We start from the raw sequence: 56,967 nt of genomic DNA on the forward strand, positions 1-56,967 counted from the left end.
TCGCCGCCGACCACGAGGGCCGCACCCGCGCCGAGGTCCTCGCCCGCGCCACCGACCTGATGTTCGCACCCGGCCACGGAAGGCCTGACGGGCAGCCGTCCTGACGGCCTGTCCGCTCGGGGGCCGGTCGGAGGTCGGCCGGGGGCGAGGCCGGGAGTCGGCGGCCGGGGCCGGCGGTCGAGGTCGCCTGCCGGCCCGGTCGGTGCCGGCCCGTTCGGTGCCGGCCTGTTCGGCGGGCGGCCCACGCCGTGGCCGCCCGCGTCGTCGGCCCGGGGGAGCCGCCGCGCCCACGGGCGGCCGGCTCACCGTGCCCGGGCGAGGAAGAGGTCGCTGAAGTGGTCCATGGCGATCCGGCCGCCGTGTGCGTCCAGGACGTGGGCCGTCTCCGCGAGGACCTGCCCGCGCCGGCCGGAGGGCAGGGCGCGGTAGGCCGAGAGCGAGGCCAGCAGGTCCAGGTAGCCGTCGGTGTCGTAGGACCGGTCCTGCCGGTACCGGACGGCACGCAGGTCGGTGAACCGGCCGTCCCGGCGGCACTCCGCCTCCGGCCAGCCGTCCGGTCCGAGCGAGCTGCCGGGCACCTCGCCGAAGGAGGACGCCGGCACGCCGTGCGGCGTGTTGGCCATCCCGTGCCGGCGGTCGACCTCGGCGAGAGCGGCCTGCAACCGCGCATCGCGGACCCGGTGCGGGTTCCAGAACAGTGCGAGCGCGCCACCGGGTGCGAGGGCGCCGTGGGCGAGGTCCCAGCGACGCTGCGGGTCCACCCAGTGCCAGGACGAGGCGGCGAGGAGCAGGCCGAAGCGACGCCCGCCCGGCCGCCAGTCCTCGAAGCGGCCGGACCGGACCCGGACGGCGGGAAACCGCGCGGTGTTCCGGCGCAGGACCTCGGCCATGCGCGGGTCGGGCTCGATGCACACGAGCGGAGTGCCCGGTTCGGCGAACGGCACGGTGGCCTTTCCGGTACCCGCGCCGACCTCCACCGCCGTACGGTCGCCCAGGGCCGCGTACGCCAGCACCTCCGTGACCAGCGCGTCCGAGTACCCCGGCCGGGCCGTGTCGTAGAGCTCGGCCACCTCGCCGAACAGCTGGGCGCGCGCCCTGTCGACCTGTTCCCCCGCGGCCACGCGCACTCCTCTCCCCGGTCGGCGAGCGGCCACTCTACCGACCCTCCGTGGCAGTTGGGCCCCTCAGGGCCGTGATCACCGTCCGGTCAGTTCGAGGGCCCGTCGAGCGAGCCACAGGTCGTGGACGGCGGTCGGGGGGCGCGTCAGGGAGCGCTGGAGTAACACTTCGGCCCGTGCCAGCCGCTTGCGGACGGCGGACTCCGAGAGGGACAGCGCCCCGGCGGTGGGGCCGATGCGAGCGTCCAGGTGCAACCAGGTGCCGATCGTCTCCGCGACGGGGGTCGTGTGGCCGGTGTCCTCAAGGGGGCGGAACTGCCGGTGCGCCCAGGACACGACGCGCGGCAGGACGAGGAGCTCGTCCAGGGACGGTGCCGGTCGGCCTTCCCCCGTGCCGTCGCCACTCCTGCGGGACGCGGTGCGGTCGGCCGCCGCGTGGAGGGCGAGGGCCAGGGCGGACTGGTCGGCGAGCCGGGTCAGGTCCAGGCGGAGCAGCTCCTGCACGTGGGCCAGGCGTGCGGCCAGGGTGTTGCGGTGGATGTTCAGTGCGGTGGCGGCTCCGGAGGAGAACCGGAGCCACGCGCCGGCGGTGGCCAGGAGCTGTGTGCCGTCCGGATCCTGCGTGCGCCTGGGAAGGTGCGATCGCACCGAGGAGAGGAAGGAAGCGGACCAGGCCGCCACGGCGGGCCCGATGGTGAGTGCGAGGTCCGGTTCCCCCGCGAAGGTGGACAGCCGGCTGGTGCGGTGGCGTGCGGCGGCCAGGGCGTGGAACGCCTGGGCGTAGCCGGTGGCGGTCTCCCGCAGGTGCAGGGGATTGCTCACCCCGAGCCGGAGGCGCTCGGCTGTCGAACCGTGGGTCGCCCAGGCCGGGAGGGCGGCGGTCGGGCAGGGGGGCGGGGGCGCGAGGACGAGCATGTGGTCGTTGTAGACGGGACACGGCACGACCCACGCGTCCTTGCTCGTCTCGGCTATCCGGAGGGCGAGTTCGCTGCGCGCCTCGTGCGGCCCTTCGACGACGTACATCTGCATGACCTCGGGCAGGGTGGGCCGGAGTGCTCCCGCGACGTCCTGGGCGATCGCCGTCTGACCGTCCATCAGGAGGCGCAGGACCGCTTCCCTCGTCCTGGTGTCCGCGGTGCGGAGCCGTTGCCGGCTCCGCCGTGCGTCCTCGGCGTGCCACGTGAGGCTGAGGATGGAGACCGCATCCGCGAGCAGGACCGGAAGTTCGGGCGCCGCGGGCCGGCGGGCCACCGCCGCGAGGAGGGGCGCGCGGAGAGTCCGGTCGTTGTCGAGGACGAGGATGAAGCACGTGAGTTCGCCCTGGTCGATGACGGCCGACTGCAGCCCTCGCTCGGCCATGTCTCCGGCTCCGCGCAGGCACGCGGCCCGCGCGGTGTCGTCCGACGGGAACGTTCCCGCCCTGGCCGCGGTGCCCGAAGGGTTCATCAGGAAGACGTCCGCCGAGGTGCGGTTGGCCAGCCATCGCAGCACCTGTGGTGTCCCGCCCTTGCGGCCGGCCTGGTGCATGGCCAGGATGTCGTCCGCCCGGCCGGTTCGCCCGGCCGGTGATGACATGTCTGGAATGAGATCGCTCTGCACAGTTTCCCCCCGCGCATTCCGTACTGACGGCCGCAGACTATGGGATCACTGTGCACTCCGGCACCGTCCGAACCCGGTTGCTGTGCAACTCCGCACTGTGTCCGTTCCGGTGCTGCCATAAATTCGACGACAGGTCCGCGCGCGGCGTCCGGTGTGCGGCGGAACGCAGGGCGCCGCGCAGGGACCGGTAGAGCACGGGGGCGATCTTCGCCGTTATCGGCATTCCACGAGGGAGACATGAAGGTATTCCAGAGGTCATTCACCGCGCCCGCCGCCCACCGGCCCGGGCGCCCGGTGCGGGGCGGCGGGAGAGTCGTGCGGCACGGCACCCTCGAAGTCCCCGACAGCGCGTGGGCAGAGGAGACCGCCGGCAGGCGCGGTAAGCGTCCGACGGTGTACCGGCAGGGGTGGATCCACGTCGATCCCCGCTCCAACCCCGTCAATTGGCGGCACGCAGTGACCCACTGACGGGAGCCGCTGCGAACCGGGCAACCGGCGGACGAATTCCCGCGCCGGGCAGAACCGGAACCCATGGTGCCATGTGCACCGCGGCCGGCCGCGCATTCGATGGCGCGACGGGTTCTCCCGAATGACGGCCCTTCATCAGTGACGGTCTCGATCGCCACGTCGCCGGGGAAAGCGACGTGCTCCTCGAGCTGTCCATTCGCTCGCCCGTAGCGCCACGGTGCGATCGACTGCGCGCGGAATGGCTCCCTGCCGATCGGCGCCGCGGTACGGGGCCCGTGGCCCATCGGCACCACCTCTCACAAGAGTTCAACCCATCGACAAGACAAGGGGTACCCACATGCCCAGCAAGCGCGTCACCCGTGCTGTCACAGCGCTCCTCGTAGCAGGTCTTGCCTCCGCCGTCCTCACCGCCGTGCCGGCCCAGGCCGAAACGACGCCGCAGAGCGTCGCCTCGGTGAACGCGACCCTCGACGGGGACGTGGGCGGCGCCGGCCAGGGCCCGATCACGCCGAGCGAGCCGGGCACCGCCCCGTGGGCCTCCGCCACCTCCAACGTGAGCGCACCGAGCCTGACGCGCAGTCAGGTCATCAACCGGGCGGCCTCGTGGGTCGACATCGGTCTGAAGTACAACGGGGAGGGCTCCTACCAGGGCTACCGCACGGACTGCTCCGGGTACGTCTCCATGGCCTGGAAGTTGAGCTACTCGCTGACCACCCCCGAATTCGTCCCCACCGGGGTGACCTCCCGGATCGGCAAGGAGGACCTCAAGCCGGGCGACGCGCTGCTGAACGACGCCTACGGGAACGACGGACACATCGTCCTCTTCGAGCGCTGGGTCGACAGCTCCCACAACTCCTACATGGGCTACGAGTTCAGCGGAAGCGGTGTCCATCACCGGGAAATCCCGTACCCCTACTTCCCGGGCACTCGTGGCAACCCCTACAGGCCGGTCCGCAACAACAGCATCGTCGACGACGCCACGCCGACGCCGCCGAAGCCGACGGCGAACAACCGGACGCTGGAGACGATCCAGGGCGGAGCGCTGCACGAGGTCTACACCAAGGGTTCCGCTTGGCACGACAGCCCGGTGCCGGGTGTGGGGAACCTGAGTGCGCTGGCCTTCGCCTACAGTCCGTCGGGTCAGCGGGTGATCGAGGCTGTGGAGAACGGTGCGTTGCACGAGATCTACACGGCCGCCGACGGCTGGCACGACGAGGCCGTTCCGGTTTCCGGGACGATCGACTCCCTGGCCTTCGCCTTCGACCCGAACACCGGGCACCGGGTGATCGAGGCGGTCGAGGGCGGGACGATCCACGAGATCTACACGGACTCGAACGGATGGCACGAGGACGTGATCCCGGGTGTGGCGAACGTGAGCGCGCTGGACATCGCCTACAGTCCGGCGGGTCGGCGGGTGATCCAGGCGGTCGAGAACGGTGCGCTGCACGAGATCTACGCCGACTCCGACGGCTGGCACGACAACGTCGTTCCGGGCGTGGGCGGGAACATCAGTGCGCTCGGGTTCGCGTTCAACAAGGCGACCGGGCAGCGGGTCATCGAGGCGGTCGGGGGCGGCGTGCTGCACGAGATCTACTCCGACGGCGAGGCCTGGCGCGACAACGTCGTTCCGGGAGTGAGCGGCAACATCACCTCCGTCTCGGTCAAGGTCAAGGCGACCGGCGACCGCGTCGTGGAGCTCGTCAACGACGGTGTGCTGCACGAGGTCTACAGCGACTCCACCGGCTGGCACGACAACGTCGTCCCCGGTACCGCGGGCAGCGCCAGCGCGGTCTCCTTCGACCTCACCCTCTGACCGGTCCGTCCCGGGTGCCCGGTGCGAAGCGCGTGCCGGGCACCTCGCGACCGCCCTCCGGCGTACTCGCCCGTGCCTGCCGGCGTATTCGTCCGCGCCTGCCGGTGTACTCGCCGCGCCGGGCGGACCGTCAACCGAGCCCACTCCAAGGAACATCCATGCCCATGCAGCGCACCCGCTCCCGCTCCCGCCTGAGCAGCGTGCTCGCCCTCGGCGCCGCCGTCTCGCTGGCCCCGGCGACCTTGGCCGCCACCGCCGGTTCCGCGACCGCGGCCTCCGTGGCCACCTGGGACAAGGTCGCGCAGTGCGAGAGCGGCGGCGACTGGTCGATAGTCTCCTCCACGAGCCCCCGTTACTACGGCGGCCTCCAGTTCCTCCAGTCCACCTGGATCGCCAACGGCGGTGGCCAGTACGCGCCTTACGCCAACCAGGCCACCAAGCAGCAGCAGATCCTGATCGCCGAGAAGGTCCTCGCCTCCCAGGGCCAGAACGCCTGGCCGGTCTGCGGCCCCAGGGCCGGCCTCGGGGCCGACCACGCGAACCCGTACCCGGACAACCCGGGGCCGGTGACCCCGCCGAAGCCGGAGCCCAGGACGCTGACCTGGTACCTGTCGGACAACGCGGCGTCCGCCGTGTCCACCCGCCCGGCCTTCGGCTTCGGGAACACGCCGATGATCCCGCTGGCGGGTGACTTCGACGGGGACGGCACGGACACGCAGGCGGCCTACGATCCGACGACCTCGACGTTCTTCCTGGCGAACTCGGGCAGCGCGGCGCAGTCGACGCTGGTGTTCGGCAACCCGGGCAACCGCCCCGTGCTGGGCCGCTGGGACGGCACCACCTCGCAGCTCGGCGTCTACATGCCCGACACCGCCAAGTTCTACCTCCGCCACGCCAACGGTGACGTGACCTCCTTCGCCTTCGGCAACGGCGGCGACTGGAAGCCCGTCGCCGGCGACTGGGACGGCAACGGAACCGTGACGGTCGGTCTCTACGACCCGGCCACCAGCACCTTCTACCTGCGCAACAGCAACACCGAGGGCCCCGCCGACCGGACCGTCACCTTCGGCAACCCCAACAGCATCCCCCTGGCCGGGGACTGGGACCACTCAGGCCGCACCGAAGTCGGCGTCTACATGCCCGGCAACCACACCTTCTACTTCCGCCACGACGACGGCACGGTCACCTCCGTCAGCTACGGCAACGCCGGCGACACCCCCGTCACCGGCGACTGGGACGGCGACGGCCGCGCCACCCAGGGCGTCATCCACTCGTGATCAACCGAGCGCACTCGTGATCAACCAGCGGTCCGACAGCCTTGGTCCTGATCCCCGGGGCCGGGCGGTCGTGCTCCACCGGGGTCCGGGCGGACGGGTTCGGCCCCGTCCGACCGGGCCGTGATCGCGCAGGGCCCCGACCGGCACGCCGGTCGGGGCCCTCACGCGTGTCGACGGAAGGTCACTGAGTCCCCATCAGAGGTCCGGCCCGGCGCAGACGGGCAGGACGGGAACCGCCAGGTGATCGTGTGATTTGATGTCCGCTGATGATCTTCGAGGTGAAGAGCGCAACGGGGGCACCTGATGGACAACAAGCTGAAGCAGTACGGACGCAATCTCGCACTGGCGGGGACCGTCGCCGCGCTCGCCCTGGGGACGGGGGCGTGCAGTTCCGGCGGCGCCGGGGCGGCGTTCAGCGCCGGCGTGGCGCTGTCGGAGCCGAACCAGGTGCGGGACGCGCTGCCGAGCTCGATCTCGCTCCCCTCGGGGTGGCGACTCGCCCCGGGCGCGAACCCGCCGAAGGCCATCGAGCAGGCGGAGGCGTCCAGCACCTGCCGGAAGAAGCTGTCGAGCAGCTGCTCCGGTCTCCAATTGGGCGGCACCGTCCGGTACGAGCAGGCTTCCAACACCGACAACGACATCCGCTTCACCATGCTGACCTTCGACACCCCGGAGAACGCCGGCCCCGCCTTCGAGGCGATGGTGGGGTCGCTGGAGAAGAGCGACAGCAACGCGCACCGGATCAGCCTGAAGACGGGCGCCGAGCAGTCGCAGGGCTTCGAGCGGCCCGCCGAGTCGGATGACTCCTCGCATCCCGTCGTCGCCTCGGCCATGGCGATGCGGGTCGGAACCGTCGTGGTCCTGATCGAGCTCGACGAGGACGAGCGCGACCACAAGACGCTGCAGCAGTTCACCGCGCTCCAGGTGGAACGGATCAGGCGGGTCCAGCAGGGCAAGAACCCCGACGCCTGACCGGACGTCTGACCGGACGCTTGAGCGGGCGCCTGACGCCCGCTCGGCGAACACCCGGGTGACAGCCGGGACGGACCAGGACGGCCGGGACGGCCGCGTCGTCGTCCCCGGACCGGGCCCCCGCAGACGGTCCGTCCGACCTTCCGCTGCCACCGGCGCCGGTAGCCTTGCGGGCACCGGCCGGACGGCGGGTGTGCGGGGGAGTGGTGGATCGTGCGCGTGGGACGGGCCGGGCGGGTCGAGGAGTTGTCGCTCCATGAGCTGGCCTACCTGGCCGGCGGGCCGTGGCGGGTGGCCGAGACCGCGCTGGTGCGGATGCTCCTCACGGCCCGGGTGGAGATCGACCGGCACGGCATGGTCCGGGTGGTCCGGCCCCGCCCCCGCGACGAGGTGGAGGCCGTCCTGCTCGCCGCGCTCGGCCCCTCCGGCACCGGCTGGCTCGGCGCCCCGCGCGCCGCGTTCGGCCCCAGCGCGCCCGCCCGGGACCTGGAGGCGCGCCTACGGAGCCGTGGTCTGCTGGTCGGCGGCGGCACTGCGGTCACCGGCGGGCGTTCGCTCAGGCTGCCGACCGCCGTGGTCGTCCCGCTGTTGATCGTGGTCTCGGTCGTCACCGCCCGGACGGCCGTGACGGTCCTCGGGGCGGACCCGGGCGCCGCCATGGTGCTGAGCAGCCTCGTTGCCCTTCTGGTCGCGGTCGCCCTGACCCGCCGTACGTCGCACCCCGACCCGTACGAGCGGCCCGCCCCCCGTGTGCTTCCCCTTCTCGCCGCGCTGCGGGCGGGCGAGCCACTCCCTCCGGGCTGGCACCTCCCGGAGGACGCCCCCACTCCCACGGGCCGCACCACCTGGGCCGCCCTGGCCGTGACCGGTGTGGGAGCCCTCCGCCGCCGCCGCCTCACCGCCGCCTTCCACGGCGGCCATGCTTGGCCCCCGCCCCGCAGGGACTCCCGACCGGTCGCCGGACGAAGCCGGGCGGATGTCGTCCGCCCGGCCGGCTCGCCCGGCCGGCCATGAGAGGTCCGGAACACCGTCGCTCGGCATGATCACCCCTGCCGGATCCCTGCGCGCGGCCGCAGATCACGGGATCACTGTGCACTTCGGCACCGTTCGGCCCTGGTTGCTGTGCAACTCCGCACTCCGCCGACCCTGTTGTCGCCATAGATTCGACCAGCGATCGCACAGAGGCGCCCGGCGTGCGTCGGAACGCGGGGCACCATGCGGGGATCGCCGGACCACGGGGCCGGCGATCCTCCGCAGATGAAGCCGCCTTCTGGTGGGTCGGCGGCCCTGACGATCCGAATCGCCACGTCGACGGGGTGTGACGTGCCCTTCGGGTGCCCCGGGCGCCACAGCACCAGCTGCGGGCGGGGCGAGCTCTGTTTCTGCCGGTGTCCCCGGCGCGGGGCCGACCGGCACCCGCCCCCTTCCACGAGGCTTCCAACCTTCTCCGAAGCGAGGAACGCCCGGTCGATGTCACCGGCCAGGTCCGAGAGGTCGAAGACCCAGCCGTCATCACCGAGGACTGCCGGAACCTCTTCCCCGCCGGTCCGATCCGCAGTGGCTTCACGCCCTGACTCCCGTCACAGGTCTGCAGGCCGGGACTCTTCACCGAGCCAACACATCGGATGTATCCGTGACGCCATGACCGCACGAGTGTTGGCCACCCACCGCAAGAAGTCCTCCGACGCCTGTCGGCGACCGTTGCGGGCAGGGGTTCCGACAGTACCCTAACTGTTCATCAAAGCTCCAGCCCTCAGGGGTGATAGCAGTCCTTGCGGCCCGGGGTGGAAGCCCGCACGTTGCGGTTGAGATTCGTCCGAAGTTTCCCTATTGTCAGCCGGGTGCCAAGCTCATAAGGTCCTCGTGATCGCAAGGCATCCGATGATTGCGGAGGGCCCGATCCGGCGTGCCTGCCACGAATCCCCACATCCAGGAACGGCCTCCCTCCTGTATGACGGCCGGGAAGGGCAGTCCGGCTCAACCACCCCCGCCTCACTTCCGGGGACAGGCCTCTCGGTCCCCACCACACCGGCTCCCCGCCCCCGCAGGGGAGCCGGTCATCCCAGCCAAGGAGATCAGCACGATGAACCCTCGCTCCTCCAGAATCGCGGCCACGGCCGCTGCCGTGGTCGTCCTGGCGGGGCTCGCCACGGGCTGCAACCGCGGCAGCGACTCGAACGCGTCCGCCGCCGGCGGGAAGCCGGCCATCGGTGTCGACCTGCCGCGTGCGGACTCCGACTTCTGGAACTCCTACGCGCAGTACGTCAAGCAGGACGCCTCCGCGCAGGGCCTGAACACCCTGCCGGTGAGCAACTCGCAGAACGACGTCACCAAGCTGGTCGCCAACGTCCAGGTCTTCCAGAACACCGGCGCCAAGGCCGTCGTCATGGCCCCGCAGGACACCGGTGCGATCGCCTCCACCCTCGACCAGCTGTCCGCCAAGAAGATCCCGGTGGTCAGCGTCGACACCCGCCCCGACAAGGGCAACGTCTACATGGTGGTGCGCGCCGACAACAGGGCCTACGGCACCAAGGCCTGCGAGTTCCTGGGCCAGCAGCTGGGCGGCAAGGGCAAGGTCGCCGAACTCCAGGGCGCGCTGAGCTCCGTCAACGGCCGCGACCGCTCCGAGGCGTTCGCCGCCTGCATGAAGGAGAAGTTCCCCGGCATCGAGGTGATCGAGCTGGCCACCGACTGGAAGGGCGACGTCGCCTCCGCCAAGCTCCAGTCCACCCTGGCCGCCAACCCGGACCTCGGCGGCATCTACATGCAGGCCGGCGGCGTGTTCCTGCAGCCCACCCTCGCCCTGCTCCAGCAGAAGGGCCTGCTCAAGCCCGCCGGCCAGAGCGGCCACATCGCGATCGTCTCCAACGACGGCATCCCGCAGGAGTTCGACGCGATCCGCAAGGGCGACATCGACGCCACCGTCTCCCAGCCCGCCGACCTCTACGCCAAGTACGCCCTGTACTACGCGCAGGCCGCCGCCGAGGGCAAGACCTTCCAGCCCGGGCCCACCGACCACCAGTCGACCATCATCTCCCTGCCCAACGGCCTGGAGGACCAGCTCCCCGCACCCCTGGTCACCAAGGACAACGTCGACGACAAGTCCCTCTGGGGCAACGGCGTCGGCAAGTAACCCCACCGGCTCATCGTCGGCGGCGGCCCCGCACTCCCCCCCTTCCCGGGGCCGCCGCCGACGGATCCTGCGGAAAGGACCTCCCCGCCATGGCGGACCCCAGCCCCGTCCGGGGCGCCGTCGTCGAGGCCGACAAGATCAGCAAGCGCTTCGGCGCCACCGTCGCCCTCAGCGACGCCCGCATCTCCGTCGCACCGGGCGAATCGCACGCCCTGGTCGGCCGCAACGGCGCGGGCAAGTCCACACTCGTCTCGATCCTCACCGGCCTGCAGAACCCCGACACCGGCACCCTGCGCTTCAACGGCGAACCCGCCCCGGCCCCCGGTGACACCGACGCCTGGCGCACCCGGGTCGCCTGCGTCTACCAACGCTCCACGATCATCCCCGCGTTGACCGTCGCCGAGAACCTCTTTCTGGACCGCCAGAGCAGCGGCGCGTTCCGTCCCATCAGCTGGAAGCAGCTGCGCGGCCGCGCCACCGAGCTCCTCGCCGATTACGGGGTCGACGTCGACCCGACCGCGCGCGCCGAGGACCTCACCGTCGAGCAACGGCAGTTCGTCGAGATCGCCCGCGCGCTGTCCTTCGGCGCCCGCTTCATCATCCTCGACGAGCCCACCGCCAAACTCGACGCCCGCGGCATCGACAAGCTCTTCGACAAGCTGCGCTCACTGCAGGAACAGGGCGTCGCCTTCCTCTTCATATCCCACCACCTGCAGGAGGTCTACGACCTCTGCACCACCGTCACCGTCTACCGCGACGCCCGGCACATCATCACCGCACCCGTCACCGAACTCGACCAGCACGCCCTGGTGGAAGCGATGACCGGCGAGAGCACCCGGGACGCCGAACCCGCCTGGTCACCGGCCGGCCGCACACGCCCGGACGGCGACCTGCTCTTGGAGGTCGCCGGGCTGAGCCTGGACGGCGCCTACCACGACCTCTCCCTGACCGCACGTCCCGGTGAAGTCGTGGGCCTGGCCGGATCAGCCGCCAGCGGCAACGTCCGGCTCGGCGAAACCATCGCCGGCCTGCACCGCCCCCGGTCCGGCACGATCACCGTCAAAGGCCGCCCGGTGCGCACCGGCCACGTTCCCGCCGCCCTCGCGGCCGGCATCGGCTTCGTCCCTGAGGACCGCCACATCCAGGGCCTCATCCCCCAGCGCAGCGTCGCCGAGAACGCCACCCTGACCGTCACCGACCAGCTCGGCCCCTTCGGCACGGTCCTGCCCTCCCGCACCCGCGCCTTCGCCGAGCGGATGATCGACGACCTCGACATCAAGACACCCGGCCCCTCCGCCCCGGTGGCCGCACTGTCCGGCGGCAACCAGCAGAAGGTCGTCATCGCCCGCGCGCTGGCCACCGACCCGCAGGTCCTGGTCGCCATCCGGCCCACCAACGGCGTGGACATCAAGTCCAAGGAATCCCTGCTCGGCACCGTCCGCGAAGTCGCCGACGCCGGCAGGAGTGCCCTGATCGTGTCCGACGAACTCGACGACCTGCGGGTCTGCGACCGCGTCCTGGCCATGTCGCACGGCCGTGTCGTCGCCGAGTTCGCCCACGGCTGGAGCGACGAACAACTGGTCGCAGCCATGGAGGGCATAGCCGGACCGACCGACCCGAAGGAACAGCATGTCTCCGACCACTGAGATCGGCGCGAACCCGGCCACCACCGCGCCCGCCGCACCGGCCGGCCGGCGCTTCGACCTGGCCCGCTACCGCGACCTGTCGCTGGTCCCGGTCCTGCTCGTCCTGGGCGTCATCGGCTTCGCCGTCTCACCCGCCTTCCTCACCTCCGACAACCTCCTCGGCGTCGGCCAGCAGGCCACCGAACTCAGCCTGCTGGTCCTGGCCGAGGCGCTGATCCTCATCGTCGGCCGGATGGACCTCTCCCTCGAATCCACCATCGGCGTCGCCCCCGTCATCGCCGTCTGGCTGGTCCTGCCCGACCACGGCGCCCGCTTCAACGGCCTCGGACTCTTCCCCTCCTGGACGGCCATCCCGCTCTGTCTCGTGGTCGGCGCGCTGATCGGCGCGATCAACGGGTTCCTGATCCTCAAGCTGCGCCTCAACGGCTTCATCGTCACCCTCGGCGCCCTCACCCTGCTCCGCGGCCTCCAGGTCGCCATCTCCCAGGGCCAGTCCATCGTCACCCTGCCCGACTCCTTCACCTACCTCGGCCGCACCAGCTGGCTCGGCATCCCCGCCGCGATCTGGATCTGCGCCCTCCTCTTCCTCGCCGGAGGCAGCGCCCTCGCCTGGCTGCGCCACGGCCGCGCCCTCTACGCGATCGGCGGCAACGCCGAGGCCGCCCGCGCCGCCGGCATCCGGGTCGACCGGATCACCTTGACCGTGCTGATCCTCGGCGGCCTGCTCGCCGCCTTCGCCGGCATCCTCTACACCGGCCACTACGGCTCCATCTCCGCCGACCAGGGCAACGGCTGGATCTTCCAGGTCTTCGCCGCCACCGTCATCGGAGGCGTCAGCCTCAACGGCGGCCGCGGCACCCTCTTCGGCGCCCTCACCGGCGTGCTGACCCTCCAACTCGTGGTCAACGTCATGACCCTCGCAGGCGTACCGCCCCTGTGGAACCAGTTCCTCAACGGCGCGATCATCATCGTCGCGCTGATCATCTCCCGCTTCGCCTCCGGCGAGAAGCAGGAGTGACGGGCCCCATGGCCTGAGAGCCGCCGGAGCGGCGCCACCAGCCCGGCGGCAACCGGGCGCGCCGCTCCGGCCTCCCCGTCCCGCCTCCTCGACCGACCACCACTCCCTTGTCCGCACGCAGGAGGCGCACACCCATGGCGGTGACCGACCAGGCCATCGAGAAGATCAAGGAGATGATCGTCTCGGGCGCCCTGCCGCCCGGCGCGAGACTCCCCAACGAGGCCGAACTGGCCGACCAGCTCGGGCTGTCCCGCAACTCCCTGCGCGAGGCCGTCCGCGCACTCACCGCGATGCGGATCCTCATCCCCAGACAGGGCGACGGCACCTACGTCTCCGGCCTCGAACCCCACCTCCTCCTGGAATCGCTCGCCTTCGCCGCCGACGTCTCCCAGGGCCACACCGCCGGCCAACTCCTCCAGATACGAAGGCTGCTGGAACCCCAGGCCACCGCCCTCGCGGCCGACCTGCTCACCGACGAGAACCTGGGAACGCTGCGGGCCGTCCTCGACCGGAGCGCCGCGGCGGCCGACATCGAGGAGTTCGTCGAGCTGGACATCGCCTTCCACCGCACGATCGCCGACGCCGTGGGCAACCCCGTGCTCTCCACCCTGCTCGGCATCCTCTCCACCCACACCCAGCGGCTGCGCATCGTCCGCGGCATCCGGCACGCGCCCGCCCGCGAACAGGCCCACCGGGAACACGAGGCCATCTGGCGAGCCCTGGTCAACCGCGATGCCGTCCTCGCCGCCAGCGCCAGCACCGTGCACATCGCCGCCGTCGAGGACTGGCTGGCCGCCGGCACCGGCTCCCCGGGACTCGGCACCCTCGCCTGACGGCGACCTGCCGAGTCCCGCACATCCGTTCCCCTCCCTCTCAGTACGCACCAACCCCACCACCCAGAACGGTCTGACACATGAAGAGCCGAACCCTCCGGACCACCTGCATGGGCTGCATCGCCGTGTTGCTCGCCGGCAGCCTCACCGCCTGCGGGGACTCCGATGACCCCGGCAACTCCCGCCAACAGATCGGCATCGACATCCCCCGTGCCGACTCCGACTTCTGGAAGGCGTACGCGAAGTACATCCAGCAGGAGATCAACGACCAGCAGCTGAGCGTCCTGCCCCCGACCCATTCGGACGGCGACGAGGCGACGTTCACCGCCAACGTCCGCTCAATGGCCGCCCGGCATCCCAAGTCCATCGTCATGGCTCCGCAGAACACCATGACCACCGACACGACCCTCTCCGAGTTGTTCCGCGCCAACATCCACGCGATCAGCGTGGACACCGAACCGGAGCACGGCACCGTCTACATGGTGGTCCGCACCGACAACCGCTCGTACGGCTCCAAGGCCTGCGAGTTCCTCGGCAAGCAACTCGGCGGCAAGGGCAAGGTGGCCGAGCTCCAGGGCGCACTGACCTCCATCAACGGATACGAACGCTCCGAGGGGTTCGCCGCCTGCATGAAGCGCAATTTCCCCGGTATCCAGGTGATCGCGCTGCCCACCGACTGGAAGGGCGACGTCGCCTCCGCCAAGCTCCAGTCCACCCTGGCCGCCAACCCGGACCTGAACGGCATCTACATGCAGGCCGGTGGCGTCTTCCTGCAGCCCACCCTCGCCCTGCTCCGGCAGAAGGGGCTGCTCAAGCCCGCCGGGCAGAGCGGCCACATCGCCATCGTCTCCAACGACGGCATCCCCGCCGAGCTCGACGCGATCCGCAAGGGCGAGATCGACGCGACCGTCTCCCAGCCCGCCGACCTCTACGCCAAGTACGCCCTGTACTACGCCAAGGCCGCCGCCGAGGGCAAGTCCTTCCAGACCGGGCCCACCGACCACGGGTCGACCATCGTCTCCCTGCCCAACGGCCTGGAGGACCAGCTCCCCGCACCCCTGGTCACCAAGGACAACGTGGACGACAAGTCCCTCTGGGCCAACCACGTTACGGGCTGACCGAGGCGGGCTCCGGAGCCAGGCCGGCAGCCACCGCGAGAAGGGGACGACGGGACGCCGGCCCGTACATCACCACCGGACCGGCGGCCCCGCCTCACCGGACGACGGTGCGGCGCCGGTGGTGACGTCCCACGGTCCGAGTACACCCACCCGCACGTCCACGTCCCCCCAGGACGCGTTCCTCGTCGGTCCGGGCCGCGAAGGACCACGCCGACCTCAGTCCGGTGCGACTGTTGGTCCGGCAGTCCTGGCAGGGGCGGAGAGGTCATCGAGCGCATCGACCGCCGACCGCACGCGGTCGATGCGCCGGGAAGGCGTTCACGGAGGCATGCTGCTCCCCGTCCTGGCGATCGGTTGACGGCTCGGAGCTCAACTGCCCCCGCCGCAGCCGCCCCCGCAGCCACTGTGGCCCCCGTCGTAGTCGCCGCCGCTTCCGCCGGTGTCGCCGCCGTCTCCGCCCCTGTAGCGGGACTTCCGGTCGGCGCCGTCCCGGAGCACGGCCCAGGCGACGAGCCTGATGCCGATCAAGATGGTCCCCACGATGATGACGAGGCCCTGAAAACTCATCTGCCTGTTCCCCCTGGTAGCGCTGGGACAAGGTGCGGCGTGGTGTCCGACCGACTCGCCTCCGTGCACCGGCCGGTGACGACGGTTCGCGGGAGGCGGGATCAGCCGCACCAGATGTCCACTCGTCGGCGGCGGTACTTCACTGCGTTCGCAGGGAACGACGGTGACACTTGGTCAGCCGGTTCCCCCGGGGCCGGCGGTGGCGGTGGCGTTCCTGACCCTGACACCGGGCGACGGTCCGACCTTTCGCTGTTGTCGGCGCCGGTAGCCTCCCGGGCACCACCTGGGCCGCCCCGGCCGCGACCGGTGTCACGGGCGCGGCGGATCCGGGCGTCGCAGCCCTCCACCGCCGACGCCTCACGGCCGCCTTTCACGGCGGCCAGACTTGGCCCCTGTCCCCAGCCCGGGGCTTCGGCGAAACCCCTTCCGGTGCGTCACGGTGCAGAACCGTGCTGCAGGCGTCCGGGCTTCGCCGGCTGTGTGAGATATCCCTCTCGCGTCGTCGTGGCGCCGGTGGCCTGGGGAGGTTGACCATGGAGTCATGACCTCCTCGCCCCGCCCGCCGCACGTTGATGGTCGACCGGATCCGACAGCCGGGACTGCCGCGCCCGGCGGAGACTCCGCTCCCGCTCGCGGGTACCTGCTGGACAACGCGCGCGCCGAGGCGGGCGAGCGGTTCGTCTGGCTGGCCGAGCTGTTCGACGGTGTGACGCGCGGGCACTTCGATCGACTGGGGGTCAAGGCCGGCTCGCGCTGCTGGGAAGTGGGGGCCGGTGGCCCCGGTATCCCGGAGGCGCTCGCGGCGGCCGTCGGTCCGACCGGGCACGTGCTGGCCACGGACATCGACCCGTCGTGGCTGAAGACCGGCGACGGGTACGAGGTGCGCCGGCACGACGTCGTCACCGACCCGCCCCCGGAGCCGGGGACGTTCGATCTGGTGCACGCCCGGCTCGTGCTGGTCCACGTACCCGACCGGGCTCGGGCGTTGGCCACGATGGCGGCAGCGCTGCGGCCCGGCGGCTGGCTGCTGATCGAGGACGCCGACACCGCTCTGCAGCCACTGGCATGCCTGGACGACAGCGGTCCTGCGCAGCGGCGGGCCAACCGGCTGCGTGACGCGGTCCGGGAGCTCATGCTGCGCCGCGGCGCGGACCTGCGCTACGGCCGGACACTGCCGCGGGCACTGCGGGAGGCCGGCTTGGTGGACGTCGCAGCGAGGGGTACCTTCCCGGTCGGCGGGCCGGCCTGCGACCGGCTGGAGGCGGCGACCATCCGGCACGTGCGCGGCGAGCTGCTCGCGGCCGGCCTGGCCGACGACGCCGAGATCGATGCGCATCTGGCCGCCATCGACGAGGGCGCACTCGACCTGACACTCGCGCCCCTGATTTCGGCCTGGGGACGCCGTCCGGTCGAGCACCCGCCGGCACTCGGGTAGGCGTGGACCCAGGCGTTGTCCGACCTGCCCACCGTGCTGTTCGTCGAGGAAGGCATGGTCACCGTGAGCTGCCAGCCGGCCGGTCGGCGCCGGTCCTGGGGTGCGAACTCGGATGCCCGATCGTGTGATTGGCCCTTCTCGCCCATCGGACTCCGGTCCGTCGAGGCAATCACCGCAGGGTCTCGGGACCTTCTCCGGCGACCGGCGCGAATCCCGGCTGCTGCCTGGATTTCCGTGGACTGCCGGGCCCACGCCTTGCGGACGACGTCGCGGACGCCTTCGCGAGTTGGGCCCGCACCTCACAGGCGGTGACCACCACCCTCAACGGCTGCCGAGTTGACGGCACCTCCACGCCGGACAGCGGCTCGGTCCGCGCACGAGCAGCCCGACCGGCGGCCGGTGTACTCCAGCGACGTGCCCGACGCGGAGAGGGAGAACACCCTCGCCGCGCTCCCGACGCCGCCGTGGCTGGAGGGTCGTGGCGGCCGTCCGGCCAGGTACTGCGAGCGCCAGCTCATCGACGCGGTCCGCCACGTCGACGACAGCGACTGCAAGTGGCGCCGGCCCCCGGCCGACCTCCCACCCCGGTCCGCCGTCTACGCCTACTTCCAGCGCACCACCGAGAACGGCGCCGTGGCCGAGTACCACGACCGGCTCAGGAGTCGTCCTGGCCTGCGGATTCCGCGTCGGTGACGCGCCATTCGCCGCTCTCATGGGTCAGGTGGACGGTCATCGGTGCCTTGGTCTTGCCGTGGAAGGTCGCCTTGTTGACGGCCGTCACGCGGGCGGTATTGTTGCTGGGCAGGTCCGACGACGTGACCCTCCACGCCTTGGCAAAGGCGATCTCGTCGTCCGTCGCGGGGTGGGCCTGCGCGGCCACCAGCGCCTCCTTCCTGCGTTCCTCGCTTCGGCAGTCGCCGATGCCGCTCTCGCCGCGCGCAGTCAGCGCGCACATGGTCTCGACGTCGTCGCTGAAGGCGGCCCGGAGCCAGTCGGCGGCAGTCTGCTCGGCCTGTTGCTTCAGCGTATCCTCAGGGCCGTCCTGGGTGACCAGCAGCGTCGTCCCGGTAGCGACGACCGCCACCGCCACAACCGCTGCGGCCCACAGGGCCCCGCCCCTCTTCGTGACCCGGGTGTTGTGCTGGTCCCGGCCGACCGCCACTCCCCGTCCGCTGGCGGTGACGGGCGAACCGACCGGGACGAAGCTTCCTTGACCGGATGCCACCACGTGTACGTTCTGGTCCACCTCCCGGACCGCCTCGCCCAGCACCCCGGCGAAGCCCGGATCCTGGGCGAGAACCTCCCGCAGGGCGGCCGCGAGGTCCGAGCGCCGCTGCTCGTCCGCAGGAGCGGCCTGCAACGCCGGCACCGCATAGGACGCGGCCGGTTCGATGCCGAGCCGCCCCATTACCAGCTGCGCGACCGCGCTCCCCACCACAGAACCGGCCTGTGTCGCGGCGCCCGTGGCCGAAGCCACCAGAAAGTCCCCCGTGACGGCCGCAGACCTCTCCGCCAAATGGACAAGATCCACTGAATCCCCCTCAGCTTGTTGTCAACGCGAAGTATCCGGTTCACCAACTCCCCGCACAAGAACGCAGTTGGGCCTCCTCGACGCCTGGAAAGGCAGCACAGCCGGCGCCGTTCCTCACCCACGACCCCGCAGTGGCCGGGGACTACGCGGGCGCGGTGCGCCAGCTCCGGTACCTCACCAACGAGGTCGCCGTACCGGCTGCTCGACCTGGTCCTGCCGGTGCGCACGGTCGTCGACCTCAAGGGCCGGATCAGCGAGTTCACCGACCTGATCGCCGAACGCCTCTCCGGCGCGAGACCCGGCGGTGCTGGCGTGCCGGCCTGCCGACGCACCATTCCCGATCCCGCGACCCCCGGAAGCATGAGGGTTCCGCGAACGCATTCCGCCGGACTTCGGCCTTCATCGCCATGGCCACCACTGCTTTCGCGTCGATTCCCGTGCCTCGTGGCCGGGTCAAGGATTACGCGAACGGTCCTCCTGCATGCGTCAAACCCCCGTACGGGCGACAGATTCCTCGGGCGGTGACTCTGTTGACAATTGATCTCCAGCGAACACACTGAAGCCGTGATCCACACTGAACCCGCGATTCGCTTCCGCTTCGGGCTGACCCCGCTGGACAAGGTGCGGCCGTGGGGTGCCGAGCGCCCCGTACTGCATTGGTTCGGCTTGACCGACGGCTGGTACTGCATCGACCTCGACGGCCATGAGGTGCTGCGTTACTCCGAGCACACGGTTCGGGAACTCCGGAGCGACAGTGACGGCGGACAGCCGTGCCCGTATGTGGACTACTACGTGGTCCGCCTGTGGGAGGACGTGATCGAGCTCGTGTCAAAGGCGATGGAGCCGGTGCCACCGGACCTGCTGGACATCGCGGCCGACAATTCGCCGGACTGGGGCTGGGATTGGGAGGACGCACCGGAGGAAGCCGACGCCGCATTGGCCTGGCACAGCGCCGGTTTCCTGAACACCAGCTATCTGCGAGTCGCCCCGTACGTCCGGTGCTGGCGCAGCATCATCGGTCAGGAAGACACCGTCACTCTGACGTGGGAGCACGAGGTGGACCCGGAGGGCGTGATCGAGTTCGTCGGGCCGCAGAGAGGTCGGGTGACCATGCCGACGCAGGAGTTCCTCGCGGCGGTGACCGAACTCGACCGGGCGCTGTTGGCCGCGATGGAGCAGCGCATCAGCGAGTTGGAGGAGGCAACTCCAGTACCCGGCGTTGAACTGGATACGGAGCAGTTGCGCCGCGAGCACCGGGACCGGTCAACCTGGCTGCAGCACGCGCGGGATCACGAGCCAGGCACTGACTGGGATGCCGTACGTACCGGCCTGGGCTCGCTCCTCGCCCAGGGGTAGCAGCACAGGACTGAGAGGGAACCCCGGCACCTGATCGAGGCCGATGGTTGAACGGCAAGCTATCCGGCGGGGATGCCGCGGAGGAGGAAGGGGAGGTGGGCGCCGCGGGCGAGGGCGGTGAGGGCCTGGGTGACGCGGCGGTGCTCTCCGGTGGTCATGACGTCGGCGAGGCGGGTGTCGGGGACCCAGTGCAGGCCGAGGACGTGGTGGGGCGGTCGGTGGCGGGTGAGGGTGGTCTCCTGGGCGCGGGTGAGGCGGCCGCCCCAGTAGACGAAGTGAACAGCCTCGGGGAGGAGTTGTTCGTCGGTGTGGTCGGCGGCGAGGAGGGAGCGGAGGGGGAGGACGAGGCCGGTCTGGTTCTCGGTGTGGCGGCGGGCGGCGAGGTGGGGGAGTTCGTTGCGTTCGGCGCTGCCGCCGGGGAGGGTGTGGCCGTTGCAGTGGGTGGATTCGAGGAGGAGGACGGCGCCGTCGGAGTTGAGGACGAGGGCCTGATGGGTGAGCCGGCGGCGGGGTGGGTTGGTGAGGATGCCGGGGAGCGGGTGCAGCAAGTCGGGCTCCAGTGAGGGTGTTTGGGTGTGGGTCGCCCGCCCGGCTCGCGCGGGGCCGCGAGCCGGGCGGAGGTCGGAGGTTCTGCTCGGTCGGATGTGGTCGCTGCCGGCAGGAGGGTGAAGGGGAGGGGAAGGCCGACGATGACGCACGTGGTGAGGGGCAGGCCGAAGATCGGGAGGCGTGGGCCGAGGGGCCCGTTGCGTCAGTGATTACCGGCAGCATGAAGAGAGTTGGGCTCGCGCGACGTCGTGCGCGCGGGGCCTGCCGGGGTGCTGGACGGTGAGGTCTCAGGGGTGGTCGAGCCGCTGGACGTGTTCGGGCATGGTGGTCCACTCGCAGCCGCCGCCGGCGGGCCGGAGGTAGACAAGGCCGGCGAGGGTTTCCATGTAGACGCCCTCGGCGGGCTCCCCGTCGGCGGTCCGGTGAGCGAGATCGCGGACGATCTCGCCGACCTTGGGCGTGGAGATGGGCATGCGGGGGCAGCTGGACATGGTGGCTCCAGGGGGTAGCGGTGTGGAGTGAGGCCGTTACGACCTGTGTTCATGGTGACGTGGGTGGGGCTACCATCGGAAGCATTTCAACTCTCTAGTTCACGCGACTTTAAGTTGGAACGATCATGAACCGTCGGACACTTGATCCAACGTCATCTCCGCTCGCGGCTTTTGCCGTTCAGCTTCGCGTCACGGGAGGACAAGGAGTTGACCCAAGTCCAATTTGGCGCGCTGGTCCGGTACTCCAGCGTCTACATCTCCAATGTGGAGACGGCAAAGCAGGCCCCCAGCTTAAAGTTTGTTCAGCGGGCCGAAGAGGTCTTGGCTGCCGGCGGATCGCTTGAGCTGCTCTGGTGGAGCTGGAAGAACGGGGCGCTGATCCCAGGCTTTCCCGAGTACACCGCCAAAGAGCGCGAAGCCATCGGTGTGCGGCTGTTCGAGACTGGCATGGTGCCCGGCATCTTGCAGCACCATGACTACTCCGCTGCCTACGAGGCCGCCATCGTGCGGAGAGGTGAAGCCACCCGGGTGCAAGCTGATGAGCGGTTGAATCTCTTGTCCGCGCGTCAGAGGTTGCTTGACCGGACGCCGGCCATCCATGCCGTCGTGGACGAGGGAGTGCTGCTGCGTCCGATCGGCGGCTCAACTGTCATGGTGAAACAGCTCTCTCACCTTGAGTTCCTGTCCTGTCGGCCGAACATCGTCATTCAGGTGGCCCCGTACTCCCTTGCCGAGGATCGCCCGTTGTCACATCCGGTGACGCTCCTCACCCTGCCCAATCGGACGATGGTCGGATACACGGAGACGCTCCAGCGGGGCTACCTGGAGCAGGACGCCGACACGGTCGCCGGATGGGCTGGAAAGTACGATCGGCTCCAGGTGGACGCGCTTTCCAGGGCGGACAGCCTGGCCATGATCCGTGCGGTACGGAAGGAACTTGAACGCCATGCACGTTGACCTGTTGGGCGCCAAGTGGCGCAAGAGCTCCTACAGCAACGGAGGGGGCGGGTGCATTGAGGTTGCGGATGGATTCAGCGGAGCTGTCCCCGTCCGTGACTCCAAGGATCCCGAGGGCCCGGCGCTGGTCTTCCCCGCCGGTGCCTGGCAGGCGTTCGTCACCGCGGTCCGGGCCGGGGAGTTCGGCTCGCTCTGACCGGCCAGTCATCGCGAGGGCCCCCGACCGCCGTCGCGGTCGGGGGCCCCTTCGCGTGGCTACCCGTGCGCGCCGGCGCCCCACGGCTCGGGTACGCCCACCCGCACGTCCAGGTCCCACAGGACGCACTCCTCACCGGGGCACGCCGCGAACGACCAGGCCACCTCGGCCCGGTGCAACTGTTCGTCAGCCGCTCGCCGACAGCCCGACCGGCTCGGGGCCGGCTTGTCGACGGCCCCTGCCCTGGAGGGGTTGTCCATGTGGGCGACGGTCTGCACTTCACCGTGCAGGCCGTCGCCAACGGCATCAAAGCACCACTCGATGACCCGTCGGAGGCCCGGCCTTCATCGCCCGGGACACGTGACTACCCGGTGACGGAGACCGTGCGGGCCCGTCAAGGTGCGGCCTCGGCATCGCCGTCCTCGATCAGGGGCGAGGTGATGGCTGCCCGAATCAGCTGGTCCAACTCCTGCCGTTCAGCGGGGCCGAGCGTGCGGTGTTCGGTGGCCTCGACGTCGGCGATCGTCCCCCGGATGAGCTGGCTCACCTCTTGGGCCCTGCGCAGCTCCTGGTCCTCGCCCTCATTGAGCGAACCACCCCAGACATCGCCGATGAGCGGGACGAAGTCCCAAAAGTCGATGCCGCTCTCCCGTTTCTGCCGCTCGCGCTCGACCTGTTCCGCCTGTTCGCGGACGACCTCGCCGGCGTGCGCGGTCCTGGCGGTGAGGGTCTCGATCGCTGCCACCCCGAGGCCGATCGCGGCCAGCCGGTCAGCAGGGAAGGCTGTGACGATACGTCCGGTCTGATCGAGGACGATTCTCAGCACCCGCTCACCCCGTGTCCCGATCTCGGTGGTGAAGACCTTCTGGACGAGGTAGCGGAACTTGCCAGGGGTCGGTGTCGTCTGACGGATGAGCTTGATCGCCCCCTCCTCGATGACCTGCTCCGCTGGTGCCGTCGCATGACGAGCAGCGACCTCGGTGGCCTCGCGCAGGGTGCTCTCGATCAGCGTGCGGATCGTCCGCGGGTTGCGGAAGACCGAGTGGATGGCTCGCCCCGCGATGTTCCTCGCGTGCCTGGCGATGTGTTTCGAAACCGTGGCGACCGTCCGTCGGGCGAGTCTGCGCCCGGCGAACATGAGGACCTTCTCGAACAGTGACGGCATCAGTGTGCGCGGGCGTCGATCGGCCGCCCTCGGCGAGACGACGCCACCGTCGCACACCGATTTCGCCCATCGATCGGCTACGTCCTCGGCACCGGTGTCGAGCGCCGCCGGCACGGTTGATGCCGCGACCGGATCGGCCTGGCCCCCTCCCTGCTGCACGACGTGGCCGAGCTCGTGGGCCAGCAGCAGGCGCCCGGACCTGGTCGCCGGGTCGTACCGGTTGGCCGCGAAGACGATGTCGCGGCCGACGGTGTATGCGGCCGCACCGAGACCGGCCGCGGATTCGGCCGCCGTCGCGTCGGTGTGCACCCGCACTCGGCTGAAGTCGTGGCCCAGCGCCCGCCCCATGTCCTGCCGCACCCCGCCGTCAAGCGGACGACCAGGTGATTGCAGCGCGTCTGCGACCGAACCCACCGGCAGGTGCTCGCCGGGACCCCGGGACCGGGCGTCTGCCTCTGTCCGCAACCACCTTTCCAGCGCCGTCTCGGTGACGGGTGCCCGGGACGTTGCGCGCACGGGGACGCGGCTGAAGTCGACCTGGGGTCCGGGAGCGAGCACGGGCGCCGCCGTCCGGGCGCCCTGGGGCGGCGCCGGGGCCGGCGAACCGGCCCGTACACGGGCCGCCGGCCGGTTGAGGTGGGCCGATCCGGACCGGGCCACAGTTCCTCCTAGCGCAACGAATGCCGTTCTCCTCACACGCTAGGCAGGCGGCTTGGCAAGGGTGCCGCTTCCGCGGTGCCGTTCACCCGTTTGGCCCGGACGCCGACCACGGACTCGGACCCGGCCTGGGCGTAAACCTTGGCATCGACGGCTACGGGTCAGGAGTCCGGCCAGCACCGGGGCGCCGGTTCACCGCTGGTTGCCTTCCTGGTCGTCCGGTGCGATGCGACAACGGTGGCGCAGAGCCACGCCGGGACAACCGCAGTTCGGCTGCACTGCGGACCGCGGCCCACGAGGGCACTCGGGCGGCCGCGTCGTGGTTGCACCAACGCTTCGCCCACCATCTGATGGGGGACACCTACGGGTTTCAACGAGCACACCTGGAGCGGCCTTGCGTTACGTGGAACGCTTGCCGGGGGGATTGCAGAAGGCTCTGACGGCGGGGAGGTGGCTGCCGATCATCGGGGCGGGGATCAGCGCTACGGCGGTCACCGACGACCAGCGTCGGCCGCCGGGTTGGAAGCAACTGGGGAAGCAGCTGGGCGAGGACCTGCTCGGGCCCGACGACGCCGGGCCCATCGATGCGCTGAGCGCCTATGCCGACACCTTCGGCCGTCCGCGGCTGGTCGAGCGGCTGTCCGAGCTGCTGCTCGTCCGGGACCTCGCTCCCGGAGCGGTGCACCAGTCCTTCGCCAAGCTACCCTTCGACCGCGTGGTCACCACCAACATCGACTTTCTGCTTGAGCGTGCCTATGAGGACCAGCGCCGACCGTACGAACCGCTCCTCGGGGAGTCCCAGCTGGCCTTGCAGCCGAGCCGTCAGGCCACGCGCCTGCTGAAGTTCCACGGCGATCTCCGCCACCCCGATCAACTGGTGGTGACCGAGGACGACTACGACGGCTTCCTACGCCGCAGCCCACTGCTGGCGACCGCCCTCTCCTGGTGGCTGCTCACCCGTGAACCCGTCTTCTTCGGCTACAGCCTCGACGACGCCGATCTGCGTGAGATCCTCGCACTTCTCCGTGAACGCCTGGGACGCATGACCCGCCCAGCCTGGGCCATCCTGCCCGCAGACCCTCACGACGAGGCCGCCAGATTCCAGCGGCGCGGCATCAAGGCCATCGTGCTCGACCCCGACCCCACGGCAGACCGTGCCGTCGTGCTGGCTGAGTTCTTCACCGAACTGCGCACCCTGTGGGAGCAGGAGATCGCGAAGAAGCTGCAGATCCGCACCGATGCCGCCTCCGCCGAGCTGCGCCGACCGGCCGTCGCCCCCCAGTTGGCCCTGTTCGTGGCCAGCCGCCCGCTGCTCGCGCTCTACCGCGAATTCGTCTTCCAGGCCGTGCCCCGACGTACCGGTCTACTACCTCTGGGCATCGACGACATCCGCACGCAGGACCCGGGAATGGACCTCATGGCCATTGACATGGCCCTGTCCAAGGCGGCCGTGGTGGTGTACGACTCGGGCAGCGGCAACTCCCTGTCGCAGAGCTACGTCGCCAGCCGCCGCCCGGTCGATCCCGCAGTCGTCAACGTTCTCCCCGACCTGCCTCAGCCGCATCACCCGGCAGCGGGCCTGGGACCGACCGTCAGCCGCCCGATGGAGATGGGCACATGGGGCGAGGCATTCGTCCCGGCGCTGCTGCAGCGCATCAACGCGGCCCGCCCTTCCGTGTCGCCCCCCGTCCTGCCCGCCGACCTGGACAATCCGAAAGGAGCCACCCGGCACCAGGATCTGCTGCTGACCTGCCTGGCCCTGTTGGAGGGGGAGCTGCGCCGGTCCCTGACCGACGATGAGGCACCAGGCGGAGGCCCGCGGGGGAATGTGCCCACGGTCATCCCCCTCAACGCCGACGGCGGCCGCATGAAACGGCTGCGGGATTTCTTCGGCGTCGACTTCGAGGCAGTGATCCATGCCGTCCGCATCCGCCATGACCTTGTACAGAACCTCCGCGTCGACGAGAAGGAGATCGAATTGGCCGCCATCGCGCTGCGTGCGGTGGTGCAGAAACGGTCCCACCTGCTGACTTGACCCAGCAGGCCGGGTGGCCTGCTGACCGGCGCCCGGGAGGTCGCGGACCTGTTGCGTGGTGCCGTTGGCTGCCCACCCGGGCGGCGGCGTGTCAACGTCTCGCGAAAACTGGCCCCGTGCGGGTCTCGGATAGTTGACCCCAGTTGGTTGTGAGGGAACCTGATACCGGTGTGACGCGGCGGCCCGCGCTGTGGAAATCTCGGGGAATGCCTGAACTGGGGGAACCTGTCGACCGTCCGGTCCGACTGCTGGACTTCTGGGTAACGCCCGAGAATCAGACGCTGCCGAACCCCGCTGATCTCGTCGATCCCGGATGGGAGGAGTCGGAACGGTATTGGGTCGCTGACTACCTCAACCACGGGCTGGTCGCAGGCTCCTGGATGGGGGCATCGAGGTGCAGGCTGTGCTCGTGCTCCAACGGCTCCCGCGATCTCACCGACGGCTACTACCTCTGGCCGGAAGGGCTGGGTCACTACGTCCTCGACCATGACGTGAGGCTGCCCGCCGAGTTCCTCGATCACATCGAGTAGCGACTCGAAGCCCTGGAAGAGCTTGAGCGGGACTCCTCCTGGTGACGGCAGAACTCCGAGTTCGTGACCGCGGTCCGGGCCGGGGAGTTCAGCTCGCTCTGACCGGCCAGTCATCGCGAGGGGCCCCCGACCGCCATCGCGGCCGGGGGCCCCTTCGTGTGGCTACCGCTACCCGTGCGCGCTGGCGCCCCACGGCTCGGGTACGCCCACCCGCACGTCCAGGTCCCACAAGACGCACTCCTCACCGGGCAGGGCCACGAACGACCACGCCACCTCGGTCCGGTGCAACTGGTCGTGCATCGACCCCGCCTGCTTCGCGCTCCCGGGCAGCTCGCCGCCCTGGGGGTGGTGGTGCAGGAACCGGCCGTAGGCGGCCTCGCAGAAGGCCGCGTAGCGCTCGGTGCACAGGATCAGCCCGTGCCACGTCTCGTCCACGGCGAACGACGGCATGCCGATGATCTGCCGGTCCAGCATCGCGGCTCCGCAGCACCGCAGCCACTGCCGCAGCCCGGTCTCGACCAGCTCCCGCGGCTTGAACGGGCACGTCTTGTAGACGGCGTCGGGGAGTTCGAGCGCGTCGACCGCCGCTTGTACGCGGTCGATGCGTCGTGCGAACTGTCGCGCGAGCACGTTGTCTCCCTCCTGAATCCGCGGACTTGAGCGCTCAGCTGCCGCCCCCGCAACCCCCGCCGCAGCCTCCGCCGCATCCGCCCCCGCCTCCACAGCCTCCGTGGCCACCGCCGCCGCAACCTCCGCCGCCGGCGCCTCCGTCCCCGCTTCCGCTGCTGTTCCCGCCCCCGCTCTTGTAGCGCGACTGCCTGCTCGCGTCGTCCCTGCCCACGATCCAGCCGACGATTTTGAAGCCGACCACGACGATTCCAACGATGACGACGAAGCCGATGAAGTTGTTGAGACTCATCCGAGTGCTCCCCCCGTTTCGTGCCGCGCGAGGTGCGCCGTAAAGTGTGGCCGATCGGCCTCCGCGAGCCGCACGCGACGAGTTCGCGGGATGCGGGATCAGCCGCGCCAGGACGTCCCCACGTCGGCGGCGTACTTCATTGTGCTCGCAGGGACTGACACTGAAACGCCGTCAGGCGGTTCCTACAGCTGGGTCCGCGCGGTCGGTAGCTGGCCGTTCTGCGCCTGCCGGGCCCGCTCGGCGAACATCCGGGTGACGGCCAGGACGGTCGCGACGTCGTCGTCACCGGCGGGGGAGGAGCTCCTGAACTCCTGCACGGTCAGCTCAAGGGAGCCCACGCGCACCAGCGTGATGACGCTACCCGGGACCTGGTTCAGCGAGAAGCCCCTGGTCCCGACACGCTGGTCACCGATTCCGGGCATGTCCAGCTGGATGTTGGGGGCCTTTCCGAACCCGTGGGCCTCGAAGTCCTCCTTCGCCTCGGCGGTGCTGCTGTGGGAGCTGACCGCGAACGAGAGCGAAGCCGGCCCGGTGTACCTGACCCCGGCCACGCACCCGGGGCAGCTCGGATTGACTGTTGCGACGCCGTTGCGGCCAGGTCGATTCCGTCGCTCATCGTTCCCCCCGGATGTCGGCTCGCCGTCCACAGTGACCGCGGATCCGCCGACGGGCGAGACCTTTGAAGGGACGGAGACAGAACTGCAACCCGTCTCCCGCCTTCCGGCAACAGTGATGTGACGAATAGTCAGAAGCAGTGCGGTGCGGCGCCGGGCCCTGCCTCCTCACCCCACTCCGAACGTCCGGCGCAGGGCGTCCACCAGGCGGTCCGGGGTGGGCGGGTGGAAGCGGCCGGTGAGGTAGCCGTCGGGGCGGACGAGGAAGGCCTCGCCGGGGCGGGCCGCGTACGCCGCGGCGAACCCGCTGGCGCCGTCCCGCACGGACGGCAGGCGCCACTGCGGCGCCGGCGCGTCCGGGGCGAGCACCGCGTACACGTCCAGCAGTCCATGGGCGGCGGACAGCGCGGCCACCGCGCAGGTGGTCACGTGCTCCTCGGCGGTTCCGGAGCCGAGGTGGAACAGGAGCGTGTGGCGCGGGCCGCGCAGCAGGTCGAAGAGGCGGACGGGGTAGTTCGCGAGCTCCCGTTCCAGGCCCCGGCAGTCCGGCGCCCGCTCGCCCGGGCCGGGCCCGTGCGGCCCGGGCCCGTCCGGCGCACCGGCGGCCGGCTCGACCAGCGGACTGTCCGGATACCCCACCAGCAGCTGGGCCTCGCGCCGCAGCACGGCGTCGAGGTCGCCGGCGTCGGTGGGGACGCCTTCCCGCGCGTGCCGCACCGTCCGGCCGACGACCTCCTCGCCGACCGGACGCCGCTCGGCGTCGTAACTGTCGAGCAGCCCGGCCGTGCCGGTGCCCCGCACCGCGAGCGCCAGCTTCCAGGCCAGGTTGAAGGCGTCCTGGATACCCGTGTTCATGCCCTGCGCCCCGGTCGGCGGGTGGATGTGGGCGGCGTCCCCGGCGAGGAAGAGCCGGCCCGCGCGGTAGCTGTTCACCAGGCGGTGGCTGATCCGGAAGGTGGACGACCAGCGCAGCGCCGAGGCGTGCACCGGCTGCCGGGGCGACAACCGGTCGAGTACGGCCTGGATGTGCCGCAGCTCGGGTGCCCGGCCACCCTCCAACCCGTGTGCGACACCGTCCCCGGAGCCGCCGTTCCCGGAGCCGGCTGCCGCCGGGCCGCCGCCGTTCCCGGAGCCGGCTGCCGCCGGGCCGCCGTCGGTGGAGAGCTCGTCCGGCACCATCATGGACATCCGGTACCGCCCCCGCCCCGGGAGCGGGATGCAGACCAGCGCGTCGTCCACCCGGCCCTCGGCGTCGTGGTGCATCGCCCGGACGCCGTACCCGTCCGGGAGGTCCCAGTCGACCTCGACGTCGCCGAGCATGTACTGCTCGGGGAAGGCGTCGCCCTCGAACCGCAGGCCGGCCGCCTTCCGGACCAGGCTGTGCGCGCCGTCGCAGCCGATCACGTACCGTGCGCGCACCTCCTGCGGTCCGGACGCGGTGCCGAGCACCGCCCGGACGCCGTCCGCGTCCTGCTGGACGGAGAGCAGTTCGGTGCCGCGCTCCACCCGGGTGCCGTACCCGGCGAGGTGGTCGGTGAGCAGGCGTTCCGTCGTGTACTGCGGCAGCGCGGCGAAGCCGTAGGGGATGTCGGTCGGCAGGACCAGGTCGATCCGCGGTCCGGGCCGTCCGTCGGCGAAGAGGAGCTGGCCGCGCATCGGGACGGCCCCGTCGAGCGCCGCGCCCACCAGGCCCATCAGGTCCCACAGCTCCATCGTGCGCGGCTGCACCCCGACGGCCTTGGCGAAGTGCTGCGGAGCGGCCAGCCTGTCCACGATCCGGCAGTCGACCCCGTGGCGGCGCAGCTCGGCGGCCGCGGTCAGGCCCACCGGGCCCGCGCCCACGACCAGTACGTCGATCTCGTCCATGGCTGTACTCCTCGACGGTGGCCGACCGCTTCCCGGACATGCCGGCCGCCCGCCCCTGCCCGTGCCCGCGGTGCGCGACGGCCTCCCTCCAGGCTGCGCCCGACCGGCTCGGGGCCGCCACCTCTTGGCCGCCACCCCTCGGGGCCGCCGCCCGTGCTGCCCGGCCCGCCTGCGGGGTCCCGCCGTCGCACCGGGAATCCCCGTGCGTACGGGCGGTGGTCGCGCGGCCCGGGCCCAGGAGGCGGTACGCCCTCACCCGATGGGTGCGACTCGGACGATCCGGCACCCGTCGTGCACCGCGTGGGCGGGGCCGCGTGCCACCTTGGCGCTGCTGTCCGGCCGGGTCCGTCGACCTGCCGGCAGCCCGCACCCTCCTCCGCCACCGCCCCCACCGTCCCCACCGGAGCCGTCCCATGCGCCGACGCAGGAGCCTGCTACCGCTCGCAGCCACTCTCCTGGCCCTCACGGTCACCACGACCTGGACCGCCTCGGCAGACCACGTGCCGGGCAACGCCTCGGCCGATCACGTGCCGGGCGCCGGCCTTGACGTCCAACAGGGCGTCGTCCGCAGCGGGGACACCCCGATCGGGGCGGCCGAGGTGACGCTGTACCGGGCGGGTGACCGTCCGGGCGCGCCGGCGGAGGCCCTGGCCAGGGGCCGGACCGACGGTGCGGGCCGCTTCCGCCTCGGCTACCACCGGCCGGCCGACCCCCGGACGGTGCTGTACCTGTTCGCCGAACGCGGCCGTGGTGGCCCGGTCGGACTGGCCGCCGTGCTCGGCTCCGCGCGCGAGCACGCGGGTGTGGCGGCGGTCAACGCCGCCCGGGTCGACGAGGTGGTGGTCAACGAGCGGACGACGGTGGCGGCGGCCTACGCGCTGGCCCGGTTCGCCGGCCCGGAGGGCATCTCCGGCGGCTACCCGGGGCTGCAGAACGCCGCCGCGATCTCGCACAACCTCGCCGACGTCGCCGACGGGGGCGTCGCCCGGGTGCTCGCGACCGCGCCCAACGGGGCGGAGACCTCCACGCTGCCCGCCTTCAACACGCTGGCCGACATCCTGGCCGGCTGCGTGGACGGACAGACCTGCGCGGAGCTGTTCCGGCTGGCCGGGCAGCCCGGGCAGCCGGAGCCGGCCAACACCTTCGAGGCCGCCGTCGCGATCGCCCACGGGCCCGGCGAGCACGTCGGCGAGCTGTTCGCCCTGGCCGCGGTGCGGCCGCTCTACCGGCCGGCGCTGCCCGCCGCCCCCGACGCCTGGACACTGGCGCTGCGGTACACCGGCAACGGTCACGAGATCAACGGGCCCGGCAACATCGCCTTCGACGCGGACGGCAACGCCTGGGTCACCAACAACTACCAGTACGCCGAGGACCCCCGGACCTCCGTCTGCGGAGGCCGGAGCGTGCTGCGGCTCTCGCCGACCGGCGAGGACGTGCCGGGCGCGCCCTACCGGGGCGGCGGCCTCTACGGCGCGGGCTACGGCATCACGCTCGATCCGAAGGGGGACGTCTGGGTCGGCAACTTCGGCTTCCAGGGCTCCGGGTGCCCGCTCGACCCGAGCGGGCTGTACCGCAGCGTCTCGCAGTTCGGCCCGGATGGCGCGGCCAAGTCCCCTGCGGAGGGCTGGCGTTCGGGTGGCATCGTCCAGCCCCAGGGCACGGTCTCGGACCGGGACGGCAACATCTGGATCGCCGACTGCGGCGGCCGGAGCGTCACCGTCCTGCCGCACGGCGACCCGCAGGCCGCGCGCCGGATCGCGCCGCCGGACGGCGCCCTGGTCAAGCCCTTCGACCTCGCCGTCGACGGGAACGGCCAGGTGTGGGTCACGGGCAACGGCAGCGACAGCGTCCTGCAGCTGTCACCGGAGGGCGAGCCGGTCCGCACCGTCACCGGCGGCGGCATCAGGAACCCGCTGGGCGTCGCCACCGACAGCGGGGGCAACGCCTGGGTGGCCAACAGCGGTGTCGTCCCGCTCCCGTGCGAGGACGGCACCTCGACCGGCCTGGCCGACGCCGTCCGGGACGTGACGCAGCGGGTACCGGGTGCCTCGGTGACCGTGGTCGGCCCGGACGGGACCACCCTGGGCCAGCCGTTCGTCAACGACGGGCTCTTCCTGCCGTGGGGCATCGCCGTCGACGGTGACGACACCGTCTGGGTCGCCAACTTCGGCGGCCTCCGGGTCGCCAGGCTCTGCGGCACCCGGCTCTCCGCCTGCCCGCCCGGGTACCGGACGGGGCAGGCGATCTCGCCGCCCGACACCGGCTACACCTTCGACGGCCTGTCCCGGAACACCGCCGTGCAGATCGACCCCTCGGGCAACGTCTGGCTCGCCAACAACTGGCAGACCGTCCCGCTGCAGACCAACCCGGGCGGCCGGGAACTGGTCGTGTTCATCGGCCTCGCCGCCCCGGTCTGCGCCCCGCTGATCGGCCCGCCGCAGCAGCCGTGACGCCGCGACGGTCGTCCTGCGACGGCTGTCGTTCGACGGGCCTCCGTGAGACGGGGCTCCGTGCGACCGGCCTCCCCGCGCCGGTCGTCCTGCGACGGCCCTCCCCGCGCCGGGCCCCGCGACGGCCCTCCCCTCGCCGCCCCCCGCCACGGGCGGCCCGGCGAGGGCCGCGCTGACCGCCCACCTGGGTGACCGTCGGCGTGTTGGCCGCAGTGTTCGGCGTGCCAGCCACGGCCGGTCGCCGGGGCGCTGACAGTCTGACCGTCGATCAGGTGGCGGCGGGGCCTGCGCACCGCCACCGCGAGCGTGCTGAGGAGCCGCCGATGACGACCCGGTTGTCCGTTCTCCGTTTGACGGCCGTGGTGGCGGCCGTGGTGATGGCCGTGCTCGTCGGGTTCTCCGGGTGCTCCAGTTCGGACTCCGGCAAGGGCGGGAACGGTCCGCGGGCGACCTCCTCACCGCCCGCCGACGAGACGGCCGCCAACGGCCCGCTGGTCGGGACCCCGTCCCTCGTCGCCGGCGAGCAGTCGTGCGCCGCCGCCGAGGGCAACGCCCCGTGGTTCCCGACCATCGCCGCCTTCGAGGTGCACGACTCGAACCGGACGCACCTCTACGCGTGCGCGCACTTCCTGGGCGCACAGCCGAACAACCAGGTGTTCGCCCACAGTTCGGACCAGGTCTACGTCACGCCGTACAACATCGTGGACCGCGGTCCGAACGAGCTCTACGTCTACGGCGGCGGCTACGGCGACGATCCGGCGGCGTCCGGCTCGTTCGTCTCGCGGGTGGAGCCCGGCACCTTCAACGAGGTCTGGCGGCGGGTGCTCATCAACACCAACGCGACCGACGAGTGGAACTACCCCGGCGTCCTGAACACCCTCGCGGACGGCAGTCTGGTGGTGATCTACGGCTACCACATCGCCAGGATCGACCCCGCGAACGGGAACGTCCTGGCGCAGACCACGTTGCCCACGGGGCAGTCGGCGCCGCGCGACACCGCGTACAACGGCTACGACGCGCTGCCCGACGGCACGATCGTGGCCAAGACCGTGAACCGCCAGCCGGGCTGCACCGAGCAGGGGTTCAGCGCCTTCCTCGACTGCCCCGACCCGACGGCCGTGCCGCCCTCCATCCTGGTGGCGATCGACCCGAGGAGCCTCCAGGTGCTCTCCCAGGTGACGCTGCCCGAGATGATGGGCGGCCGGATCACCACAACCGTCTTCAACGGCACCGGGCAGATCTACCTCCCGGGAGCCACCAAGCTCTACCGGTACTCCTACCCGAACGGCGCGTTCGCCCCCGACCCGACCTGGGGGCCGGTGCCCTACCTCCAGAGCGGGCAGACGGCGGCGTCCGCGATGGCCGTCATCAACGACTACGTGGTCGCGATGACCAACGGCGGGAAGCCGACCCCGACCCCGATGAGCGTCGTCGCGGTGTCCCAGGCCGACTCGACCAAGGTGGCGACGGTCCAGCCGTTCGCCAACAGCGGCGCCAAGCAGAGCTTCATCCCGTCGATGGTCTCGGTGGACCCGGAGAACAACCGCGTCTACGCGATGGACGCGGGGGCGGGCAAGCTCGCCGGGATCGACCTGGCAGGTGCCACCGCGGTGAGCTTCGGCGCCGCCGGGAACGCCACCGCGTTCTCCTGCACCGCCACCGGCTGCACCGCCACCGCACCCGCGGCCTCCGCCGCCGGCGCCGTCGACGTCCGGGTCACCACCCCGGGCGGGACCAGCGCGACGAGCCCCGCCGACCGCTTCACCTACGCCGCACCGACCGCGGACCTCGCCGTCTCGCTCGGCGCCACCCCGGTGGGCGGGCTGCTCTTCGGCCGGGTCGACTACACGCTCACCCTCACCAACCAGGGCCCCGGCAGGGTGGACTCGGCCACCGTCAGCGCCGACCTGCCCGGCGGGTTCACCGCCTCCTCCACCGACTGCACCGTCGCGGCCGGCAAGCTGACCTGCACCCTCGCCACGCCGCTCGCCGCCGGGGCCACCACGACCCGCCACCTCTCGTTGCAGGTCGGCCTGCTCAACCTCGGCCGGACCTTCACCGTCACCGCCGCGCGCACCGCGAGTGCGCCCGTCGACCCGGTGCCGGCCAACGACCGCGCGTCCCGCACCTGCTCCGCCACCCTCGCGTTGCTGATCAGCTGCAGCTGAGCCCTGCGCGCCCCCTGCGCGCCCCCGCCCGGTGCGCCCCTGCCCCGTCCGGCGGGGGCGCACCTGCGTGGTCCGCTGGACGGAACGTCCAGGCTGGACGTACAGTCCAGACATGACTGTCGAGGCCCCCGACCCGCGCGTCCGGACCTGGTCGCCCGTCTGCCAGGCGGTGGCGCTGCTGCTCGGCCCGTACGCCGAAGTGGTGCTGCACGACGTGGCCCGGGACGAGGTGCTCGCGCTCTGGAACCCGATGGGCAGCCGCGCCCCCGGCGACCCGTCCCTGCTCGGCGAGCTCGACGGGCTGGCGCCGACCGCGCCCGATGTCTACGGGCCCTACGAGAAGCTGCTCCCCGACGGGCGGCGCCTCTCCTCGGTCAGCGCCGTCCTGCGTGACACCGACGGGCGGCCCTCGGCGGTGCTCTGCGTCAACCTCGACCGCGGACCGCTCGAACACGCCGCCGCCCTGCTGGCCGGCTTCGCCGCCCCCACCGCGCCACGACCCGAACCGCTCTTCGAGCACGACTGGACCGAGCGGATGAACGACGTCATCGGCGGCTACGTCCGCGCGCACGGGCGGCCGCCCGAGCGCCTCGGCCGGGAGGACCGGCTCGCCGTCCTGCGCGAACTCGACCGGGCCGGGGTGCTCGCCGTGCGCCGCGCCGTACCGGCCGTCGCCACCGCGCTCAGGGTGTCGCGCTCCACCGTGTACGCCCTGCTCGCCGACCTCAGGACCGAGGCCGGCCCCGGTTCCGAGGCCGGCCACGACATCGGCACCGGCACCGGCCCCGGCACCGGCCCAGAGACCGGCACCGGCACCGGCCCAGAGACCGGACCCGGCACCGGACCCGAGAGCCACGCCGGACCCGAGGCCGGGCCGGCGGCCGACGCACCGCAGAGGAACGAGAGATGACCCAGCTCCCCGACTTCCGGCTGGAAACCTACTTCTCCCGCTGGGAGTTCACCGCCCGCCACCACCTCACCGCCTCCGACGCGCAGACCATGGCGATGTCCGAACTGCTCGCCCTGGCCGGCCCCGAGGACCGGCACGCCTGGGAGACCCTCACCCTCGGCTACACCGAGACCTTCGGCGACCCGGCGCTGCGGCAGGCCGTCGCGGGCCTGTACGAGCACGTCGACGCTGACGACGTGGTCTGCTTCGGCGGTGCCCAGGAGGCGATCAACCTCGCCATGCAGGTGTTGCTCGGCCCCGCCGACCACGCCGTCGTCGTGACCCCCAACTACCAGTCCGCGGAGACCGTTCCGCTCTCCCTCTGCGAGGTCACCGGCGTCGCCCTGGGCGCCGGCCAGGACTGGGCGCTCGACCTGGACGAGCTGACCGCGGCGCTGCGCCCCAACACCCGGGTGGTCTCCGTCAACTTCCCCAACAACCCCACCGGCAAGGTGATCGACGCCGCCGACCTGCGCCGGCTCGCCCGAATCTGCGACGAGCGCGGCATCCACCTCTTCAGCGACGAGGTCTACCGCGGCCTGGAGCGCGACCCGGCCCGCACACTGCCGCAGGTCGCCGACCTCTCCGAGCACGCCCTCTCGCTCAACGCGACCTCCAAGTCGCTCGGCCTGCCGGGCCTGCGGATCGGCTGGATCGCCTGCCGCGACCGGGAGTTGCGCAGCCGTCTGGAGCGCGCCAAGCACTACACCACGATCTGCAACTCCGCGCCCAGCGAGATCCTGGCCCGGATCGCGCTCGGCAACCGCGAGTCGATCCTGGCCCGGAACCGGGCGATCATCGCCGCCAACCTGCCGCTCTTCGACGCGTTCTTCGCCGAGTTCGCCGACCTCTTCGAGTGGCGGGCCCCGGACGGCGGCTGCGTCGCGTACCCCCGCTACCTCGGCCCGGACGGGGTGGAGGAGTTCTGCACCGGACTGGTCGAGGAGGCCGGCGTCCTGCTGCTGCCCGCGAGCATCTACCGGTCCGAGCTCACCCCCACGCCCACCGACCGGTTCCGGATCGGCGTCGGGCGCCGCGGCACGGAGCCTGCGCTCGACGCCCTCGCTGGTTGGCTGAAGGGCCGCCGCTGACCGTCCCCACTCGGGTGAACCGTACGGCTCCACCGGCCCGTTGAGGGAGGTACGGGGCCGGGTGGTCCCGCGCACCGGAGGACCTCGGGAGGGCGGCCGTGCTGCGGATGGACGGGCCGTGGCGGATCACGGTCATCGGCAAGGACGCCGCCTTCGAACAGCGGGCGGTGGTCCGGGCCTCGTACGGCACCAGCATCCTCGCGGGGCGCGTGGGGGAGTCCCTGGAGGTCCGTGAGGACGAGTGGGAGCTGGAGCTGGAGCACAGCTGGGACGGGCGCTGGTGGCCCAACGTTCGCGTCCTGCCCGGCCCGGTGCAGAGCCTCGGTTCCGGGGCCCGTGCCCGGGTGATCCGCAGCAAGGACGCCGACTGGACCGGCGGCCATCCGGAACACCCCAACTTCGTGCTGCAGCTGGTCTCGCTGGCCGCCGTCGACTCCAGGGCGGGCGCCGTCGGCGTGGGCTCCGCCGAGGGCGCCCCGGCACGCGCGGTGGTGGCGGGGGCCGCCGCGGGCGGCGTACCGGCATCACCGGGAGTCCCCGCCCGAGCTCCGATGAGGGGGCCGACGGCCGGCGGGACGGGCAGCGGGACGGGCGTGCCGGCGGCGACGCAGTCGATCCGCACCAGCTCCGGCCCCGAGACCGCCGGCCCCGCGAGCACAGGCTCGGGGACCGCCGGCTCGGGGACCGCCGGCTCCGGGAAGGTCGGCTCCTAGACCGTCGGCCCTGGGATGGCCGGTTCCCGGGGAGGCCGTCGGTAGCGGTTCCCCGGCAGCGGAGCACCTACGTCAGCGCAGCTCGGCAGGCCGTTGATCTGGCACCACCCGGCTGCCCCAACTAGGTTCTCCGCCATGAGGATCGGTGAGTTGGTGGGGGCGGGCCGGACGGCGGACGTGTTCGCGCTGGACGACGGCCGGGTGCTGCGTCGCTATCGGGGCGGTGAGGACGCCACGGCTGAGGCCGAGGTGATGGCGTACCTGGCGGAGCGCGGCTTTCCCGTTCCCGCGGTCTGGCCGGGGCCGGCCGCCGGTGAGCTGGTGATGCAGCGGCTGTCCGGAACGACGATGGTGGAGGCGCTGGTCAGCGGCGCGATCACGGCCGAACGGGCGGGCGAGATGATGGCGGGGCTGCTGCGGCGTCTGCACGCGATCCCGGCGCGCCGCTCCACAGACCCCGGGCACCGGGTCCTGCACCTGGACTTCCATCCCGAGAACGTCGTGCTGACACCGGAGGGACCGATGGTGATCGACTGGGCCACCGCCGAGGAGGGGCCGCCCGGTCTGGACTCGGCGATGGCCGCGCTGATCCTGGCGCAGGTCGCCGTCTCCGTGCCCGCCGTCTCCGTGGCGGCCCGGGCCGTGCTCTCCTCGCTGCTGCGGCATCTCGACGGCATCGAGGAGGAGCACCTCGCGGAGGCCAGGACGCAGCGCGCGGCCAACCCGACCCTCGGCCCGGACGAGGTCGGAAGGCTCGACGAGGCGGTGGCCCTGGTCACCGGGACGGCCGGCTCCTGACACACCCCGCTGCTCAGCCCCGGCGCGCGGCCTTCGCCCGGTATTGTCGAAGGTGGTCGGCAGGCCGAGGGCGGCGCGCCGCTCGCCGTGCAGTCGGAGTACGGTGTGCAACAGCGCGGTCCGCTCGGCGAGTTCGCCCTCGCAGACGGCCGGAGCCACCCAGCGGAAGGTGATCCCCTCGGCGGCGAGCTTGCGGCCGTAGCGGCGCAGGTCGGCGCGGAACCGGCGGGAACCGAGCGCGTCCGGGCCCGCCGTGAGGTCGGCGCGCGGGCACGGGGTGCGGCCGGTCTCCACCGCGCCGGGCGGCAGCAGGCCGTGCTGGGCGGGGTCGAGGTCGCCGAGCAGCAGCGTCGTGCGGCGTGCCCGCCGTGCGAGCCAGGCGGCTACCTCGGCGCGGCGCTCCGGCGCGGCGGTGAAGCCGCAATGGTCGGCGGCGCCGGGGCCGGAGCCGAGCACGGTCAGGCAGGGGACGGCCAGCGGTGCGCGCGGGTGCAGGCGGCGCCAGGTGCGCAGCAGCGGGACGACGGCCGACACCCGCCCGTCCGGCTCGCGCCAGACCGTGATCTCACCGGCGCCCTGCCCGGCGCCGAGCGTCTCCCACCAGGCGAGCGCCCACTCGGGCGTGGTGAACCAGGAGCCGCCGGGATCGGCGGCCGCCAACTGCCGCCAGCCGTCCAGCACATCCGTCGGCAGTGCGGCGGTGCGGTACCGGACGGGCGCGGTGGCCCGGGTCACCGTCCCGCTCCCGGTCCCGCTCCCGGGCCCGGTCTCGGTGGTTTCGACAGGTGCCATCCAGACCCCCAGCGCTCGTCAGGCCCCACCGCGCAGCCGGTGCACGGCCGGATGGAGTCCGGAGAGAATTGTGTCGAACCTGTCCCGGCCGGTGGTGGAGTTCACCCGAAGACGGCTGATCCGCAGCGGCCGGCGCGGCATCAGCCGGTCGTGCCGGTGGTCGAACAGGAAGCCGGTGCGGTAGCCGAGCCGGCGCAGCACGGGGTCGGCGCGGTGGTCGACGTTGCCGTTGGGGTAGGCGAAGGCGGTGGGTTCCTCTCCTTCGAGCCAGCCGGTCAGGTCGCGGTGGGCGCGGGTGATCTCGTCCTGGACGGTGTCGTCGTCGCAGTGGTCGAGGCAGGGGTGGCCGGCGGTGTGGTTGCCGATCGCGACTCCGGACCGGCGCAGCGTCAACAGGTCCTGCCGGGTGAGCTGTTCCTGGCGCGGGGCGCCGGCGCGGGCGCTCTCGCGCAGTTCGGCGAGGGCGGTCCGGCGGTCGGTGTCGGGAAGCCGCTTCATCCTGCGCACCACCTCGCCGGGTGCCGTGCTGGCGAGTGCGCGGGCGGTGCCGCCGTGGGCCGCCAGGAACGCGGCCTCGGACCCCCAGAACGGCCGGTCGCCGTCGATGAGTTCGGTGACCACGAAGGCGGCCGCCGGGATGCCGAGGCGGGCGAGGACGGGCAGGCCCTCGGTGAGCACGGTGCGGTCGCCGTCGTCGAAGGTGACCAGCACGCTGCGGTGCGGCAGCGGCCGTCCGGAGGTGACGGCCTGCTCCACCCGGGCCAGCGAGACCGGGCGGGCGACCCGGACGAGGCGGTCCATCTGGAGCGCGAACGTCCGGGGGTCGTCGATGCCGTGGTAGGCGAGGACGGCGAGCCGGCGGGTGGCGGCGAGCCGGAACAGTGGCTGTGCGGGGGAGCGGCGCAGGACGGCGTCGACGGTGCCGCGCCGGCTGGCGAGTCGCCCGCGCGGTGGTGCGGCGGCCGGGCCGACGTGGGCCGCGGCGCGGACCGGGCCGCCAGGGCCGTCAGGGACGTCAAGGCCGCGAGGGCCGTCAGGGTCGTCCGGACCGGTCGCGTCGGCTTCCGGTTCGTTGGTGCTGGTGCTGGTGCTGGTGCTGGTGCTGGTGCTGGTGCTGGTGCTCGGGCCGACGCCGGACCCGGCCGAACGCGCGGTCCCCTCGGGCATCGACACGCTCCCCCTTCGTTCCCGTAGGTGTCGCCGTGGCGGGGGCGGAGCGCGGTGCGCGGTGCGCGGGCGGGCCTCGTGGCTCGGGGCACGCCTGCCGGGTGGGCGGCCCGCCCCGCTCCACGCATGGCCAAGATAGTGCAAAATCCCATGCTCCGAGAGGGGTTGTACACGCCGGGCGGGCTTCGGCGGGAGGTTGGCGCATTGTCGGCGCGCCCTTGGCCCGGGTGCGGGCCGGGAGCTTCCTGAGTGGCTGCCGGTGGAGTTGGTGGTGTTCGGGGGGCAGGGCCCAGCCGTGCCCCCCGAACCGTTTCAGGCCTACGGAACCCCCACGGTCCCCGGAGGCCTCACGAACCCTGCCGGGATCAGAACGGGTTGGTACAGGTGGTGACCCGCTGCGCGGCATCCAGCGCCGGGCCGCCGGTGGCGCAGATCATCCGGAGATCGCCGGTGACCACGCGGGGCGTGACGGCCTTGGCGGACCCGTGGGTGACGGTGGTCGCGGACGCGACGGTGACCCACGGGCTGCCCCAGGCCCGCTGCGTCCGGACCTCGACCCGGACGAGCGTCAGCTGTGCCGGGTCGGCGGCCGAGACCTGCGCCACCCCGACGAAGCCTCCGTCGGTCGTCTCCTGCCAGGCGCACGGCAGGTTGACGGCGGCGATGCACGCCACCTTGTCCGACGTGTCGGCGACCGTGGCCGCCGAGGCCGGAAGGGCCGTTGCGGCCGTGATCCCTGCCACGGCGACCATCAGAGCTGCGATCCTAGCGTGCATGATAGGAACCTCCTTGGAAATCAAGGGAATCTCACTGGGTGGGATGAGTCTTGCACATATTGTGGACATGCCACATGTGCGCTGCATCACACTCAAGGTGACGGTTCAACTACGTGCTGCAACCATGGTGGCCATGTGCCCCGGGAGCCCCGGCCGCCCCCGGGAGGCGCCGGTGACGACTCAGCGGGCCGGCGGCATCACCATCCGCCGCCCGGCCGTCGCCCCGCCGTCCACCGGGACGGACGCGCCGCTCTGGTAGGCGAAGTCGTCCGAGGCGAGCGCCAGGATCGCCCGGGCGATCTCCGCGGGCTCGGCCATCCGCTCCAGCCCCTCGACGTTCAGCGGGCCGAACGCCTGCTTGAACCGCGCCCAGTCGGCGTCCGGCACGCCCGGCGGGCGGACGAACGCGGTGTCGGTGGTGCCCGGCAGGATCGCGTTGACCCGGATGCCCCGCGGCCCGTACGCCAGGGCCGCCGCCTTGACGATGCCCTGGATCGCCCGCTTGCTCGCCGCGTAGGCTCCGCCGTTCGGCCGGGCCTGCTCGGCGGCCGAGGACGCCGTGCAGACGATCACCCCGCGCCCGGCCTTCAGCATGCGCGGGACCTGGTACTTGACGGCGAGGAACACTCCGCGGGCGTTGGTGTTCATGACGTCGTCCCACTCGGCGACGGTCATTTCGTGGAGCAGCCGGCCGCTGCCGATCCCGGCGTTGTTGACCGCGATGTCGATGCCGCCGTACCGGGCCGCCACCTGCTCGGTGAACCGCTCGACCTGGGCCGGGTCGCGCACGTCCGCCGGGAAGTAGGAGGCCTCGCCGCCGCCGTGGCGGATCTCCTGCTCGACCTGGCGGCCGAGTTCGGCCCGTCGGCCGCAGAACCCGACCCGCGCGCCCTCGGCGGCGAACGCGGTCGCGGCCGCCCGTCCTATCCCCGAGGTGGCGCCGGTGATCAGCACGGTCCGGCCCTCGAACCGGCGTGGTGTGCGCCGCTCCTGCGGGGCGGCCTCGGCGCGGCCGGCGGCGCCCAGCGGGCCGGCCGTGGCCGCCGCGGCGGCCAGCCCGAGCACGGAGGCGCCCAGGAGGGACCGTCGCGCGGGGGTGGCTGCCGGTGAAACGGCGCCGGGGGCAGGGGTGTTGGTGGTGTCCATGGCCGAAACTCTGGCAGCCGCCGGCGGGTGTGTCTCTCGGCCGACCGGCCCGACCCGCCGACCGGGAGGAGGAGCGGCCTCCGCCTCCCGGAGGAGGTCCGGCCCGTCCGACCGGCCGCCAACTCGGTGATGAGCAGGCGGAATCGGCGCCCGGTGGCGAGGGCCCGGTGCCGCCACGCCACGGCGTTCACTCGTTCGAGTGGCGGACCGGCGCGAGGCGGTTCGGACGGCTACGATCGACCCGACCCACGGAGGTGGCCTGCATGGACACGGTCATCGTGCAACTGCCCGAACCCCGCCCGGAAGCCCGCCGCGAGTCCCCCGGCGGGCTCGTGTCCGGCGGGCCGTCGATCCGGCCCGCGAGCCTCGGCCGGCATCCGGGCCCTGCCCGGCCCGCCGGTTCCACCCGGCCCGCCGGCCCCGCCCGGCCGGTGCTGCTGCACCTGGGCCCCGGCGAGGCGGCCGAGTTCGGGCGTGGCGAACCCGGCCGCCCCGTCGCCATCCCGCTCGCCGACCAGGGCGTCTCGCGCCGGGCGGGCGAGATCACCGCCGCCGAGGACTACTGGCGGCTCTCCAACTTCAGTGCCTCCGCCACCTATGTGGTGGAGAACCTGGAGGGCGCCGGCGAGCACGTCAAGGTCGCGCCCGGCCGGCTCGGCGCGCCGGTGCCGTTCGAGTTCTCCCGGGTGCTGCTGCCGGCTCTCGGCGAGCCGGCCGCCTTCAAGGTCTTCGCACCCCAACACGCCTACCTGGAGGGCGAGTCCGACGCCCGTGACGGCGAGCGGACGGTCAGCCCGTTCGCCCTCGACCCGACCTCCAAGTACTTCCTGGTGCTGCTCGCCCTCTGTGAACCCCGGTTGCGCTCGCCCTCCGCCGCCTCCGTCCCCGGCGTCACCGACGTGGTGTCCCGGCTGCGCGCCCTGCCCGCCTGCCGGGAACTCACCCGATCCGCCGTCAACTACCACATCGACTACCTGGTGGCGACCAAGCTGCGCCTGCGCGACACGCCCGAGGAGGCGGCGGACGGGGCCGGCCGCAGCGGGGGCAAGCGGGAGGAACTCGTTTCCCTGGCGCTGAGGTTCGACCTCGTCCGGGAGGAACACCTGGCGCTGCTCCCGCCCCGGCGCGGCGGCTGACGGCGCCGTGTCGCCGCCCGCGCAGCCCGCCGCCCCGCGGCCGGACCGGTCCGAGGAGCCGCCGGTCGCGGTGCCGCCCGGTTACCCCGTGGCCGGCTACCGTACCGGCGAGCCGATCGGCGCCGGCGCCTGGGGCACCGTTCACGCCGCCCACGGGACGGGTGAACTCCCGGACGCGGCGGTGAAGTTCCTCAGCCCGGCGCGGCTCAGCCCGGGGCAGCGGCGGACGATGGCGCAGGTCGCCCGGAGCGAGATGCGGTTCAGCCGTCTCGCCGACCACCCGCACCTGATCCGCACCCTCGCCGTCGTCACCGTCGACGACCCCACGCACCCCGGGCTCGACGGGGCGGTGGCCCTGGTGATGGAACGCGCCGCCCGCAGCCTCCAGGACGTCCTGGCCGCCGCCCGTCCGCATGCGCCCGTCCCCGGCGCCGAACGGATCCTCGCCGAGGTCGGCGCCGGTCTCACCCACATGCACGGCGCCGGCTGGGTGCACGGCGACCTCAAGCCCGGCAACATCCTGCTGATGGCCGACGGCACCGCCAAGCTCGCCGACTTCGGCCTCACCGCCGAGCTGGAGGGCACCCACGCCTATGCGCCGCCGCTCGGTTCGCCCGACCACGTCCCGCCCGAGTGGTGGTCGGAGCGGACCGGCGCCCGCGGCGTCGCCCTGCGCCCCAGCGCCGACATCTGGGCCTTCGGCGTCCTCGCCCACCAGCTGCTCACCGGCGGGCTGCACCCCTTCCTGGGTGCGACCGCCCGCGCCCGCTCGCTCGCCGCGCAGGCGTACGCGCGCGGCGCGGCGCCGCTGCGGCTGGACGATGCGCTGCCCGCCTGCTGGCGGGAGGTGGTGACGGCCTGCCTGGCCGTGGACCGGGAGGCGCGGGGGCGGGTGGACCTCACCGCCCTGCTCACCGCCGCCGCGGCGAGCGGGCGGCAGGGCACCGCCGCGGGCCGGGAACGCGGAGGTCGGCGGCGGACCCGGCCGGGCAGTGCGGGTGCGGGCAGTCCGGGTCCGGGGCCGGGTCCGGGCCGTGCGACCGCGGGCGGTGCGGGTGCGGTCACGGGTGCGGGCAGGCTGGTGGGGCTGGCCGGGGTGGTTGCGGCGGCCGCCGTGGTGCTCGCCCTCACCGGCGCCCCGGAGCCCGTCGGGTCCCCGGAGCACGTCGGGTCCCCGGAGCACGTCGCCACGGCCGGGCCGGCGCCCGGTGCGTCGCCGCCGTCCTCCCCGGCCGGCCTGCTCCCGCCCGGTGCGAAGGTGCCCGCGGTGGCGCCGTCCGGTGCGAAGGTGCCGGTGGCGGTTCCGTCCGGTGCACTCCCACCCGGTGCCGATGTGCCCGCCGAACTGCGCGGCCCGATCGACGACGCGGCCCGTCGGTGCCCCGAGCCGGAGATCACTCCGGCGCTGCTGGCCGCGATGCTCAAGGCCGAGAGCGGCTTCGACCCGAAGGCCGCCCACCCCGAGTCCGGCGAGTACGGCATCGCGATGTGGACGCCCGCCGTCTTCAACGCCTGGGCGCAGGACGCCGACCACGACGGGGTGAAGGACTACCTCGACCCGGTCGACGCGATCGCGTCGATGGGCAACTACGTCTGCTGGCTCGACCAGCAGTTCAAGCACCGGGGGATGACGGGCAGTCTGCCGGCCCTCGTCACGGCCGGCTACCGGACCAGCGACAAGACCGTCGCCGACGCCGGCGGCGTCCCCGACCGGGTGAGTGCGCATGTCGCCAAGGTGCTCGGTTACCTCGCCGAGTACGGTGGCTGACCAGCGCGGACGTCGCTCGCGGCACTGGGGCCCGGTCACATCGGCGGGGGTGACCGGCGCCGTCGCCCGGCCATCGCGGTGACGGGATGCGATGCTCGGCCGCATGATCAGAAAGCTCCACGCGGTCATCGCCCAGTGGACCGTGGTCGTCCCGGTGGCGTCCCTCGTCCTTCTCGTCCTGACCTGGCACCGTGACGTGCCCGGCTGGGTGGTGGCCCAGGTGGCGTGCTTCCTGGGTGCCGCGGTGCTCGCCGCCGTTCACCACGCCGAGGTGATCGCCCACCGGGTCGGCGAGCCGATGGGTTCGCTGGTGCTCGCCGTGGCGGTGACCGTCATCGAGGTGGCGCTGATCGTGACGCTGATGGCCGACGGCGGGGACAAGGCCGCCACGCTGGCCCGGGACACCGTGTTCGCCGCCGTGATGATCACCTGCAACGGCATCTTCGGACTGTCCATCCTGATCGGCGCGCTCAAGTACCGGGTGGCGGTGTTCAACGCCGAGGGCACGGGTGCGGCGCTGGCCTGCATCGGCACACTCGCCACGCTCAGCCTGGTCCTGCCGACCTTCACCACCAGCTCGCCGGGCCCGCAGTTCTCCTCCACCCAGCTGGTCTTCGCGGCGGCCGCCTCGATCGTGCTGTACGGGCTGTTCGTGGCCACCCAGACCATCCGGCACCGGGACTACTTCCTGCCGGTCACGCCGGAGGGCAAGATCCTCACCGAGGAGGACCACGCCGAGCCGCCGACCAACCGGGCGACGCTCGCCAGCCTGGTGCTGCTCGGCGTCTCACTGGTCTCGGTGGTGGGCCTGGCCAAGGGCGTCTCTCCCACCATCGAGTCGGCGGTCGAGTCGGCCGGACTGCCGTCCTCGGTGGTCGGCGTGGTCATCGCGCTGCTGGTGCTGCTGCCGGAGACCATCGCGGCGCTGCGTGCGGCCCTGCGCAACCGGGTGCAGACCAGCCTCAACCTGGCACTCGGCTCGGCGCTGGCGAGCATCGGGCTGACCATCCCGGCGGTGGCCGTCGCCTCGGCCTGGCTGCCCGGCCCGCTGGTGCTCGGGCTCGGCCCGTCGCACCTGGTGCTGCTCTCGCTGACCATCGCGGTCGGCACGCTGACGGTCATTCCCCGGCGGGCCACCCCGCTGCAGGGCGCGGTGCACCTGGCGGTGATGGCGGCGTTCGTGGTGCTCGCGATCAACCCGTGACCGGAGCGGGCCCGTGCCCGTGCCTGTGCCCGTGCCCGTGCCTGTGCCCGTGCCTGTGCCCGTGCCCCGGCTGGGCCGGTGGCGATGCGGGCCCGCCCCCTGGCCGGGCCCGCCCGCCGGTTTCCGGCCCCGGTTTCTCACCGGAGCGTTCCCGGAACCGGCGGGCGGGCCGGCGACCTGTCGGTCACCGGCCCGCCCGTTCTGCTTCCCGGGGTCAGGAGGACTTGCGGGTGCGGCGGGTGTAGACCACGGCGCCTGCGCCGGCCAGCAGCAGCGCGGTGCCGGTGCCGGCGTACAGCAGGGTGCCGTCGCTACCGGTGGAGGCGAGGTTCTTTCCGGCCTGCGCGGCGCCCGGGATCGGGGTCGGGACGCTGACCGCGGCGGGCATGATCAGCGGCTTGTCCGGGTTGACCACGGTGTTGGCCGGCGGGGTCTGCACCGGGACGGTCGCGGTCGGGGCGGTGGACGGGCCGGTGGTCGGGGCCGGGGCCTCGGTGCTCGGCGCGGCGGTGGCCGGGGTGGTGGCCGACGAGGTCGCGGACGGGGTCGCGGACGGCTTCTCCGTGGTGGTCGCCGACGGGCTGGCCGACGGCGTGGTGGTCGCGGTCGGCGAGGCCGGCACGCTCGGCGTCGTGGTCGGCGTGCTGGTCGCAGACGGCGTCTGCGAAGGCGTCGCCGAGGGGGACTGCGACGGCGAGGTCGAGGTGGTCGGCGTGGCGCTCGGAGAGGCGGGCGGGGTCTTGGACGGGGTCTTGGACGGGGTGGCGCTCGGGGAGGCCGACGCGGTCTTGGACGGGGTGGCGCTCGGCGAGGGCTTCCCGGTCGGGGCCGGGGTCTTGCCGCCGCAGTCGACCTTGAAGACCTTGTGCTTGGGGTTGTTGAGGTCCGGCTCGGCCGGCAGCTTCCCGTCGACCAGCTCGACCGAGGCCCAGTACAGCTTGTACTGGCCGTCCGGCAGGTTGATGTCCTCGGTGCGGACGTGGCCCTTGCCGTCCACCGGCAGGTCGCCGAACGCGACGGCCTTCTCGGTCTTGTCGTGGACCTCGGCGATCAGCCAGATGACGTCCTGGCCGGGGTCGAAGCCGAAGGAGTCCAGGTAGAAGGTGCAGACCTTGGGCTCGTTGCGGGTGTCCTCCTGCCCCGTCGCCGTGTCGTGGATCTTGACGGTGCCGTTGTTGCCCTTCGGGGGCTTGCCTCCGGCGACCGCGTGCGCGGTCGGCGCGAGCAGCAGCAGGGCGGCGGCGGTGGGAACGGCGACGAGGGATCGCGCTGCGGTGGAGCGGATGCGCATGCTGGTGTCCATGGTGGATCGGCGGGCCGGGTGAGGCCCGCGAGGCAGGTGGGAGAGCCCTCGGCAGCCGGAACCCCGACCGGTGACGATGGGTGACGGCGAACGAGAGGCCCTAACGTTGCGCAGCCGCTGCGGCGATGCAAGGCAGATTTGGCCGGATTGCCATGCGGGCAGGCTAATTGTCCGATTTAGTCCCGTGCAACGATCCGATCACCCGATTGTGAGAGATACGTGCACCGCCCGGGGTGCCGATCCTCCGGAGGCCACCATGCCCGAAGGGGCGGCACAGGAGGCCGCGCCCGGGCCGCGGCCTCCACCCGTGGCCGCACCGCCCCTGACCCATGCCGTGACCCGCCCCGTGACCCGCCCCGTGACCCGCGCGGCGCCGCGGCCCGTTCCGCGTCGACGTGGGCGCACGCGCGCGACGCCGGGGACGCCGCCGAAGCCGCCGCCGGGGCCCGCCGAAGCCGCCGCCTCTGCGCCGACGGAACCGTGCCCTCGGTCGCCCCGCCTCCTCCGCCCGTGGCGAGGGGTGCGAGGATGGCCCCGACCGCCCCTGAAGGCGGACCTCCGCCGACCGGCCGCCCCCACACCCCGGGGCGGCCCCATCCGGGCACACGGCGATGTGGTCCGCCCTGCGTACCCCGGCAGCCCTCCGGCGCGGCGTCTCCCTGAACGCACTCCCTCACCTGCGAAGAAGACGCATCGCGATGCACCGAACCCTCACCACCCCCGTACCCAGATCCACCCGCGCACCCAGATCCGCTCCCGCACCCCGACCCGCTCCCACCGACCTCCTGTCCGTCGCAGGGCGCTCCCGAGGGCCGCTGCGTGCCGCCGCCGCCCTCGGCGCCGGCGGCCTGCTGCTCACCGGCTGCGGCAGCCCCGCCCCGGCTCCCGGCAGCCAGGACGACCTCCAGGCCCGGCTCCCCAAGGCGGTCAAGGCCGCAGGGGTGCTCAAGATCGGCTCCTACCTCAACTACCCGCCGGTGGACTTCAAGGACTCCGGCGGCGCGCCCGCCGGGCTCGACCCGGAGCTCGCCAAGGCGATCGGCTCCGCGATCGGGCTGAAGGTCGAGTTCACCGACATGCCGTTCGAGAAGCTGATTCCGGCCGTCCAGGCCAAGCAGATCGACCTGGCGATGTCCGCGGTGATCGACACCAAGCAGCGCCAGCTGGGCGCCGCCGACGACGGCCACCAGGCCGATGCGGGCGTGGACTTCGTCGACTACTTCGGCTCCGGGACGTCGATGGTGGTCAAGGCCGGCAACCCGCTGAACCTCTCCTCCCTGGAGAGCCTCTGCGGCCGGACCGTGGCCGTCCAGCGCGGCACCGTCCAGGACGAGCTGGCCACCCGGCAGACCGCGGCCTGCCTGCGGACCGGCAAGCAGCTGCAGATCCACCGCTTCGAGAGCGACGACCAGGCGCTCGCCGAGGTCGCCGCCGGCGCGGCGGCCGCCGACCTGAACGACTACCCGGTGGCCCAGTACAACACCACCCAGCCGGGCCGCGTCGGCACCTTCGAGCTGGCCGGCTCCAACTTCCTGCAGGCCGGTCCGTACGGCATCACCGTCGCCAGGGGCAACACCGCCCTGCGCGACGTCATCGCCAAGGCGCTCGACGAGGTGATCCACAGCGGCGAGTACGACAAGATCCTCGCCAAGTGGAACCTCCACCGCGGCGCGGTCTCCAGCGCCGTCGTCAACGGCGGTCTCTGACCTCCGGGGGCGCGCGCGGCGACCCGTGTCGCACGTGCCCGAGGGAGCCCCGAACACCGTCGCGGGTGCCGACGCCCCGCCCCGATGGCCGGTAACGACCGGTCATCGGGGCGGGGTCCGCGTGTCGGGGCGCGGCACGGTGGCCGCTGTCCCTATCGTCGGTGACCGCGAGTCCGCAGCCGATCCGACCCGTGGGAGTGCCTGATGCCCGGCCCAGAGCAGCAGTTGTCCACCGATCTCGCGCCCGGCCGCGGGCCGGAGCACGCCGACGTGATCGTGGTGGGCGCGGGACCGGCGGGCTCCACCGCCGCCTACCACCTCGCCCGGACCGGCCTCGACGTGCTGCTGCTGGAGAAGTCGGCCTTCCCCCGCGAGAAGGTCTGCGGCGACGGTCTGACACCGCGCGCCGTCAAGCAGCTGGTCGACCTCGGCATCGACGTCTCCGAGGAGGCCGGCTGGCTGCACAACCGGGGACTGCGCGTGGTCGCCGGGGAACGACGACTGGAGTTCGACTGGCCCCAGCTCTCGGCCTTCCCCTCGTTCGGACTCGTCCGGCGGCGCGCCGACTTCGACGAACTGCTCGCCCGCCGGGCCGCCTCGGCCGGCGCGCGACTGGTCGAACGGGCCAACGTGGCAGGCCCGTTGGTCGACGAGCGGACCGGCCGGATCACCGGGGTGACGGCCCGCCTCGGCGAGGACCGGCAACCGGTCAGCTACCACGCGCCGCTGGTCGTCGCCGCGGACGGGAACTCCACCCGGCTGTCGCTCGCCATGAAGCGCTACCGCCGCACCGACCGGGCGATGGGCGTCGCCTACCGGACGTACTTCACCACCCCGCGGCACGACGACCGCTACCTGGAGGCCTGGCTCGACCTGCGCGACCCGCGGGACCCGGCCAAGCGCCTGCTGCCCGGCTACGCCTGGGTGTTCGGGATGGGCGACGGCACCGCCAACGTCGGCCTCGGCGTGCTGGACACCGCCGCCGTGGCCCGCGAGGTGGACTGGCGGGACCTGCTCCAACGCTGGTGCGCCCTCCTGCCGCCCGAGTACGGCTTCACGCCCGAGGGCATCACCGAGCCCGTCCGCGGTTCGGCCCTCCCGATGGGGCTCAACCGCCAGCCGCACTACGCCGACGGGCTGTTGCTGATCGGCGACGCGGGCGGCACGGTCAGCCCGGCGACCGGCGAGGGCATCGCCTACGCGATGGAGTCCGGCCGGTACGCCGCCGAGACGATCGTCCAGGCGCTGGCCCGGCGCACCGACCGCGGTCGCGAACTCGCCCTGCGCGCCTACCCGCAGGCGCTGCGCGCCGCCTACGACGGGTACTTCGCGCTCGGCCGGCTGGTCGCCGACGTGCTGGGCCGCCCCCGCCTGCTCGGCACGGCCGGCGCGCTCGGCCTCGGCCACCCCGCCCTGCTGAAGGTGGCCTTCCGGCTGATGGTCAACCTGACCGAGCCGAACTCCCGTGACGCGCTCGACCGGCTGCTCCACGCCCTCGGCAAGATGGCGCCGAGCAGCCGGTCCTGACGGAACATCGCATAGAGAGGCGTCCTCGCGGCGAGGGCCCCCGCTGCGAGGGGTCCTCGCCGGACGACGCCTCTCCGTCGCTGCGCCTCCTCGCCCGCGCGCCGCGTTCCGTCAGGCGTTGAACCACCGCTTGCCGTCGTTCGACATGAAGGCCGTGACGATCAGCAGGGCGATGGCGAGCGCGGCGAGCGCGATGAACGCGCCGGAGAAGAGCTGGAGCAGGCCGGAGATGATCGAGAGCCACTCGATCACCAGTACGGTGATCCTGGTCCAGCCGGCCCGGCGCGGGGCCAGCGCGGCGCAGATGCCGAGGATGACGGCGATGAGGAGCGACAGGGCGGCGACGAGCCTGACCAGCCCGGCGTCGTCGCCGGTCTCGTCGCTCATCAGCGCGAACAGGAAGAGCCCGGCGAGGCCGTTCAGGACGGCATGCACCCACACCCCTGCGACCGCCCACCGGACCGAGCCCGGCATCTTCTCGGGCCCCCACTGCTGTGCCTGGTACGACATCGCTGTCCACCCCCGGTTGTCGGTACGGCGACGGCCTGACGGCCGGGCCGTATCCGTGATGGTCGGGGCGACTTGACGCACTGTCAACGCATTTGATGGCGCCCGGAACGGCTTCGTTACGACGCGGCTCCGAGCGCGGCTGCGGGGGCGGATCCGGGTGTGCATCCGGGTGTGATCCAGGGGGCGGGTGGGGTCCGGGCCGACGGTGCCGGCCGACGGCGAGAGGGGGCGGCAAGCACGGGTGGAGCGGCGGTGCGGCGGTGCGGACGGTGCCGGCCGGGCGCGCCATGGGGCGCCGTGGGGCGCGACCATTCCCCGGGGGGCGTGACCCTCCATCCTGCACGCCCCCCGGGTCGGACACGGGCGGGTTGGCCGAAACAGGAGAAAACACCGGCATGACGGGCCCGTCCTGTTGACGTGGAGTCAGGTGATCCGCTTGCCTGGGTGGCGACCTGGACACGGAGGGTGACGGATCATCCTCCGGTCCCTATGACCTTGATACGACGGAGACACCGTGCGCCTTCGCCTTCGCCTGTTCGTCGCACCGCTGACCGCGGTCGTAGCGCTGCTCGCCCCCGCCCTGCCGGCCTCCGCCGCGGCCACCGCCGATGCGGCCACCGCGACCCCCTCCGACGAGTGCTCGGCCGCCGACTACCACGGCGATCCGCGCCTCGGCCCCGAGGACCTGCCGACCACCGGCCCGGTCGGCCGCGAGCTGATCGGCTACAAGCGCACCGGCGGCCTCTCCGAGGACAAGTTCCTGACCACCTACTACAGTCCCACCGCCAACAACGGGAGCCCGGGCTGGATCTACCCGCCGGCGAACGGCTACGTCACGCTGCCCGACGGCAGCCCGATCGAGTTCGAGCTCACCCTCTACCCGAACCAGAACATCGACCGTTACGGCAGCGAGTACGGCTCCTTCCTCGCCCCCGAGGGCCTGCCCTACGCCAGCCGCTCGATCCCGCCGCAGAGCCTCGACAGCAACCCCGCGGCCCCCTGCAACTACCACGACTACAAGGTGCTGAAGCCGTTCAAGGTGCACGCCGGCCCGATCGCGCCCTGGTTCGGCCAGCCCGGCTACGGTTTCCAGTACCAGCTCGACGCCGCCCTCGTGCCGAACGGCCCGGCCCGGCTGAACGTGCTCTGGCTCGTCGACAACGGCTACCTCGCCCGGATCTGACGCCCTCCCGGGCCGGTTGCTGCGGCCGGTGCGCCGGGGGCTGTCGTCCCCGGCGCACCGGCCCTCCCCGCCCGCGCCGGCCCTCCCCGCCCGCGCCGGCCCTCCCCGCCCGCGCCGGCTCTCCCCGCCCGGACCGGCCGCACTCGCCCGTCCCTGCCCGCCCCCGGAGCGCTGGACGTCGTCCGCCGGGCCCGCGCGCCGCGCCGGTTCCCCCGGCCCGGCGGAATTCGCTGGCGCGCCCACCCGGAGCCGGGATAGGAAGGGCGGATGAGCACCATCGAAACCGCAGCCGACCAGCGCTCGTTCATCCCGGTCACGCTCGACCTGGGAGACGTCGTCCTGTGCCCCTGGGGGCGGAAGACCGACGTCCGTGGCGGCGCCGTGCCCGCCCTGATCGCCGCCGCGGCCGATCCGGCGATCGCCCTGTGGAGCCCGCTGCACACCACCGACGAGGCCGGTGCCGAGGCGTACCTCGACCGCTGCGACGCCCGTTGGGAGAGCGGCGACAGCGCCGCCTTCGCCGTCCTCGACGGCGCCGACCGGACGCTGCTGGGAAACACCGCCCTGCGCTGGGTGAACCGGGCGGACGGCCTCGCGATGATCGGCTACTGGCTGGTACCGGCCGCCCGCGGCCGCGGCGCCGCCGGCCGGGCGGTCAGAGCGGTCACCAGCTGGGGCATCGCCACGGCCGGGACCCGCCGCATCGAGATCGCACACGCGGCCGGCAATGACGGCTCCTGCCGGGTCGCCGAACGCTGCGGCTTCCCCTACGAGGGCACCCTGCGGGCCTCGTACCTCTTCGGTGACGGCAGGTACCACGACGAGCACCTGCACGCCCGGCTCGCCGACGACCCCGAGCCCGCGTAGCCGGTGGTGGGCGCCGGCCGCGGCCGCCAGTAGGCGTCGGAAGCCGTCGGCGGGCGCCGGAAGCCGTCGGCAGGTGAGAAAGCGGTGAGATCCACTAGGGCTCCCGCCTTCCCGTTCACCCTCTCTGACCTGCGGAAACGTTCTCCCCGGTGGAACGTGAAGGGTCTCTTGGGGGCGCGCGCACGGTCGGCTCCGCTGGCATGGTTGGCCTCCCAGGCAGAACCGGCAGCCGAGGAGGGCACCGTGACCGTACCGCTCGCACACCGAGCCCGTCCGGCCGGTCCGGCCCGTCGCCCGGCCCGCCGCCCGCTTCCCCCCGGCACCACGGCCCTCGTCGTCCGGTCGGTGATCGCGGCGGGCGCCGTGGCCGTGCTGGCGCTCTGGTGGCGGGACACCGAGCGGATCGCGGGTCCCGCGCAGTGGCTCACCGGCGCCGGCCGGATCAGCGGACTGCTCGCCGGATACGCGGCCCCCGTCCTGGTGCTCCTGATGGCCCGGCTGCCGTTCCTGGAACGCGGAGTCGGCGCCGACCGCCTCGCCCGCTGGCACGCCTGGGGTGGTCGCTACCTGGTCGGGCTGGTCGCCGTCCACGTGCTCACCGTGGTCTGGGGCTACGCCCTCACCGACGGCCGCGGCCTGATCGGCGAGGGCGTGGACATCGTCCTGCACTGGCCCGAGATGCTGAAGGCCGGGCTGGCCACCCTGCTGATGCTCGGCACGGGCCTGGTCTCCGCCCGTGCCGCCCGCCGCCGCCTCAGCCACGAGACCTGGTACTACCTGCACCTCGGCACCTACCTCGCGGTCGCCCTCGGGTTCGGCCACCAGCTCGCCACCGGCGCCGATCTCGGCCCGGGCCCCGCCCGCCTCGCCTGGACCGCGCTCTACCTCGGCACCGCGCTGCTCGTCGGCTGGTACCGGCTGGCCGTCCCCTGGCTGCGCGACCGCCGTCACCGGCTCACCGTCGCCGAGGTCCGGCCGGAGGGCCCGGGCGTCGTCTCGGTCTTCCTCACCGGCCACCGGCTGCCCGAACTGCGCGCCGAACCGGGCCAGTTCTTCCGCCTCCAGTTCCAGACCCGGGCACTGCGCTGGGCCGCCAACCCCTACTCGCTCTCCGCGCCCGCACACCCGCAGTTCCTCCGCTTCACCGTCAAGGACCTCGGCGCGCACAGCGCCGCCGTCGCCGCGCTGCGCCCCGGCACGAAGGTCCGCGCCGAAGGACCCTACGGGGCGTTCACCGCCCGGCGGCACCGGGCACGCAAGGTGCTGCTGCTCGGCGCGGGCGTCGGCATCACACCGCTGCGGGCGCTGTTCGAGACCCTGCCCGGCGAGGTGACCCTGGTCCAACGGGCCCGCACCGCCGACGACGTGCTGTTCCGCGCCGAACTCGCCCAGGTCGCCGCCCGGCGCGGCGCCCGCGTGCTCGAACTGCTCGGCAGCCGCGCCCAGACCGGGGACCTCGGTACCGCGCTCGCCCGGCTCGTCCCCGACCTCGCCCGGCACGAGGTCTACCTGTGCGGCCCGGCCCGGTTCAGCGAGGACGCGGTCCGCGCGTTGCGGGCGGCCGGGGTACGTCGCGGGCGCATCCACCACGAGTCCTTCGAGCTCTGACCGGGCCACGCCGTGCCTCTCCGCCTCTCCGTCCCCGCCTCTCCGCTTCCCCGTCTCCCCGCTGCCCTTCCCGCCGCCCCCTTCTCCGCCGTCCCGCCTTCCCGCCGTCGATATCGATAGGAGCGACCGATGCGAAGAGCCGTCGTCACCTGCACCGCCACCGCCGCCGGCGTGATCCTGCTGCTCTCCCTCAAACCCCACGACGGCGGGGGCGGCTCGACCCCGACGGCGCTGTCCGCCGCGGGAGCGGCGCAGGCCTCCCCGGGGGCCTCCGCGCCCTCCTCCTCCGGCTCCTCCGGTTCCTCCTCCGGTTCCTCCTCCGCGTCCTCGCCCGGGTCGTCCTCCCTGCGGACGGTCACCGGGGACGCCGTCCCCACCCGGTACGGGCCGGTCCAGGTGAAGGTCACGCTCGACGGAACGAAGATCACCAAGGTCGACGTCGTGAAGTACCCCACCAGCGACCGCCGCGACCGGGAGATCAACACGAGCGCCATACCCGTGCTCAACCAGGAGGCACTCGCCGCCCAGAGCGCCGACGTCGACGTGGTCTCCGGCGCCACCTACACCAGCGACGGCTACACCCGCTCGCTCCAGAGCGCCCTCGACCAGGCCGACCGGTGAGTGCCCCGCCGCGGCCGCTGCTCCGGCACACCGAGCACGTCATGGGCACGGTGTTCTCGTTCGCCGTCCGCGATCCCGCACCCGGGACGGAGGCCGCCCTGCGCCGGATCGCCGGACGGCTGCACGAGATCGACGCGGTCTTCTCCCCGTACCGGTCCGACAGCGACGTCAGCCGCCTCGATCGGGGCGAACTCGCCCTGGGCGGTTGCCACCCCGACGTCGCAGAGGTGCTCGCCCGCTGCCGCGAGGTGGCCGCGGAGACGGACGGCTGGTTCACCGACCGCCCCGCCGGACGGCTCGACCCCAGTGGCTGGGTCAAGGGCTGGGCGGTGGAGGAGGCGTCCAGGATGCTGCGCGCCGCAGGATCGGCCGATCACGTCGTCAGCGGCGGCGGCGACGTCCAAACGGCGGGTGGCCCCTGGCGGGTGGGCATCGCCGACCCGCTGAACCCCGGCGCCCTGGCCGCCACGGTGACCGGACACGACCTCGCGGTCGCCACCTCCGGCACCGCCGAACGCGGCCCGCACATCATCGACCCCCACACCGGCCGGCCGGCCACCGGGCTCGCCTCCCTCACCCTGGTCGGCCGCGGCCTCGCCCGCACCGACGCCTGGGCCACCGCCGCCTTCGCCATGGGCCCCGCCCGCGCCCTCGCCTGGGCCACCCGGCACCCCGCCGTCGAAGCCCTCGCCATCACCCCGGACGGCACCCGGCACCGCACCCCGGGCTTCCCGACGGCGTGAGCGGCGGGCCGGTGGCGGACGACTTCCCGTGCCGGGGCCCGTGGAGGCGTTCTGGCCAGGCGCGGGGCGGGGGTGGGGGCCTAGTCTGGAAGGGCGCGCCCGTGTGCGGCACGGAACGGGAAGCGGTGGGCCATGACGGTCATCTCGGCGGCACTCTTCGGTACCGACTGGCGAGCCGCGCTGCCCGGTAGCGGGCCCGCCCCCGTGCCGGACGATGCCGAGCTGTTGCGCGAGTGCGACGCGCGCGGCTGGACGGTGGTGCTCACCGGGCCCGGCCCGGCCGGTGCACCGGTCCTGACCGTGAACACCCCGGGCGGCGACCCCGTTCGTACCGCCCTCGACCTCGTGGACGCCCCGCCGCCGCACGCGGTGTTCGTCGCCGGGAGCGTGCCCGAGGTACTGGCGGCGCGCCGGGCCGCCGTGCCCTGTGTCGCCCTGGAGACCGGAGGCACGACCGGTCCCGAACTTCGAGCGGCGGGCGCGGTCGAGGTGCACCGCGACGCCGCCGCCCTGCTGCACGTGCTGGACGACAGCCTGTTGGCCCGCCCCAGGGCCTTCGGGGCCTGCCGTCCGACCCCTCCCGCCGTACCGGCCGGCCGGAGCGGTTGAGGCACAGTCGAACCGGGCATCCGCCCGGACGTGAGAACGACGTCACCGGACGGCTCGGAGGTGACCGAGATGGACGGACCCGGGTTGAGCGGCCGGGAACGGCGGCTTCTGGAGGAGATCGAGTCCGATCTGCGCCAGGACACGCGCCTGGACCGGCGGTTGAGCACGATGGGGGCCAAACAGCCGGGCCGGATCCGGCTGCTGCAGCGCCGCGTGGCGCAGAAGGTGCCGCCGGGTGCTCTGATGACCGCGTTGGTGATGGGCGCGAT

50 protein-coding genes (2 of these 50 cut by a window edge) are annotated in these 56,967 nt (G+C 72.6%); 35 read left to right on the plus strand and 15 right to left on the minus strand.

Annotated features, from left to right (window positions below; translation table 11 throughout):
* Positions 1-104, plus strand: the 3' end of a protein-coding gene (locus tag J5Y04_RS18855) for a TetR/AcrR family transcriptional regulator (RefSeq protein WP_307853189.1). The gene continues 478 nt to the left of window position 1, outside the view; 104 of the gene's 582 nt are visible here — the last part of the coding sequence; the start codon falls outside the window, past its left edge; the stop codon is at positions 102-104.
* A gap of 198 nt (positions 105-302) precedes the next feature.
* Here J5Y04_RS18855 and J5Y04_RS18860 read toward each other — a convergent pair whose 3' ends face one another.
* Positions 303-1,121 (minus strand): trans-aconitate 2-methyltransferase, encoded by an 819-nt coding sequence (locus J5Y04_RS18860; protein ID WP_209413212.1) that lies wholly within the window; start codon positions 1,119-1,121, stop codon positions 303-305.
* A gap of 75 nt (positions 1,122-1,196) precedes the next feature.
* Positions 1,197-2,693 carry a helix-turn-helix domain-containing protein gene (locus J5Y04_RS18865; protein ID WP_209413213.1) on the minus strand — a complete coding sequence of 499 codons (1,497 nt, stop codon included), beginning with the start codon at positions 2,691-2,693 and terminating at the stop codon, positions 1,197-1,199.
* An 829-nt stretch (positions 2,694-3,522) separates the two neighbouring features.
* On the opposite strand from J5Y04_RS18865, the gene J5Y04_RS18870 reads away from it, so the two are divergent.
* From J5Y04_RS18870 to J5Y04_RS18910, 9 genes are all read left to right on the plus strand, one after another.
* Positions 3,523-4,998 carry a hypothetical protein gene (locus J5Y04_RS18870; RefSeq protein ID WP_209413214.1) on the plus strand — a complete coding sequence of 492 codons (1,476 nt, stop codon included), beginning with the start codon at positions 3,523-3,525 and terminating at the stop codon, positions 4,996-4,998.
* Positions 4,999-5,156: 158 nt separating this feature from the next.
* Positions 5,157-6,275 carry a transglycosylase family protein gene (locus tag J5Y04_RS43240; protein WP_305852851.1) on the plus strand — a complete coding sequence of 373 codons (1,119 nt, stop codon included), beginning with the start codon at positions 5,157-5,159 and terminating at the stop codon, positions 6,273-6,275.
* Positions 6,276-6,578: 303 nt separating this feature from the next.
* On the plus strand, positions 6,579-7,247 hold the full coding sequence (locus J5Y04_RS18880; RefSeq protein WP_209413215.1) for a hypothetical protein: 669 nt from the start codon (positions 6,579-6,581) through the stop codon (positions 7,245-7,247).
* Positions 7,248-7,460: 213 nt separating this feature from the next.
* Complete coding sequence (locus J5Y04_RS18885) at positions 7,461-8,261, plus strand: TIGR04222 domain-containing membrane protein (protein WP_209413216.1); 801 nt, start codon at positions 7,461-7,463, stop codon at positions 8,259-8,261.
* Positions 8,262-9,330: 1,069 nt separating this feature from the next.
* On the plus strand, positions 9,331-10,380 hold the full coding sequence (locus tag J5Y04_RS18890; protein WP_209413217.1) for a sugar ABC transporter substrate-binding protein: 1,050 nt from the start codon (positions 9,331-9,333) through the stop codon (positions 10,378-10,380).
* Positions 10,381-10,469: 89 nt separating this feature from the next.
* A complete protein-coding gene (locus J5Y04_RS18895) occupies positions 10,470-12,026 on the plus strand; it encodes a sugar ABC transporter ATP-binding protein (protein WP_209413218.1) in 1,557 nt (518 codons plus the stop codon).
* A complete protein-coding gene (locus J5Y04_RS18900; protein ID WP_209413219.1) occupies positions 12,010-13,044 on the plus strand; it encodes an ABC transporter permease in 1,035 nt (344 codons plus the stop codon). The genes J5Y04_RS18895 and J5Y04_RS18900 overlap by 17 nt, the downstream gene beginning before the upstream one ends.
* A 134-nt stretch (positions 13,045-13,178) precedes the next feature.
* On the plus strand, positions 13,179-13,877 hold the full coding sequence (locus J5Y04_RS18905) for a FadR/GntR family transcriptional regulator (protein ID WP_209413220.1): 699 nt from the start codon (positions 13,179-13,181) through the stop codon (positions 13,875-13,877).
* Between the two features lie 80 nt (positions 13,878-13,957).
* A complete protein-coding gene (locus tag J5Y04_RS18910) occupies positions 13,958-14,995 on the plus strand; it encodes a sugar ABC transporter substrate-binding protein (RefSeq protein WP_209413221.1) in 1,038 nt (345 codons plus the stop codon).
* 369 nt (positions 14,996-15,364) lie between these two features.
* Here J5Y04_RS18910 and J5Y04_RS18915 read toward each other — a convergent pair whose 3' ends face one another.
* Positions 15,365-15,562: a hypothetical protein gene (locus tag J5Y04_RS18915; RefSeq protein WP_209413222.1), complete on the minus strand. Its 198-nt coding sequence runs from the start codon at positions 15,560-15,562 to the stop codon at positions 15,365-15,367.
* Positions 15,563-16,103: 541 nt separating this feature from the next.
* Here J5Y04_RS18915 and J5Y04_RS18920 point away from each other — a divergent pair.
* Together J5Y04_RS18920 and J5Y04_RS18925 are read left to right on the plus strand one after the other, a co-directional pair.
* The gene (locus J5Y04_RS18920; protein WP_209413223.1) at positions 16,104-16,997 is read left to right on the plus strand and encodes a methyltransferase domain-containing protein; all 894 of its coding nucleotides are present in this window, start codon (positions 16,104-16,106) and stop codon (positions 16,995-16,997) included.
* A 414-nt stretch (positions 16,998-17,411) separates the two neighbouring features.
* Positions 17,412-17,690 carry a transposase gene (locus J5Y04_RS18925; protein WP_209413224.1) on the plus strand — a complete coding sequence of 93 codons (279 nt, stop codon included), beginning with the start codon at positions 17,412-17,414 and terminating at the stop codon, positions 17,688-17,690.
* Here J5Y04_RS18925 and J5Y04_RS18930 read toward each other — a convergent pair.
* Positions 17,653-18,528 (minus strand): hypothetical protein, encoded by an 876-nt coding sequence (locus J5Y04_RS18930; RefSeq protein ID WP_209413225.1) that lies wholly within the window; start codon positions 18,526-18,528, stop codon positions 17,653-17,655. The genes J5Y04_RS18925 and J5Y04_RS18930 overlap by 38 nt on opposite strands.
* A 564-nt stretch (positions 18,529-19,092) precedes the next feature.
* Here J5Y04_RS18930 and J5Y04_RS18935 point away from each other — a divergent pair.
* On the plus strand, positions 19,093-19,884 hold the full coding sequence (locus J5Y04_RS18935) for a DUF5984 family protein (protein ID WP_307853190.1): 792 nt from the start codon (positions 19,093-19,095) through the stop codon (positions 19,882-19,884).
* 59 nt (positions 19,885-19,943) lie between these two features.
* Here the strand turns inward: J5Y04_RS18935 and J5Y04_RS18940 are convergent, their stop codons facing one another.
* Both J5Y04_RS18940 and J5Y04_RS18945 read right to left on the minus strand, forming a co-directional pair.
* Positions 19,944-20,432, minus strand: a complete 489-nt coding sequence (locus J5Y04_RS18940) for an NUDIX domain-containing protein (RefSeq protein ID WP_209413226.1) — start codon at positions 20,430-20,432, stop codon at positions 19,944-19,946.
* A 288-nt stretch (positions 20,433-20,720) separates the two neighbouring features.
* Positions 20,721-20,924, minus strand: coding sequence for a hypothetical protein (locus J5Y04_RS18945; RefSeq protein WP_209413227.1), 204 nt, complete (start codon positions 20,922-20,924; stop codon positions 20,721-20,723).
* A 141-nt stretch (positions 20,925-21,065) separates the two neighbouring features.
* Here J5Y04_RS18945 and J5Y04_RS18950 point away from each other — a divergent pair, with 141 nt between their 5' ends.
* Positions 21,066-21,881 (plus strand): helix-turn-helix transcriptional regulator, encoded by an 816-nt coding sequence (locus J5Y04_RS18950; protein WP_209413228.1) that lies wholly within the window; start codon positions 21,066-21,068, stop codon positions 21,879-21,881.
* Positions 21,871-22,077, plus strand: a complete 207-nt coding sequence (locus J5Y04_RS18955; protein ID WP_209413229.1) for a DUF397 domain-containing protein — start codon at positions 21,871-21,873, stop codon at positions 22,075-22,077. Before J5Y04_RS18950 ends, J5Y04_RS18955 begins: the two co-directional genes overlap by 11 nt.
* A 394-nt stretch (positions 22,078-22,471) precedes the next feature.
* Here J5Y04_RS18955 and J5Y04_RS18960 read toward each other — a convergent pair whose 3' ends face one another.
* Entirely contained in the window at positions 22,472-23,656 is a 1,185-nt protein-coding gene (locus J5Y04_RS18960) for a DUF4157 domain-containing protein (protein ID WP_307853191.1), read from the minus strand.
* A gap of 646 nt (positions 23,657-24,302) precedes the next feature.
* Between J5Y04_RS18960 and J5Y04_RS18965 the strand changes: the two genes are divergently transcribed.
* Positions 24,303-25,934: an SIR2 family protein gene (locus tag J5Y04_RS18965; protein WP_307853197.1), complete on the plus strand. Its 1,632-nt coding sequence runs from the start codon at positions 24,303-24,305 to the stop codon at positions 25,932-25,934.
* A gap of 206 nt (positions 25,935-26,140) precedes the next feature.
* The gene (locus J5Y04_RS18970; protein ID WP_209413231.1) at positions 26,141-26,464 is read left to right on the plus strand and encodes a hypothetical protein; all 324 of its coding nucleotides are present in this window, start codon (positions 26,141-26,143) and stop codon (positions 26,462-26,464) included.
* A 168-nt stretch (positions 26,465-26,632) separates the two neighbouring features.
* Here J5Y04_RS18970 and J5Y04_RS18975 read toward each other — a convergent pair whose 3' ends face one another.
* From J5Y04_RS18975 to J5Y04_RS18985, 3 genes are all read right to left on the minus strand, one after another.
* The gene (locus tag J5Y04_RS18975; protein ID WP_209413232.1) at positions 26,633-27,094 is read right to left on the minus strand and encodes a hypothetical protein; all 462 of its coding nucleotides are present in this window, start codon (positions 27,092-27,094) and stop codon (positions 26,633-26,635) included.
* Between the two features lie 471 nt (positions 27,095-27,565).
* The gene (locus tag J5Y04_RS18980; RefSeq protein WP_209413233.1) at positions 27,566-27,934 is read right to left on the minus strand and encodes a hypothetical protein; all 369 of its coding nucleotides are present in this window, start codon (positions 27,932-27,934) and stop codon (positions 27,566-27,568) included.
* 231 nt (positions 27,935-28,165) lie between these two features.
* On the minus strand, positions 28,166-29,863 hold the full coding sequence (locus J5Y04_RS18985; RefSeq protein ID WP_209413234.1) for an FAD-dependent monooxygenase: 1,698 nt from the start codon (positions 29,861-29,863) through the stop codon (positions 28,166-28,168).
* Positions 29,864-30,276: 413 nt separating this feature from the next.
* Between J5Y04_RS18985 and J5Y04_RS18990 the strand changes: the two genes are divergently transcribed.
* The 6 genes from J5Y04_RS18990 to J5Y04_RS19015 all read left to right on the plus strand — a co-directional run bounded on the left by J5Y04_RS18990 (position 30,277) and on the right by J5Y04_RS19015 (position 38,032).
* Positions 30,277-32,313: an NHL repeat-containing protein gene (locus tag J5Y04_RS18990; RefSeq protein WP_209413235.1), complete on the plus strand. Its 2,037-nt coding sequence runs from the start codon at positions 30,277-30,279 to the stop codon at positions 32,311-32,313.
* Positions 32,314-32,636: 323 nt separating this feature from the next.
* On the plus strand, positions 32,637-34,481 hold the full coding sequence (locus J5Y04_RS18995; protein WP_209413236.1) for a DUF11 domain-containing protein: 1,845 nt from the start codon (positions 32,637-32,639) through the stop codon (positions 34,479-34,481).
* A gap of 112 nt (positions 34,482-34,593) precedes the next feature.
* A complete protein-coding gene (locus J5Y04_RS19000) occupies positions 34,594-35,391 on the plus strand; it encodes a transcriptional regulator (protein ID WP_209413237.1) in 798 nt (265 codons plus the stop codon).
* Entirely contained in the window at positions 35,388-36,521 is a 1,134-nt protein-coding gene (locus J5Y04_RS19005; RefSeq protein WP_209413238.1) for an aminotransferase class I/II-fold pyridoxal phosphate-dependent enzyme, read from the plus strand. The genes J5Y04_RS19000 and J5Y04_RS19005 overlap by 4 nt, the downstream gene beginning before the upstream one ends.
* A 98-nt stretch (positions 36,522-36,619) precedes the next feature.
* A complete protein-coding gene (locus tag J5Y04_RS19010) occupies positions 36,620-37,234 on the plus strand; it encodes a hypothetical protein (protein WP_209413239.1) in 615 nt (204 codons plus the stop codon).
* Between the two features lie 135 nt (positions 37,235-37,369).
* On the plus strand, positions 37,370-38,032 hold the full coding sequence (locus tag J5Y04_RS19015; protein WP_209413240.1) for a phosphotransferase: 663 nt from the start codon (positions 37,370-37,372) through the stop codon (positions 38,030-38,032).
* Between the two features lie 810 nt (positions 38,033-38,842).
* Here the strand turns inward: J5Y04_RS19015 and J5Y04_RS19020 are convergent.
* The 3 genes from J5Y04_RS19020 to J5Y04_RS19030 all read right to left on the minus strand — a co-directional run bounded on the left by J5Y04_RS19020 (position 38,843) and on the right by J5Y04_RS19030 (position 41,913).
* The gene (locus J5Y04_RS19020; protein WP_245205025.1) at positions 38,843-39,991 is read right to left on the minus strand and encodes a polysaccharide deacetylase family protein; all 1,149 of its coding nucleotides are present in this window, start codon (positions 39,989-39,991) and stop codon (positions 38,843-38,845) included.
* Between the two features lie 365 nt (positions 39,992-40,356).
* Positions 40,357-40,767 (minus strand): hypothetical protein, encoded by a 411-nt coding sequence (locus J5Y04_RS19025; protein ID WP_209413241.1) that lies wholly within the window; start codon positions 40,765-40,767, stop codon positions 40,357-40,359.
* A gap of 180 nt (positions 40,768-40,947) precedes the next feature.
* Positions 40,948-41,913 carry an SDR family NAD(P)-dependent oxidoreductase gene (locus J5Y04_RS19030; protein WP_209413242.1) on the minus strand — a complete coding sequence of 322 codons (966 nt, stop codon included), beginning with the start codon at positions 41,911-41,913 and terminating at the stop codon, positions 40,948-40,950.
* Positions 41,914-42,176: 263 nt separating this feature from the next.
* Here J5Y04_RS19030 and J5Y04_RS19035 point away from each other — a divergent pair, with 263 nt between their 5' ends.
* The 3 genes from J5Y04_RS19035 (at position 42,177) to J5Y04_RS19050 (ending at position 46,021) form a co-directional block, all read left to right on the plus strand.
* The gene (locus J5Y04_RS19035; protein ID WP_245205026.1) at positions 42,177-43,049 is read left to right on the plus strand and encodes a serine/threonine protein kinase; all 873 of its coding nucleotides are present in this window, start codon (positions 42,177-42,179) and stop codon (positions 43,047-43,049) included.
* A gap of 88 nt (positions 43,050-43,137) precedes the next feature.
* Positions 43,138-44,817, plus strand: a complete 1,680-nt coding sequence (locus J5Y04_RS41895) for a protein kinase (RefSeq protein ID WP_307853192.1) — start codon at positions 43,138-43,140, stop codon at positions 44,815-44,817.
* Between the two features lie 103 nt (positions 44,818-44,920).
* Entirely contained in the window at positions 44,921-46,021 is a 1,101-nt protein-coding gene (locus tag J5Y04_RS19050; protein WP_209413243.1) for a calcium:proton antiporter, read from the plus strand.
* Between the two features lie 214 nt (positions 46,022-46,235).
* Here J5Y04_RS19050 and J5Y04_RS19055 read toward each other — a convergent pair whose 3' ends face one another.
* Positions 46,236-47,312: an LPXTG cell wall anchor domain-containing protein gene (locus J5Y04_RS19055; protein WP_209413244.1), complete on the minus strand. Its 1,077-nt coding sequence runs from the start codon at positions 47,310-47,312 to the stop codon at positions 46,236-46,238.
* Positions 47,313-48,022: 710 nt separating this feature from the next.
* On the opposite strand from J5Y04_RS19055, the gene J5Y04_RS19060 reads away from it, so the two are divergent.
* Positions 48,023-49,030: an ABC transporter substrate-binding protein gene (locus J5Y04_RS19060; RefSeq protein ID WP_209413245.1), complete on the plus strand. Its 1,008-nt coding sequence runs from the start codon at positions 48,023-48,025 to the stop codon at positions 49,028-49,030.
* A 204-nt stretch (positions 49,031-49,234) separates the two neighbouring features.
* Positions 49,235-50,557, plus strand: a complete 1,323-nt coding sequence (locus tag J5Y04_RS19065) for a geranylgeranyl reductase family protein (protein WP_209413246.1) — start codon at positions 49,235-49,237, stop codon at positions 50,555-50,557.
* 111 nt (positions 50,558-50,668) lie between these two features.
* Here the strand turns inward: J5Y04_RS19065 and J5Y04_RS19070 are convergent, their stop codons facing one another.
* The gene (locus tag J5Y04_RS19070) at positions 50,669-51,067 is read right to left on the minus strand and encodes a hypothetical protein (RefSeq protein WP_209413247.1); all 399 of its coding nucleotides are present in this window, start codon (positions 51,065-51,067) and stop codon (positions 50,669-50,671) included.
* Positions 51,068-51,581: 514 nt separating this feature from the next.
* Here J5Y04_RS19070 and J5Y04_RS19075 point away from each other — a divergent pair.
* The 7 genes from J5Y04_RS19075 to J5Y04_RS19105 all read left to right on the plus strand — a co-directional run.
* Positions 51,582-52,250, plus strand: coding sequence for a TNT domain-containing protein (locus J5Y04_RS19075; RefSeq protein ID WP_307853193.1), 669 nt, complete (start codon positions 51,582-51,584; stop codon positions 52,248-52,250).
* Between the two features lie 267 nt (positions 52,251-52,517).
* Entirely contained in the window at positions 52,518-53,117 is a 600-nt protein-coding gene (locus J5Y04_RS19080) for a GNAT family N-acetyltransferase (RefSeq protein ID WP_209413248.1), read from the plus strand.
* Positions 53,118-53,360: 243 nt separating this feature from the next.
* A complete protein-coding gene (locus J5Y04_RS19085) occupies positions 53,361-54,725 on the plus strand; it encodes a ferric reductase-like transmembrane domain-containing protein (RefSeq protein WP_209413249.1) in 1,365 nt (454 codons plus the stop codon).
* A gap of 129 nt (positions 54,726-54,854) precedes the next feature.
* Positions 54,855-55,346, plus strand: coding sequence for an FMN-binding protein (locus J5Y04_RS19090; RefSeq protein WP_209413250.1), 492 nt, complete (start codon positions 54,855-54,857; stop codon positions 55,344-55,346).
* A 41-nt stretch (positions 55,347-55,387) separates the two neighbouring features.
* Positions 55,388-56,089 carry an FAD:protein FMN transferase gene (locus tag J5Y04_RS19095; protein ID WP_209413284.1) on the plus strand — a complete coding sequence of 234 codons (702 nt, stop codon included), beginning with the start codon at positions 55,388-55,390 and terminating at the stop codon, positions 56,087-56,089.
* Between the two features lie 132 nt (positions 56,090-56,221).
* The gene (locus J5Y04_RS19100) at positions 56,222-56,698 is read left to right on the plus strand and encodes an HAD family hydrolase (RefSeq protein ID WP_209413251.1); all 477 of its coding nucleotides are present in this window, start codon (positions 56,222-56,224) and stop codon (positions 56,696-56,698) included.
* A gap of 69 nt (positions 56,699-56,767) precedes the next feature.
* On the plus strand, positions 56,768-56,967 hold the beginning of the coding sequence (locus J5Y04_RS19105; protein ID WP_209413252.1) for a DUF3040 domain-containing protein. Its footprint extends 250 nt past the window's final position; 200 of the gene's 450 nt are visible here — the first part of the coding sequence; it begins with the start codon at positions 56,768-56,770; the stop codon falls past the right edge of the window.

Source organism: Kitasatospora sp. RG8, from assembly GCF_017813315.1.
Lineage (GTDB): Bacteria > Actinomycetota > Actinomycetes > Streptomycetales > Streptomycetaceae > Kitasatospora.

What these genes read in the sequence shown, in the direction of transcription:
- J5Y04_RS18865 (WP_209413213.1), bottom strand. Translation starts at nt 2,693, where the DNA reads ATGTCATCACCGGCCGGGCGAACCGGCCGGGCGGACGACATCCTGGCC.
- J5Y04_RS18870 (WP_209413214.1), top strand. Translation starts at nt 3,523, where the DNA reads ATGCCCAGCAAGCGCGTCACCCGTGCTGTCACAGCGCTCCTCGTAGCA.
- J5Y04_RS43240 (WP_305852851.1), top strand. Translation starts at nt 5,157, where the DNA reads ATGCCCATGCAGCGCACCCGCTCCCGCTCCCGCCTGAGCAGCGTGCTC.
- J5Y04_RS18880 (WP_209413215.1), top strand. Translation starts at nt 6,579, where the DNA reads ATGGACAACAAGCTGAAGCAGTACGGACGCAATCTCGCACTGGCGGGG.
- J5Y04_RS18890 (WP_209413217.1), top strand. Translation starts at nt 9,331, where the DNA reads ATGAACCCTCGCTCCTCCAGAATCGCGGCCACGGCCGCTGCCGTGGTC.
- J5Y04_RS18895 (WP_209413218.1), top strand. Translation starts at nt 10,470, where the DNA reads ATGGCGGACCCCAGCCCCGTCCGGGGCGCCGTCGTCGAGGCCGACAAG.
- J5Y04_RS18900 (WP_209413219.1), top strand. Translation starts at nt 12,010, where the DNA reads ATGTCTCCGACCACTGAGATCGGCGCGAACCCGGCCACCACCGCGCCC.
- J5Y04_RS18905 (WP_209413220.1), top strand. Translation starts at nt 13,179, where the DNA reads ATGGCGGTGACCGACCAGGCCATCGAGAAGATCAAGGAGATGATCGTC.
- J5Y04_RS18910 (WP_209413221.1), top strand. Translation starts at nt 13,958, where the DNA reads ATGAAGAGCCGAACCCTCCGGACCACCTGCATGGGCTGCATCGCCGTG.
- J5Y04_RS18915 (WP_209413222.1), bottom strand. Translation starts at nt 15,562, where the DNA reads ATGAGTTTTCAGGGCCTCGTCATCATCGTGGGGACCATCTTGATCGGC.
- J5Y04_RS18920 (WP_209413223.1), top strand. Translation starts at nt 16,104, where the DNA reads ATGACCTCCTCGCCCCGCCCGCCGCACGTTGATGGTCGACCGGATCCG.
- J5Y04_RS18945 (WP_209413227.1), bottom strand. Translation starts at nt 20,924, where the DNA reads ATGTCCAGCTGCCCCCGCATGCCCATCTCCACGCCCAAGGTCGGCGAG.
- J5Y04_RS18955 (WP_209413229.1), top strand. Translation starts at nt 21,871, where the DNA reads ATGCACGTTGACCTGTTGGGCGCCAAGTGGCGCAAGAGCTCCTACAGC.
- J5Y04_RS18970 (WP_209413231.1), top strand. Translation starts at nt 26,141, where the DNA reads ATGCCTGAACTGGGGGAACCTGTCGACCGTCCGGTCCGACTGCTGGAC.
- J5Y04_RS18985 (WP_209413234.1), bottom strand. Translation starts at nt 29,863, where the DNA reads ATGGACGAGATCGACGTACTGGTCGTGGGCGCGGGCCCGGTGGGCCTG.
- J5Y04_RS18990 (WP_209413235.1), top strand. Translation starts at nt 30,277, where the DNA reads ATGCGCCGACGCAGGAGCCTGCTACCGCTCGCAGCCACTCTCCTGGCC.
- J5Y04_RS18995 (WP_209413236.1), top strand. Translation starts at nt 32,637, where the DNA reads ATGACGACCCGGTTGTCCGTTCTCCGTTTGACGGCCGTGGTGGCGGCC.
- J5Y04_RS19000 (WP_209413237.1), top strand. Translation starts at nt 34,594, where the DNA reads ATGACTGTCGAGGCCCCCGACCCGCGCGTCCGGACCTGGTCGCCCGTC.
- J5Y04_RS19005 (WP_209413238.1), top strand. Translation starts at nt 35,388, where the DNA reads ATGACCCAGCTCCCCGACTTCCGGCTGGAAACCTACTTCTCCCGCTGG.
- J5Y04_RS19015 (WP_209413240.1), top strand. Translation starts at nt 37,370, where the DNA reads ATGAGGATCGGTGAGTTGGTGGGGGCGGGCCGGACGGCGGACGTGTTC.
- J5Y04_RS19020 (WP_245205025.1), bottom strand. Translation starts at nt 39,991, where the DNA reads ATGCCCGAGGGGACCGCGCGTTCGGCCGGGTCCGGCGTCGGCCCGAGC.
- J5Y04_RS19025 (WP_209413241.1), bottom strand. Translation starts at nt 40,767, where the DNA reads ATGCACGCTAGGATCGCAGCTCTGATGGTCGCCGTGGCAGGGATCACG.
- J5Y04_RS19030 (WP_209413242.1), bottom strand. Translation starts at nt 41,913, where the DNA reads ATGGACACCACCAACACCCCTGCCCCCGGCGCCGTTTCACCGGCAGCC.
- J5Y04_RS19035 (WP_245205026.1), top strand. Translation starts at nt 42,177, where the DNA reads ATGGACACGGTCATCGTGCAACTGCCCGAACCCCGCCCGGAAGCCCGC.
- J5Y04_RS19050 (WP_209413243.1), top strand. Translation starts at nt 44,921, where the DNA reads ATGATCAGAAAGCTCCACGCGGTCATCGCCCAGTGGACCGTGGTCGTC.
- J5Y04_RS19055 (WP_209413244.1), bottom strand. Translation starts at nt 47,312, where the DNA reads ATGCGCATCCGCTCCACCGCAGCGCGATCCCTCGTCGCCGTTCCCACC.
- J5Y04_RS19060 (WP_209413245.1), top strand. Translation starts at nt 48,023, where the DNA reads ATGCACCGAACCCTCACCACCCCCGTACCCAGATCCACCCGCGCACCC.
- J5Y04_RS19065 (WP_209413246.1), top strand. Translation starts at nt 49,235, where the DNA reads ATGCCCGGCCCAGAGCAGCAGTTGTCCACCGATCTCGCGCCCGGCCGC.
- J5Y04_RS19070 (WP_209413247.1), bottom strand. Translation starts at nt 51,067, where the DNA reads ATGTCGTACCAGGCACAGCAGTGGGGGCCCGAGAAGATGCCGGGCTCG.
- J5Y04_RS19080 (WP_209413248.1), top strand. Translation starts at nt 52,518, where the DNA reads ATGAGCACCATCGAAACCGCAGCCGACCAGCGCTCGTTCATCCCGGTC.
- J5Y04_RS19090 (WP_209413250.1), top strand. Translation starts at nt 54,855, where the DNA reads ATGCGAAGAGCCGTCGTCACCTGCACCGCCACCGCCGCCGGCGTGATC.
- J5Y04_RS19095 (WP_209413284.1), top strand. Translation starts at nt 55,388, where the DNA reads ATGGGCACGGTGTTCTCGTTCGCCGTCCGCGATCCCGCACCCGGGACG.
- J5Y04_RS19100 (WP_209413251.1), top strand. Translation starts at nt 56,222, where the DNA reads ATGACGGTCATCTCGGCGGCACTCTTCGGTACCGACTGGCGAGCCGCG.